The sequence below is a fragment of the Streptomyces tamarix genome (assembly GCF_032423885.1).
GTDB classification, from domain to species: Bacteria; Actinomycetota; Actinomycetes; order Streptomycetales; family Streptomycetaceae; genus Streptomyces; species Streptomyces tamarix.
In genome coordinates this window covers 1-57,671 of sequence record NZ_JAWCTQ010000017.1, presented here as the reverse complement: position 1 = coordinate 57,671, position 57,671 = coordinate 1, and the positions used below count along the sequence as shown (strand labels likewise).

At 73.9% G+C, this 57,671-nt stretch carries 40 protein-coding genes and 1 riboswitch (1 of these 41 running past the window's edge); of the genes, 27 read left to right on the top strand and 13 right to left on the bottom strand.

Going from position 1 to position 57,671, the window contains the following annotated elements; translation table 11 throughout:
• A protein-coding gene (locus RND61_RS15810) for a hypothetical protein (RefSeq protein ID WP_315878587.1) crosses the window boundary here: on the top strand, window positions 1-485 show its 3' portion. It extends 388 nt beyond the left edge of the window; only the last 485 of its 873 coding nucleotides appear in the window; the start codon falls outside the window, past its left edge; the stop codon is at window positions 483-485.
• The gene (locus tag RND61_RS15805) at window positions 482-1,492 is read left to right on the top strand and encodes a serine/threonine-protein kinase (RefSeq protein WP_315878586.1); all 1,011 of its coding nucleotides are present in this window, start codon (window positions 482-484) and stop codon (window positions 1,490-1,492) included. The genes RND61_RS15810 and RND61_RS15805 overlap by 4 nt, the downstream gene beginning before the upstream one ends.
• A gap of 115 nt (window positions 1,493-1,607) precedes the next feature.
• On the opposite strand, the gene nadE is transcribed toward RND61_RS15805, so the two are convergent.
• Window positions 1,608-2,438 carry an ammonia-dependent NAD(+) synthetase gene (gene nadE / locus RND61_RS15800; protein ID WP_315878585.1) on the bottom strand — a complete coding sequence of 277 codons (831 nt, stop codon included), beginning with the start codon at window positions 2,436-2,438 and terminating at the stop codon, window positions 1,608-1,610.
• A 95-nt stretch (window positions 2,439-2,533) separates the two neighbouring features.
• A complete protein-coding gene (locus RND61_RS15795) occupies window positions 2,534-3,844 on the bottom strand; it encodes a streptophobe family protein (protein ID WP_391653527.1) in 1,311 nt (436 codons plus the stop codon).
• Window positions 3,845-4,135: 291 nt separating this feature from the next.
• Here RND61_RS15795 and RND61_RS15790 point away from each other — a divergent pair, with 291 nt between their 5' ends.
• Entirely contained in the window at window positions 4,136-5,155 is a 1,020-nt protein-coding gene (locus tag RND61_RS15790) for a DUF6777 domain-containing protein (RefSeq protein ID WP_315878584.1), read from the top strand.
• 302 nt (window positions 5,156-5,457) lie between these two features.
• Entirely contained in the window at window positions 5,458-7,401 is a 1,944-nt protein-coding gene (locus RND61_RS15785; RefSeq protein ID WP_315878583.1) for a rhamnogalacturonan lyase, read from the top strand.
• Window positions 7,402-7,495: 94 nt separating this feature from the next.
• Here the strand turns inward: RND61_RS15785 and RND61_RS15780 are convergent, their stop codons facing one another.
• Genes RND61_RS15780 through RND61_RS15765 form a run of 4 tightly spaced genes read right to left on the bottom strand, consistent with a single transcriptional unit; the run spans window position 7,496 to window position 11,731 of the window.
• The gene (locus RND61_RS15780) at window positions 7,496-8,527 is read right to left on the bottom strand and encodes a LacI family DNA-binding transcriptional regulator (protein ID WP_315878582.1); all 1,032 of its coding nucleotides are present in this window, start codon (window positions 8,525-8,527) and stop codon (window positions 7,496-7,498) included.
• On the bottom strand, window positions 8,524-9,453 hold the full coding sequence (locus RND61_RS15775) for a carbohydrate ABC transporter permease (RefSeq protein ID WP_315878581.1): 930 nt from the start codon (window positions 9,451-9,453) through the stop codon (window positions 8,524-8,526). The genes RND61_RS15780 and RND61_RS15775 overlap by 4 nt, the downstream gene beginning before the upstream one ends.
• Window positions 9,450-10,409: a carbohydrate ABC transporter permease gene (locus tag RND61_RS15770; protein WP_315878580.1), complete on the bottom strand. Its 960-nt coding sequence runs from the start codon at window positions 10,407-10,409 to the stop codon at window positions 9,450-9,452. The genes RND61_RS15775 and RND61_RS15770 overlap by 4 nt, the downstream gene beginning before the upstream one ends.
• Complete coding sequence (locus RND61_RS15765) at window positions 10,406-11,731, bottom strand: ABC transporter substrate-binding protein (RefSeq protein WP_315878579.1); 1,326 nt, start codon at window positions 11,729-11,731, stop codon at window positions 10,406-10,408. The genes RND61_RS15770 and RND61_RS15765 overlap by 4 nt, the downstream gene beginning before the upstream one ends.
• 185 nt (window positions 11,732-11,916) lie before the next feature.
• Between RND61_RS15765 and RND61_RS15760 the strand changes: the two genes are divergently transcribed.
• The 3 genes from RND61_RS15760 to RND61_RS15750 all read left to right on the top strand — a co-directional run bounded on the left by RND61_RS15760 (window position 11,917) and on the right by RND61_RS15750 (window position 15,912).
• Window positions 11,917-13,953, top strand: a complete 2,037-nt coding sequence (locus RND61_RS15760; protein ID WP_315878578.1) for a beta-galactosidase — start codon at window positions 11,917-11,919, stop codon at window positions 13,951-13,953.
• Window positions 13,954-14,065: 112 nt separating this feature from the next.
• Window positions 14,066-15,628 (top strand): glycoside hydrolase family 53 protein, encoded by a 1,563-nt coding sequence (locus tag RND61_RS15755; RefSeq protein ID WP_315878577.1) that lies wholly within the window; start codon window positions 14,066-14,068, stop codon window positions 15,626-15,628.
• A gap of 68 nt (window positions 15,629-15,696) precedes the next feature.
• Window positions 15,697-15,912 (top strand): hypothetical protein, encoded by a 216-nt coding sequence (locus RND61_RS15750; protein ID WP_315878576.1) that lies wholly within the window; start codon window positions 15,697-15,699, stop codon window positions 15,910-15,912.
• A 117-nt stretch (window positions 15,913-16,029) separates the two neighbouring features.
• Here the strand turns inward: RND61_RS15750 and RND61_RS15745 are convergent, their stop codons facing one another.
• Window positions 16,030-18,915, bottom strand: coding sequence for a helix-turn-helix transcriptional regulator (locus RND61_RS15745; RefSeq protein ID WP_315878575.1), 2,886 nt, complete (start codon window positions 18,913-18,915; stop codon window positions 16,030-16,032).
• Between the two features lie 206 nt (window positions 18,916-19,121).
• The gene (locus RND61_RS15740) at window positions 19,122-20,936 is read right to left on the bottom strand and encodes a S8 family serine peptidase (RefSeq protein WP_315878574.1); all 1,815 of its coding nucleotides are present in this window, start codon (window positions 20,934-20,936) and stop codon (window positions 19,122-19,124) included.
• Window positions 20,937-21,676: 740 nt separating this feature from the next.
• Between RND61_RS15740 and RND61_RS15735 the strand changes: the two genes are divergently transcribed.
• From RND61_RS15735 to RND61_RS15720, 4 genes are all read left to right on the top strand, one after another.
• A complete protein-coding gene (locus tag RND61_RS15735) occupies window positions 21,677-22,171 on the top strand; it encodes a DUF2617 family protein (RefSeq protein ID WP_315878573.1) in 495 nt (164 codons plus the stop codon).
• Window positions 22,168-22,572 carry a DUF4247 domain-containing protein gene (locus RND61_RS15730; RefSeq protein ID WP_315878572.1) on the top strand — a complete coding sequence of 135 codons (405 nt, stop codon included), beginning with the start codon at window positions 22,168-22,170 and terminating at the stop codon, window positions 22,570-22,572. Before RND61_RS15735 ends, RND61_RS15730 begins: the two co-directional genes overlap by 4 nt.
• 61 nt (window positions 22,573-22,633) lie before the next feature.
• Window positions 22,634-23,071, top strand: coding sequence for a DUF350 domain-containing protein (locus tag RND61_RS15725; protein WP_315878571.1), 438 nt, complete (start codon window positions 22,634-22,636; stop codon window positions 23,069-23,071).
• A gap of 10 nt (window positions 23,072-23,081) precedes the next feature.
• Complete coding sequence (locus tag RND61_RS15720; RefSeq protein WP_315878570.1) at window positions 23,082-24,683, top strand: polyamine aminopropyltransferase; 1,602 nt, start codon at window positions 23,082-23,084, stop codon at window positions 24,681-24,683.
• Between the two features lie 123 nt (window positions 24,684-24,806).
• On the opposite strand, the gene RND61_RS15715 is transcribed toward RND61_RS15720, so the two are convergent.
• Together RND61_RS15715 and RND61_RS15710 are read right to left on the bottom strand one after the other, a co-directional pair.
• Window positions 24,807-25,256, bottom strand: a complete 450-nt coding sequence (locus RND61_RS15715) for a hypothetical protein (RefSeq protein ID WP_315878569.1) — start codon at window positions 25,254-25,256, stop codon at window positions 24,807-24,809.
• A gap of 16 nt (window positions 25,257-25,272) precedes the next feature.
• Window positions 25,273-32,031: an RHS repeat domain-containing protein gene (locus RND61_RS15710; protein ID WP_315878568.1), complete on the bottom strand. Its 6,759-nt coding sequence runs from the start codon at window positions 32,029-32,031 to the stop codon at window positions 25,273-25,275.
• A gap of 536 nt (window positions 32,032-32,567) precedes the next feature.
• Between RND61_RS15710 and RND61_RS15705 the strand changes: the two genes are divergently transcribed.
• The gene (locus tag RND61_RS15705; RefSeq protein ID WP_315878567.1) at window positions 32,568-36,080 is read left to right on the top strand and encodes a DNRLRE domain-containing protein; all 3,513 of its coding nucleotides are present in this window, start codon (window positions 32,568-32,570) and stop codon (window positions 36,078-36,080) included.
• A gap of 147 nt (window positions 36,081-36,227) precedes the next feature.
• Here the strand turns inward: RND61_RS15705 and RND61_RS15700 are convergent, their stop codons facing one another.
• Both RND61_RS15700 and RND61_RS15695 read right to left on the bottom strand, forming a co-directional pair.
• Complete coding sequence (locus tag RND61_RS15700; protein WP_315878566.1) at window positions 36,228-36,557, bottom strand: hypothetical protein; 330 nt, start codon at window positions 36,555-36,557, stop codon at window positions 36,228-36,230.
• 739 nt (window positions 36,558-37,296) lie between these two features.
• Window positions 37,297-37,956 carry an RNA polymerase sigma factor gene (locus RND61_RS15695; RefSeq protein ID WP_315878565.1) on the bottom strand — a complete coding sequence of 220 codons (660 nt, stop codon included), beginning with the start codon at window positions 37,954-37,956 and terminating at the stop codon, window positions 37,297-37,299.
• 302 nt (window positions 37,957-38,258) lie between these two features.
• Here RND61_RS15695 and RND61_RS15690 point away from each other — a divergent pair, with 302 nt between their 5' ends.
• The 6 genes from RND61_RS15690 (at window position 38,259) to RND61_RS15665 (ending at window position 46,411) form a co-directional block, all read left to right on the top strand.
• Complete coding sequence (locus tag RND61_RS15690) at window positions 38,259-38,795, top strand: SRPBCC family protein (protein WP_315878564.1); 537 nt, start codon at window positions 38,259-38,261, stop codon at window positions 38,793-38,795.
• A gap of 79 nt (window positions 38,796-38,874) precedes the next feature.
• Complete coding sequence (locus RND61_RS15685) at window positions 38,875-40,080, top strand: MFS transporter (protein WP_315878563.1); 1,206 nt, start codon at window positions 38,875-38,877, stop codon at window positions 40,078-40,080.
• A 466-nt stretch (window positions 40,081-40,546) separates the two neighbouring features.
• Window positions 40,547-42,397: a glycoside hydrolase family 15 protein gene (locus RND61_RS15680; RefSeq protein WP_315878562.1), complete on the top strand. Its 1,851-nt coding sequence runs from the start codon at window positions 40,547-40,549 to the stop codon at window positions 42,395-42,397.
• Window positions 42,398-42,421: 24 nt separating this feature from the next.
• Window positions 42,422-44,149: a GMC oxidoreductase gene (locus tag RND61_RS15675; RefSeq protein WP_315878561.1), complete on the top strand. Its 1,728-nt coding sequence runs from the start codon at window positions 42,422-42,424 to the stop codon at window positions 44,147-44,149.
• 22 nt (window positions 44,150-44,171) lie between these two features.
• A complete protein-coding gene (gene iolE / locus RND61_RS15670) occupies window positions 44,172-45,113 on the top strand; it encodes a myo-inosose-2 dehydratase (RefSeq protein WP_315878560.1) in 942 nt (313 codons plus the stop codon).
• A 38-nt stretch (window positions 45,114-45,151) separates the two neighbouring features.
• Window positions 45,152-46,411 carry an FG-GAP repeat domain-containing protein gene (locus RND61_RS15665; protein WP_315878559.1) on the top strand — a complete coding sequence of 420 codons (1,260 nt, stop codon included), beginning with the start codon at window positions 45,152-45,154 and terminating at the stop codon, window positions 46,409-46,411.
• A gap of 90 nt (window positions 46,412-46,501) precedes the next feature.
• Here RND61_RS15665 and RND61_RS15660 read toward each other — a convergent pair whose 3' ends face one another.
• Window positions 46,502-48,364, bottom strand: coding sequence for an SIR2 family protein (locus RND61_RS15660; RefSeq protein ID WP_315878558.1), 1,863 nt, complete (start codon window positions 48,362-48,364; stop codon window positions 46,502-46,504).
• Window positions 48,365-49,676: 1,312 nt separating this feature from the next.
• Here RND61_RS15660 and dhaK point away from each other — a divergent pair.
• The 9 genes from dhaK (at window position 49,677) to RND61_RS15615 (ending at window position 57,437) form a co-directional block, all read left to right on the top strand.
• Window positions 49,677-50,669 carry a dihydroxyacetone kinase subunit DhaK gene (dhaK, locus tag RND61_RS15655; RefSeq protein ID WP_315878557.1) on the top strand — a complete coding sequence of 331 codons (993 nt, stop codon included), beginning with the start codon at window positions 49,677-49,679 and terminating at the stop codon, window positions 50,667-50,669.
• Window positions 50,670-50,674: 5 nt separating this feature from the next.
• Entirely contained in the window at window positions 50,675-51,277 is a 603-nt protein-coding gene (gene dhaL, locus RND61_RS15650) for a dihydroxyacetone kinase subunit DhaL (RefSeq protein ID WP_315878640.1), read from the top strand.
• Complete coding sequence (locus tag RND61_RS15645; protein WP_315878556.1) at window positions 51,274-51,702, top strand: PTS sugar transporter subunit IIA domain-containing protein; 429 nt, start codon at window positions 51,274-51,276, stop codon at window positions 51,700-51,702. Before dhaL ends, RND61_RS15645 begins: the two co-directional genes overlap by 4 nt.
• 34 nt (window positions 51,703-51,736) lie before the next feature.
• A riboswitch (cobalamin riboswitch) is annotated at window positions 51,737-51,938 on the top strand.
• A 28-nt stretch (window positions 51,939-51,966) separates the two neighbouring features.
• Window positions 51,967-52,659: an energy-coupling factor ABC transporter permease gene (locus RND61_RS15640; RefSeq protein ID WP_315878555.1), complete on the top strand. Its 693-nt coding sequence runs from the start codon at window positions 51,967-51,969 to the stop codon at window positions 52,657-52,659.
• Window positions 52,656-53,045, top strand: coding sequence for an energy-coupling factor ABC transporter substrate-binding protein (locus RND61_RS15635; RefSeq protein ID WP_315878554.1), 390 nt, complete (start codon window positions 52,656-52,658; stop codon window positions 53,043-53,045). Before RND61_RS15640 ends, RND61_RS15635 begins: the two co-directional genes overlap by 4 nt.
• 5 nt (window positions 53,046-53,050) lie before the next feature.
• Complete coding sequence (gene cbiQ / locus RND61_RS15630) at window positions 53,051-53,797, top strand: cobalt ECF transporter T component CbiQ (RefSeq protein WP_315878553.1); 747 nt, start codon at window positions 53,051-53,053, stop codon at window positions 53,795-53,797.
• A complete protein-coding gene (locus tag RND61_RS15625; protein ID WP_315878552.1) occupies window positions 53,797-54,645 on the top strand; it encodes an energy-coupling factor ABC transporter ATP-binding protein in 849 nt (282 codons plus the stop codon). The genes cbiQ and RND61_RS15625 overlap by 1 nt, the downstream gene beginning before the upstream one ends.
• Window positions 54,646-54,764: 119 nt before the next feature.
• The gene (locus RND61_RS15620; RefSeq protein ID WP_315878551.1) at window positions 54,765-56,804 is read left to right on the top strand and encodes an NADPH-dependent 2,4-dienoyl-CoA reductase; all 2,040 of its coding nucleotides are present in this window, start codon (window positions 54,765-54,767) and stop codon (window positions 56,802-56,804) included.
• Window positions 56,805-56,891: 87 nt separating this feature from the next.
• A complete protein-coding gene (locus RND61_RS15615) occupies window positions 56,892-57,437 on the top strand; it encodes a PadR family transcriptional regulator (protein WP_315878550.1) in 546 nt (181 codons plus the stop codon).
• The last annotated feature ends 234 nt before the right edge of the window (window positions 57,438-57,671 follow it).

The following is a 57,671-nucleotide window of genomic DNA, read 5'->3' as shown; positions in this document are numbered from 1 at the left end:
GCGGACTGCGGCTGGGCGTCGTCGTCGAGGGCGAGGCGATGTGGCTGTACGACGCCGAGCACGAGCGCTGGCTGTACTGCGACGGCACCCGCCTGGCCGCGTACGCCTCGACGTCGGCGCCGTCGGCGGGGGCGCCGCCCCGCGGGGCCGGCGGCCGGGAGCCGTCCGGCCCGGCGGACGCCGTACCGCCGCCGGACGCCTCCGGCGGGGAGCACGTACCCGGCGCCGGCGCGCCGCCGCCCGCCCCCGGGCACGAGCCCACCCGCGTCGTCACCACCGGCGGCCCCGGACCGGCGCGGGCCGCACCGGCGGCGGAGGACGGGGGCGGGGACGGGGACGGGGACGGTACCGACGGCGGAGCCGGGACCGGTGCGCGTCCGCCCGGCACCCCGGAGCGGCCCGCCGCCGCGGAGCCCACGCGGGTGGCCGACGTTCCCGGGGCCGGCCGGGGCGGCCCGGCGGACGACCGGGCGGGTGGCGGATGACCGGGCCGGCTGCCGACCTGCCCGCCGGACGGCCGTCGGGCCTGGTGGGGCGGGACGTCGCGCACTACCGGATCGACGCCGAGATCGGCCGCGGCGGCATGGCGGTCGTGTACCGGGCGACGGACCTGCGGCTCGGCCGCACCGTGGCGCTGAAGCTCCTGGCGCCGGAGCTGGCCCGCAACGACACGTTCCGGAAGCGGTTCGCGCACGAGTCGCGGGTCGCCGCCGCGATCGACCACCCGAACATCGTGCCGGTCTTCGAGGCGGGGGAGACCGAGGGGCTCCTGTACATCGCCATGCGGTACGTGCCCGGGCAGGACCTGCGGGCGCTGCTGGACCGCACCGGTCCGCTGCCCCCCGCCACGGCGGTGCGGATCGCCGTGCAGGTCGCGTCGGCGCTGGACGCGGCGCACGCCCACGACCTGGTGCACCGGGACGTGAAGCCGGGCAACGTCCTCGTCGCCGAGGGCACGGACAGCGACCGGCCCGAGCACGTCTACCTGACGGACTTCGGGCTGACGAAGAAGTCCCTGTCCCTGACCGGCTTCACGAGCGTCGGCCAGTTCGTGGGGACCCTCGACTACGTGGCGCCGGAGCAGATCTCGGGACGGCCCGTGGACGGCCGGTGCGACGTGTACAGCCTGGGGTGCGTCGTGTACGAGACGCTGGCCGGCGCGCCGCCGTTCCGCCGGGACGACGACATGGCCCTGCTGTGGGCGCACCAGTACGATCCCCCGCCCCCGCTGAGCGACGTGCGGCCGGAGCTGCCGCCGGGGATGGACGGGGTGCTGGCGAAGGCGCTGGCGAAGGCTCCGGAGCACCGGTTCGACTCGTGCATGGCGTTCGTGACCGAGCTGCGGCGGGCGGCGACGGCGCGGGCGGAGGACGGCGGGCGCGGCGGCGCCCGGGTGGACGGGCCTCCCCCGCCCGCCGGGCCTCCGCCCCCGCCGCCCGCTCCCCCGCCGTGGGCGCTGCCCGTCTTCCGGGGCGGCCGGCCCCCGCCGTGACGCGCCGCGACCGGGCGCGGGCGGGTGCGCCGCGTCCCGACACGGCCGTGCCGGGACGGTGGTCCTCCGCCGCGGCCCTCCCCTCCCGGGGGCGACGGGCGCGCGGCGCCCCCTCTCAGGGGGCGATGGGCAGTCGGCGCTTGTGGTCGGTGCGGCGGTAGCGGTCGACGATCGTTCCGAAGGCCCGCTCGTCCACCGGCTTGCCCTCCAGGAAGTCGTCGATGTCGTCGTAGGTGACTCCGAGCGCGTCCTCGTCGGCCTTGCCCGGGTCGAGGGTCTCCAGGTCGGCCGTCGGGGTCTTCCACACGAGCTCGGTGGGCGCGCCCAGCGCGGCCGCGACGGCCCGCACCCGGCGCTTGGTCAGGCCGGTCAGCGGGACCAGGTCGGCGGCGCCGTCGCCGAACTTGGTGAAGAAGCCCGAGACCGCCTCGGCGGCGTGGTCCGTGCCGACGACCAGGCCGTCGTGCGCGCCGGCCACCGCGTACTGGGCGATCATGCGCTGCCGGGCCTTGATGTTGCCGTGCACGAAGTCCTGGTGGTGGGCGTCGCGGAAGCTCACGCCGGCGGCCAGTACGGCCGCGAGCGCGGCGTCGCTCGCGGGCTTGATGTCCACGGTCAGCACGTGGTCGGCCCGGATGAAGGAGAGCGCGAGCTGGGCGTCGTGCTCGTCGGCCTGGACCCCGTAGGGCAGCCGCATCGCGTGGAACCGCGCCTCGTGCCCGGCGGCCCGGGCCCGCTCGACGGCGAGCTGGCACAGCCGGCCCGCGGTGGTGGAGTCGACGCCGCCGCTGATGCCGAGCACGAGCGAGCGCAGACCGGTGGAGGTCAGCCGCTCGGCGAGGAAGGCCACCCGGCGTTCGATCTCCCGCTCCGCGTCGAAGGTCTCGGCGACCTGGAGTTCCCGGGCTATCTCCTGCTGCAGGGCGGTGGACGCCGACTCGCTCACGACTGCTCCTCGTTCCGGTTCGCGGTGTGGTGTCGCGCCCACCCTACCCAGTGGGTCTCCGCCGGATCGGGGCGGCGGTCGCCCGGGAAAGCCCCTCAGCCGGTGGGCCGCTCGGCGTCGGCGCCGTCGTCGGCCTCGCCGCGGTGGCGGACCCGGCGGGCGAGGAGGCCGCCGAGGAGCCCGGCGGCGGCGCCCCACAGGAGGGCGAGGCCGGCGGCCGTCCACGGGTGGGGGCGGAGGCCGACCCGCCCGCCGAGGGCGTCGACCTCGAAGATGCCGAGCAGCGACAGACCGAGGCGCGCGTCGAGGCGGGTCAGCGGCGCCACGACGAGCAGGGTGAGGGCGAACGCCACGCCCAGGTGGAGGGCCTGCCGCCACGGGCGGGTGCGGGCCGGCGAACGGACCGCCGCCACGAACGCGGCGGCCAGCAGCAGCACCGCCGCGACGGGGACCAGCCACCAGGCGCGGTCGTCGTGGGCCGCGAGGGCCCGCACGTCGAGGGTCGTGTCGTCGGGCCCACGCAGGACCTGGTCGAGGACGCGCGGCACGGGCAGCCCGAACGGGCCGTCGACCCGCCCCTCCCAGGAGGCGCCGATACCGAGCCCCAGGGCGAGCCACACCAGGTTGGGAAGGCCCAGCAGCAGCACGGCGAACGTGTCCGCCGGGCGGCCGCGCGTGGCGGCCACGACGAGGCCGGCGGCCAGGCCGAGGACGACGTACGCGAGGAGCAGGAACAGCATGGCGGACGCGGCCGGCCGTACGGGCTCCTGGTAGCGCACGAACCGGACCGGGAGCGGGGCGCCGCGGGAGACCAGCAGGGTCAGGGCGAGGACGCCGAGGACCCACAGCAGGCCGTACAGGAGCGTGCCCCCGGTGTCCGCGCGGAAGCCGAGGCTGGGCGAGGCATCCAGGAGGTCCCCGAGCAGGTCGGCGGGCGAGTCGGCGGGCAGCAGGTCGGTGAAGGTGTGGCGGGCCAGGGCCGCGAGGACGGCGAGGGCGGCGAGCCAGAGGGCGGCCGTGCGGGCGACGCGGGCGAGGAGTTCGTGCGTCGAGGCGACGGCGCGGTGGCGCAGGGGCCTCAGGAAGCCGGCGGCGAGGACGAGGGCTCCGGCGAGGGACACGGACAGCGGCGTGGCGGTCAGTTCGGCGTCCGTCCGGGCGAGGTCGCCCGCGCCGCCCGCCAGCTCGACGTCGCCGCCCGCCGCCATGACGACGACGGCGGCGACGACGCGGGGGAACGCCCCGCCGGGCAGGTCCGCCGCGCCCGCCGCCCACAGTCCGAGGGCGGCGGTCGCCGCCATCGCGGCGAGCGCGGCGAGCACCGCGGCGAGAGCGTCGAGCCAGGCCCGCACGGCGTGGCGGAGGCCGTGCGCGGTGCCGCGCTGCGCGGCGCTGTGACTGCTCACGGTGCCACGCTAGGCGCGGACCCGGTCTCCCGGCTTGCGGGCGACGCCCGGACGGAGCACACAATAGGCACGGAACGGAAGAAAGGTACGCATGTGACTTCCGACCCCGCGTCCGGCCGCCCCACGGGCCCCCCGTCGGGCCCGCTCTCGCACCCCGCGCCGGACCGCACCGGCCCCGGGCAGCCCCCCGCCGCTCCCCCGCCGCCCCCGGGCGGAGGCGGCGGGGGCGGAGGCGCGGGCGGCGGTTCGCACCGCGCGGGCGGCGGGCGCCCCTGGTGGCGGTCCGTTCCGGTGATCGCCTCCCTCGTCGGCGTCCTCGTCGCGGCGGTGGCTCTGGCCGTGGTGCTGTCGCGCCCCGGCGAGGCGGAGGCGGTGCGCGCGGAGAGCGTCTCGTACCGCCCCCCGAACAGCTTCACGCCCAGCACGGCCACGCCGGAGGACCAGGCCGTGAAGCGGCTGCCCGCGCAGGAGCGCCACCGGTACGCCGGGTCGGTGCCCGAGCTGTACGGGGGCAGCGGCGACCGCGCCGTGTGCGACGTCGAGAAGCAGATCGCGTACCTGAACGGGGACCGGTCCAAGGCGAGGGCCTTCGCGTCGGTGCTGCGCACCTCCCCGGAGGGCCTGCCCGCGTACCTGCGCGGCCTGACGTCGGTGCAGCTGCGCCTCGACACGCTGGTGACGAACCACGGCTACGAGGACGGCAGGGCGGTCCCGTACCAGGCGGTACTCCAGGCCGGTACGGCCGTGCTCATCGACGAGTACGGCGTGCCCCGGGTGCGCTGCGCCTGCGGCAATCCGCTGGACCGGCCCCAGGTGGAGCGGCCGGAGAAGGTGGTCGGGCGGACCTGGCCGGGCTTCCAGGCGGAGGAGGTCGTGGTCGTGGTGCCCGCGCCGACGCCCGTGCCGACGTTCACCGTCGTCGACGTGGAGACCGGCAAGCGCGTCGAACGCCCGCACCCCGGACGGACCTCTCCTGCGGCGACGCCGACGGACGGCACGTCGCCGGCCACCACGAAACCGCCCGTGTCGCCGGACACGTCCACGACCGCACCGCCGGGCACCCCCACCGACACCCCGACCGACACGCCGACCGACCGGGGCACGGACGGTACGACGGACGGCGGGACGACCCCGGAGGAGTCCCCCGGGCAGACGTCCCCGGACACGCCGCCGCAGTACGGCTCCCCCACGGGCACGGACCCGGACACCCCGCCCGGCGGCACGGCCCCGGACACGGACACGGAACCGAACACGGTCACGGAACCGGACACGAGCCAGGGTTCCGGGAACCCCTCCTCCGTCGCCCCCTAGGAACGGGGACCCCAGGAGCGGGGCCCCGGGAGCGGGGGCCCGCCTCCGCCAGGGTGCGGCGGCCCGTACGGCCTTCAGGAGGTCGCCGATCCGCTCGTGCAGGCCGGCCGGCAGGCGGACGGCCCAGCGCTCGACGGCTTCGGCGCCGAGTTCCCTGCTCCGGCGCCGGCTCTGGCGCGCCGCCGCCGCGCGGGCCTCCGGTTCGCGGGCGGCGGGTGGGAGCGGACCGTTCACCGGGCAACCTTCCGGGGGCGGGTGGCGACCACCGGGTACTCCCCCGTCCCCGACAACGAGGTCGCGTGATGTCCCCCTCCCCCCGCTCCCCGCACCGCCCGTTCCGCCACCGTCCCCGCCGCCCGCACCGCCGTGCCGGCCGGGTCGCGGGGGCGCTGCTCGCCGCCCTCGCGGCCGGGACCGGCGGCGTCCTCGCCCCCCAGTCGGCCGCGGGCGCCGCCCCGCCGGACGCGGCCGTCCGGGCGACCGCCGTCGTGCGCGTCGCGGAGCGGCTCGACCGGGGCCTCGTCGCCGTCCCGGCGGCCGGCGGCACCCTCGTCACCTGGCGCATGTTCGGCGACGACCCGTCCGGCGTGTCGTTCCGGCTGTACCGCGGCGGTGCGCTCATCGCCACCACGGGGAAGACCAACCACCTGGACACCGGGGGCTCGGCCTCCTCCAGGTACGAGCTCCGGGCCGTCGTCGGCGGGGTGGAGCAGCCCGCCGCCCGCGCGGCGGTCTGGGGCTCCGGCCGGCTCGACATCCCGCTGCGGAAGCCGCCGGGCGGCACGACCCGCGACGGCGTCGCCTACACGTACTCCGCGAACGACGCGAGCGTCGGCGACCTCGACGGCGACGGCGCGTACGAACTCGTCCTCAAGTGGGTGCCGTCGAACGCCACGGACGTGGCCAACTCCGGCACGTGCACCGGGCCGACCCTGTTCGACGCCTACGAGCTCGACGGCACCCACCTGTGGCGGGTGGACCTCGGCACGAACGTGCGCAGCGGCTCGCACTACGACTCGTTCCAGGTGTACGACTACGACCGCGACGGCCGGGCCGAGATGGCCGTGCGCACCTCGGACGGCACCCGCGACGCGGCCGGGACGGTCGTCGGGGACCCGGGCGCCTCGCACCTCGCGGCGAACTGCGCGGTGCTCGGCGGTCCCGAGTACCTGTCGGTCTTCGACGGGCGGACCGGCCGCGTCATGGCGTCCGCCCCGTTCGAACCGGCCCGCGGGTCCGTCGCGGACTGGGGCGACACGTGGGGCAACCGGGAGGGGCGGCTGCTCTCGGCGACCGCGTACCTGGACGGCGCACGGCCGAGCATGGTGTTCAGCCGGGGCGTGTACGAGCGGATCGCCCTCGCCGCGTACGACTGGGACGGCACGTCCCTGACCCGCCGCTGGAAGTTCGACACGAACGCCTCCACCAACCACGGCAAGGGCTACGACCGGCAGGGCAACCACAACCTGGCGGTCGCGGACGTCGACGCCGACGGGCGGGACGAGATCCTGTACGGGGCGATGGCCGTCGACGACGACGGGACCGGCCTGTGGACGACGGGGCTCGGCCACGGCGACGCCCTGCACGTGGGCGACCTCCTGCCGTCGCGGCCGGGCCTGGAGTCGTTCAACGTGCACGAGCACGCCGACGCCGCCTACGGCTACGAGATGCACGACGCCCGCACCGGCCAGGTCCTGTGGGGGCGGCGCACCGGCACGGACGTGGGCCGCGGCCTCTGCGCCGACCTGACCCGCGACCACGCGGGCGCCGAGTGCTGGTCCAGCGGCGGCGGCCTCCACGCGGCGGACGGCACGCCGATCAGCGACGCCGTGCCCTCGTTCGGCGGCGCCGCCTCGTACAACTCCGCGATCTGGTGGGACGGCGACGCGCACCGCGAACTGCTCGACCACCGCTGGTCCGGGACGGCCGGCAGCGGCTACGGGCAGGTGCTCAAGTACACCGGCTCCACCGAGCTGACCCGCGTCTGGTACGACACGGCCGCGCGGTCCAACAACTGGACCAAGGGCAACCCGGCGCTGTCCGCCGACATCCTCGGGGACTGGCGGGAGGAGATGATCTGGCGCGACGCCGACTCGACGGCGCTGCGCCTGTACACCACCCCGCACCCCACGGACTTCCGCCTGCCGACGCTGATGCACGACCCGGTGTACCGGCTGGGCGTCGCCTGGCAGAACACCGGCTACAACCAGCCGCCGCAGGTCGGGTACTACCTGGGCACCAGCTAGTACCCGACCCGCCCCGGCGGGGGCAGCGGCGGCCCGGGGCGGCCGGGATCCGGCCCGCTGCCCCGGCGGCGCGGCCGGAGCAGCGGGGCGGGGATCAGGTGGACGCGCGGCGGATCAGCTCGGTCGGGAGTATCACCGCCGCCGGGTCCTCCCCGCCGATCTGGGCGAGGAGGACGCGGACCATCTCGGTGCTGATGCGGTCCCACGGCTGGCGGATCGTGGTGAGCGCCGGGTCGGTGGACGTCGCGGCGGGCGAGTCGTCGAAGCCGCCGACCGCGATGTCCTCCGGAACGCGCCGCCCGGCCCGGTGGAGGGCGGACAGCGCGCCCTGGGCCATCAGGTCCGACGCGACGAACAGGGCGTCCAGGCCGGGGTCGCGGCGGAGGAGCTCGGCCGCGCCGGCCTCGCCGCCGGCGTGGCTGTAGTCGCCGGTGACGACGAGCCGTTCGTCGTACGGGACGCCCGCCTCGGCGAGGACCTCCCGGTAACCGGCGAGCCGCTCGACGCCGCCCGGTGTGTCGAGCGGGCCGGTGATCGTGCCGATGCGGCGGCGGCCCAGCGCCAGCAGGTGGCGGACCATGTCACGGGCGCCGTCGCGGTCGTCGGCGGCGACGTAACTGACCTTGGAGGTGTGGCCGATGGGCTTGCCGCACGCCACCAGCGGCACCCCGGCGTCGCGCAGCCGCTCGGCGAGGGGGTCGCCGGAGTGGCTGGAGACCAGCAGCACCCCGTCGACGTGGCCGGCGGTGATGTACCGGGTGATGCGCCGGCGTTCGGCCTCCGTCCCGGCGATCATCAGCAGGAGGGGGATGTCGTGCGCGGCGAGCGCCTGGGTGCAGCCGCGCAGGAGGACGTTGAAGTTGGGGTCCTCGAAGAACCTCTCCTGCGGCTCGGTGAGGAGGAAGCCCACCGAGTCGGAGCGGCCGGTGATCAGGGAGCGGGCGTGCCGGTTGACGACGTACCCGGTCTTGCGAATGGCCGCGTTGACGGCCTCCTGCGCGGCGGGACTGACGTAGTGTCCGCCGTTGAGGACCCGCGAGACGGTGCCGCGTGACACTCCGGCCTCGCGGGCCACGTCGTGGATCGTCGGCGGCTTGCGCCGCCCCCCCGTGTGCTTCATGGTCACGACTTTACGGCTCCCGACAGCAGGTCCAGGCTCCAGAACCGCTGGATGAACAGGAAGAGCGCGATCAGGGGGAGCAGTGCCAGCAGGGCGCCCGTGATGACCAGCGTGTACAGGGCGGGGGTGTTGGAGCCCTGGGCGAGGAGCGTGTACAGGCCGAGCGTCATCGGGAACTTCTCGTCGTCGCCGAGCATGATGTACGGCAGGAGGAAGTTGTTCCAGATGGCGACGAACTGGAAGAGGAAGATCGTCACCAGTCCGGGGACCATCATCGGCAGTCCGATGCGGGTGAAGATCCTCCACTCCCCCGCGCCGTCCATGCGGGCCGCCTCGACGACGTCGGCGGGGACGGCCGCGGAGGCGTAGATCCGGGCGAGGTACACGCCGTACGGGGAGAGCAACAGCGGCAGCAGGACCGACAGGTAGCTGTCGGTGAGGTCGACCTTCGCGAGGAGCAGGTACTGCGGGACGGCGAGGATCACCGGCGGCATGAGGACACCGGCGAGGAGGACCTTGAAGACGGCTTCGCGGCCGGGGAAGCGGTACAGGGCGAGCGCGTAGCCGGAGACGGCGGACACGGCCGTCGACAGGAGGGCGCCGAAGCCGGCGTAGAAGGCGGAGTTGCCCATCCAGCGCCAGTAGATGCCGTCGCGGTACGCGTGGAGGTCGGCGATGTTCTCGGTGAACCCGGTGCCGGGCAGGAAGGTGAACGTGGAGAACAGCTCCCGGCCCGACTTGGTGGCGGCGACCAGGACCCAGGCGACCGGCAGGAGGCAGTAGACGGCGCCCAGCACCAGGGCGGCGGTGGGCAGCAGTGCGATCCGGTGGCGCAGCGGCGGGCGCCCGGCGGCGGGCCGCGGCGGGGCCTGGGCGGCTCCGGGGGTGGTGCCCGCGGCGGGCGCGGACTTGCGTGCGGTGATGCTGGTCATCGGGGTTCCCCCTGCTGGGTGCGGGAGTTGGCGGCGCGGAGGAAGCCGAAGGACAGGGCGAGCGTGACCACGGCGATGATCACGGCGGTGGCGGCGGCGGCGTGGAGGTCGCCGTTGCCGAAGGCGTCCTGGTAGACCTTCATCAGCGGGCTCCAGGTGGTGGAGACGGAGTTGGTGAGCGGCTTGAGGGTGGTGGGCTCGGCGAAGACCTGGAGCGTCGCGATGATCGAGAAGAAGAAGGTCAGGACCAGCGACGGCGCCACCATCGGGATCTTGATGCGGAGCGCGATCTGGAACTGCGAGCAGCCGTCGAGCCGGGCCGCCTCGTACACCTCGGCGGGGATGGACCGCAGGGAGGTGTAGATGACGATCATGTTGAAGCCGGTGCCGCCCCAGACGGCGATGTTCGACAGCGAGAAGAACAGCGGTCCGCCGTCGAGCAGGTCGGGCTGCGGCAGGCCGAGCGCGTCGAGGACGTAGTAGAACGGGCTGACGTCGGGCAGGTAGAGGAATCCCCACAGCAGGGCGGCGATGACGCCGGGCACCGCGTACGGGAGGAAGATCGCCAGTCGGGTGACGGACGTGAGCCGGACCCGGTCGGCGTCGAGCATCAGCGCGAACAGCAGGGCGAGGCCGAGCATGGTGGGCACGACGATGGCGCCGTACCCGAGGACGCGCAGGGCGCCGTCGAGGAGCTCGGAGTCGGTGAGCGCGTCGGTGTAGTTGGTGAGGCCGGCCCACACTTCGCTGCGGGCACCCTTGCCGAGGCCGAGGCCCTTGACCTCGACCTTGTGGAGGCTGAGCCAGATCGCGTAGCCGATGGGCAGGGCGAAGAAGAGCGCGAAGAGGACGGCGGCGGGGGCGAGGAAGGCGAACGGCGCGCTACGGCCGCGCCGTGCGCCGGAGCGGCGGACGGCGGCGGCCGTGGCGTTCGCCCGGGGGGCGGTGGTGGTCACTCGGCGACTCCGAAACCCTGCTTCTTCAGGTCGGCGACGGTGGTGTCGTGCATGGTGCGCAGCGCGGCACCGAAGTCCGTCTTGTCCTTGGCGGCGCGGGCGAAGGCGTCGCGGAAGGTCGTGTAGGCGACGTTGACGTTGGGGCCCCAGGCGGAGGGGGCCGTCGTCTTGGCGATCGCGGCGGCCTCCGCGTAGAACGTCGGCTGGTTGGAGAAGAAGTCGGGCGCCTTGGAGAGGGCGCCGCCGGTCTGCGCGGCCGTGGCGGCCGGGTAGATCCCGCTCTCCTTCACCAGGGCGGCGAGGGCGGTGGGGTCGGTGTTGAGCCAGGTGACGAACTTGGCGGCGGCAGCCTTGTGCTTGCTGTCGTTGGTGACGGCGGTGGAGGAGCCGCCCCAGCTACCGGTGGCCTGGGCGCCGCCGGACCACTGCGGGAGCGGGGCCATGGCCCACTTGCCCTTCGTGTCGGGGGCGGCCGTGGTCAAGGTGCCGGGGGCCCAGACGGCGCTGACCCAGGCGATCTGCTCGCCGGTGTTGAGGGCCTTGTTCCAGGCGGGGGTGTACATCGGCTGGTTGTCGATGACGCCCTCCTTGACGAGGCCGCCCCAGAAGGTGGCGACCTTGCGGGTGGCGGCGTCGTCGATGCCGACCTTCCACTTCTCGCCCTCGGTGCTCCACCAGCGGGCGCCGGCCTGCTGGGCGAGGCCGGCGAAGAGGCCGGCGTCGTTGGCGGAGAAGGTGGTGAGGGCCTTGTCGGGGGCCTTCTCCTTCAGGGTGCGGGCGGTCTCGGCGAACTCGTCCCAGGTGGTGGGGACGGTCAGGCCGTACTGCTTGAAGAGGTCCTGCCGGTAGTAGAACATCATCGGCCCGGAGTCCTGCGGGATCGCGTAGACGGCGTCCGTGCCGAGGGTCGCCTGCTGCCAGACGCCGGGGGCGAACTTCTCCTCGACGCCCTCGACCTCCTTGGATATGTCGGCCAGGACGTCGTTGCTGACCAGGGTGGGCAGCGCCTGGTACTCGGCCTGGACCAGGTCGGGGGCCTGGTGCGCCTTGGCCGCGGTGAGGATCTTGGTGACGAGGTCGTCGCCGGACGCCTGCTTCTTCACCGTGACGGTGATCCCGGACTCCTTGCCGGGGCCCTTGTTCCAGAGGTCCGCGACCTTGTCCATACCGGGGGCCCAGGCCCAGTAGGTGAGGGCGGCGGGGCCCGCCTCCGCCGGGGCGGCGGACTCGTCGCCGGACGAGTCGCAGGCGGTGAGGGCGGTCGCGCCGAGGAGACCGGCGACGGTTGTGGCCACGAGGCGGCGGCGCAGCGTGAACGGCATGGATGTTTCTCCCTGACCTGGGGCCTCCGACAGTCGCGGGGGCCTGCCATGCTTCTGTGAGCGTTCACAGTAGAGAAACATTCAGGACACTTGTCAATGGTTGTTGCTGTGCGGTTATGTTGGCTCCACCCTCGAAGGAGGGCCTGTGAACGTTCCCAGCCAAACAACTTCCAGGAGAGAAGCCCATGCCGGACACACCCCGGGGCCTGACACGACTCGCCTTCGGCGCGGATTACAACCCCGAGCAGTGGCCGGAAAGCGTCTGGCACGAGGACATCGCACTGATGCGGGAGGCCGGCGTGACGATGGTCAGCGTTGGGATCTTCTCCTGGGCGCTGCTGGAGCCCGAGCCGGGGGTCCACGACTTCGGCTGGCTGGACCGGGTCCTCGACCTGCTCCACGAGAACGGCATCCGCGCCGACCTGGGCACGCCCACCGTCTGCCCGCCCGCCTGGTTCTACCGCGAGCACCCGGAGGCGCTGCCGGTCACCCGCGAGGGCGTCCGCCTCGCCTTCGGATCGCGCGGCGCGATCTGCCACAACTCCCCGGCGTACCGGGCGGCCGCCGCCGACATCACCGAGCGGCTGGCCCGCCGCTACGCCGACCACCCGGCGCTCGCCCTGTGGCACGTCCACAACGAGTACGGCGTGCCCGTCTCGGCCTGCTACTGCGACACCTGCGCCGCCGCGTTCCGCGTCTGGCTGGGCGAGCGGTACGGCTCCGTCGACGCCGTCAACGAGGCGTGGGGCACCGCCTTCTGGGGCCAGAGCTACGGCGACCTCGACCAGATCGACCCGCCGCGCCTCACCCCCACCGCGTGCAACCCGACCCAGCAGTTGGACTACCAGCGGTTCGCCGACGCCGCGATGCGGGAGAACTTCGTGCGCGAGCGCGACATCCTGCACCGCCTCGCCCCCGGCGTCCCGGTGACCACCAACTTCATGACCGCCCTCAGCCAGTGCGACTCCGTCGACTACTGGGCCTGGGGCCGCGAGGTCGACCTGGTCACCAACGACCACTACCTGATCACCGACGGCCGCCGCACCCACGTGAACCTCGCCATGGCCGCCGACCTGACCCGCTCGGTGGCGGGCGGCGAGCCCTGGCTGCTGCTGGAGCACTCCACCAGCGGGGTGAACTGGCAGCCGCACAACCCGGCCAAGGCCCCCGGCCAGATGGCCCGCAACTCCCTCGCCCACGTCGCCCGCGGCTCCGAGGGCGCCATGTTCTTCCAGTGGCGCCAGTCCCGGCGCGGCGCCGAGAAGTTCCACTCCGCGATGGTCCCGCACGCCGGCACCGACTCGCGGGTGTGGCGGGAGGTCGTCGGGCTCGGCGCGGACGTCGCCGCGCTGGCCGGCGTCCGGGGGACGCGCACCGAGGCGGACGTCGCCGTCGTGTGGGACTGGCAGTCCTGGTGGGCGCAGAAGCTGGAGTGGCGGCCCAGCGAGGACCACGACGCGCGCGAGCGCGCCGACACCGCGTACGAGGCGCTGTACGACCGGCACCTGACCGTGGACTTCGCCGAGCCGGAGGCCGACCTGTCGGCGTACCCGCTGGTCGTCGTGCCCGCGCTGTACCTGACCACCCGGAAGGCGGGCGACAACCTGCGCGCGTACGTGGAGAACGGCGGCACGCTCGTCGTGTCGTACTTCTCCGGGGTCGTCGACGAGCACGACGCCGTCCACGAGGGCCCCCATCCGGGCGCGCTGCGCGACGTGCTGGGGCTGACGGTCGAGGAGTTCTCGCCGCTGCTGCCCGGCCAGGCCGTCCGGCTCTCCCCGGTGCCCGGGGCGGCGGTCGCGGCCCCGGCGGAGCTCGGCGGGGACGTGTGGACCGAGTTCGTCGTGCCGCGCGGCGCCGAGGCGGTGTGGGAGTACGCCGACGGGCTCGCCGCCGGCCGGCCCGCCGTGACCCGCCACCGGCTGGGCCGGGGCACCGCCTGGTACGTGTCGACCCGCCTCGACGCGGCCGGCCTCGGCGCGGTCCTGGACCTGGCGTGCGCGGACGCCGGGGTGGCCGGGCGCACCGGCCTCCCGCGCGACGTCGAGGTCGTCCGCCGCACCGGCGAGTCCGGCCGCTACGTCTTCGCCATCAACCACACGGCGGCGGACGCCGAGGTCCCCCTGGAGGGGCCCGGGACCGAGCTGCTCGACGGCGGCCGGGTCGACGGCCCGCTGACCGTGCCCGCCGGGGCCGTCCGGGTCGTACGGCTCGACGGCTGACGCGCAGGGCGGGCCCGCTCCCCGGCGGCGCCCGCCCCCCTTGATCCCGGCCGGATGTGTTGAGGGGCGTCCGGCCGGTCCTCACCCCCACCCCTCCGTCGAAGGGACGACGATGTTCCAAGCGAGCCGCCTGACCCGCCACGTGCGGGCCCTGTTCCTCCCGCTGGCCGCGGGCCTGGCCCTGACGGCCCTGCCCGCCCCGGCGGCGCACGCCGCCTCCACGCTCACCAACACCGGCTTCGAGTCCGGTACGACCGGCTGGTCGACCTACTCGTCGACCGGCCAGAGCTCCGCCTCCTTCGTCGAGGCCGGAGGGCGCAGCGGCGCCTCCCGGCTGTCGCACTGGGCGTCGTCCGCCTACAAGGTGGAGACGTACCAGTACCTGTCCGGACTGGCGAACGGTTCGTACACGCTGACCGCCTGGGTGCGGTCCAGCGGCGGGCAGAACGCCGCGTACATCGCCCTGCGCAACTGCGGCTCCGCCGAACAGCGCACGGACCTGCCGCCCACCCCGGACGGCAAGTGGATACGGCTCGTCACCTCCGTGAAGGTGACGAGCGGCCAGTGCACCGTCAGCATCAACTCCGACGCCAAGGCCGGCAACTGGCTCAACGTCGACGACGTGTCCTTCACCCCGGGCTCCACGGGCCTGTCCGTGCGGGGCGTCGACGTGTCGTCCCTGAAGAAGAGCGAGGACCTCGGCGCCGTCTACCGCAACAGCTCCGGCGCCGCCGCCGACGCGCTGGGCGTGCTGCGCTCGGCGGGCGCCGACTACGGGCGGCTCAAGGTGTGGGTGAACCCGGCGGACGGCTACAACAACAAGACCCGCATCCTGGAGACGGCCCGCCGGATCAAGGCGCAGGGCATGCGGCTCCTGGTCGACTTCCACTACTCGGACACCTGGGCCGACCCGGGCGCCCAGGCGAAGCCCGCCGCCTGGTCCTCCCACTCGTACGAGCAGTTGCGCTCCGACGTGTACAACCACACGTACGACGTGCTGAACGCGCTCAAGGCGCAGGGCACCACGGCCGACATGGTGCAGATCGGCAACGAGATCAACACCGGCATGCTCTGGCCCGACGGGTCCACCGCCGACTGGTCGCGGCTGGCCGGGCTGCTGAACTCGGGCGCCTCGGCCGCGAAGGCGGTGTCCTCCTCGACGCGGGTCGCGCTGCACCTGGCGCACGGCGGTGACAACGCCCTGTACCGGCAGTGGTTCGACAACGCCACCGCGCGCGGGGTGACGTTCGACGTCATCGCCCTGTCGTTCTACGGCTACTGGCACGGCCCGCTCTCCTCGCTGCAGGCCAACCTCGACGACATCTCGGCCCGCTACGGCAAGCCGGTGCTCGTGGTCGAGACCGCGTACGCCTTCCGCCTGGACAGCGAGGACGCCCACGAGAACATCATCGACACGACCGGTGAGCTGGTCGCCGGCTACCCGGCGAGCCCGGCCGGCCAGGCGGCCTGGCTGCGCGACGTGATGAACGTCGTGGAGGCCGTCCCGAACGGGCGCGGCCTGGGCGTCGTCTACTGGGAGCCGACGTGGACGGCCGTCCAGGGCAACGGCTGGGACCCGGCCGACCCGTCGTCCGGCAACGGCTGGGAGAACCAGGCGCTCTTCGGCTACGACGACCGGCCGCTGCCCGCGATGGCCTGGCTCGGCCACCGCTGATCGGGGTCCGGCGGAAATTCGTCACGGCCGGGCCGTGACCCCGGGGCGCCTCGGCAGTTGGACCGGGCATGAAGAAGCGCAGCATGCTCGCCGTGGCGTCCCTCGCCGCCGGAGTCGTCACCTCCCTGCTCACCCCGTCCTCGCACGCCGCCGTCAGCGACAACCTGCCCCAACCGAGCTCCATGCTCGGCGCGGACGACGTCGCGACGCTGATGGACGACGTCGCCGGGGGCGCCGCGCAGGACGCCGTTTCCCACGTGGGCGGCAAGACCGCACAGCACTGACCGCCGCACACGACGACACCGCCGCGTGGCGCCCCCGCCGCGCGGCGGTGTCGTGCGCACCCCGTGCCGCGCGGCGGTGCCCGCGCGGGCCGTCACCCGACCGGCGGACGCCCCCGGTCAGCCGTGGTCGTCGCCCGCCGCCGGACCGGGCCGGACCACCGGCCCCGTGGTGATGACCGCGGCCAGTTGGGCGCGGGACCGCACGTCGAGCTTCTGGTAGATGCGCGTCAGCCGCGCCTCGACGGTCTTGACGCTCAGGTAGAGCCGGGCCGCCGCCTCCTGGTTGCTCGCCCCCTGCCCCACCATCCGGGCGAGGCGCGCCTCCGCCTCGGTGAGCCGCGCCAGCGCCCCGGCCCCCGACGGGGCCGCCTCGGCGCGGGCCGGCCCCTCGGCCACCAGGTCCAGCCAGGGCACGGCCCCGGCCCGTTCGAAGACGGCAGCCGCCGCGTTCAGCGCCTGCTGGGCCGCCGAGCGCCTGCGCCGCCGCCGCTCCACCCGCGCCAGGGCGATCAGGCACCGCCCCTGCTCCAGTACGAGGCCGTGCCCGGCGAACCGCTCGGCCGTCCCCGCCAGCAGCGCGGCCGCCTCCTCCTGCTTGCCGCCCGCCGCCAGGCACTGCGCGTAGGCGCGGTCGCAGCCGAGCAGCACCGTCGTACGGCCCAGGCGCTCGGCGACCGGGCCGACGTCGGCGAGCAGGGTCTCGGCCTCCTCCCGCGCGTCGTGGGCGAGGAGGGCCTCCGCCAGCTCCTCGTGCCAGCGCAGCATCGACGGGTCGACGGTCCGCAGGGCGCGCTCGCCCTCCTGGACCCGGCGCAGCGTGTCCAGCGCGGCGGCCACGTCCCCGGTGACGAGCTGGACCCTGCCCAGGGCGTACAGGGCGCGGGAGAGGAAGACCTGGTCGCCCTCCTCCTCCGACGCCTGGGCGCTGCGCCGGGCGTAGCTCATGGCGCGGGCGAAGGAGCCGCCCGCCGTCTCGGCGAGGGCCAGCGTGTACCAGGCCGGGCCGGGCGACAGGCCGGCCTCCAGGGTGAGGGCGAGGGAGCGGTGGGCGTGCTGGAGGGCGGCGGCGCACTGGCCGCGGCGGGCCTCGACGGCGGCGAGCGTGTGGAGGAGTTCGATGGTGTCCTCGACGGGACCGCGCCGCTCGACCAGCGGGAGCAGGGCGTTGATCTCGTCGCGGGCCTCGGCGAGCCGGTCGTCGAAGAGGGCGTGGCGGATCGTCAGGATCTGCGCGGCGTTGCGGACGCCGAGCGGCCGGTCGGCCCGCTCCAGGGCGCGGGCCTCGGCGAGGGTCTCCTCCGCGTCGGGCGAGCCGAGGACGCGGTCCATGCGGGCCTGCTGGGTGAGCGCCTGCGCGGCGGTGTGCCGGTCCCCGACCGAGGCGGCGAGGGCGGCGGACTCGACCGCGGCGGCGCGTGAGCGGACCGGGTCGCCGTCGGCGAGGACGTGCTTGACGGCGAGGCGCAGTTGGACGGCGGCCCGCAGTGCGGGTTTCCCCTCGGAGTCCTCCAGGGCGTGGACGTACAGCTCGTCGAAGTCGGTGAGGCCCTGGCCCGCGGTGTCGAGGACGGCGAGCCGGGCCCGCACCCGGTCCTCGGGGCCGGCGTCGCGGGCGAGGAGGTCGGCGGCGGCGCGCAGGGCGAGGTCGGCGCGGGCGGCGCGGGCGGCCTCCTCGGCGGCGTCGGCGAGCCGGGCGATGCGGCGGCGGCCGAGGTGGACGGGGGTCGACTCGGCGGCGAGCAGGGCCAGCTCGGCGGCGAGCGCGCTGTTGCCCCGGCGGCGTACGGTCTCCACGGCCGCGGCGACCTCGGCGGCGAGGCGCTCGTCGGGGACGTCGGTGGCGAGCGCCCGGTGCCGTACGGCCTCGACGGGGTCGTCGACGACGCGGGCGAGCGCGGTGTGGGCCTCGCTCCGCTCGGTCCAGGAGGTGTCGTGGACGAGGGTCGTGGGGAGCAGCCCGGCGGTGAAGGCGACGGCGCCGTCCTCGGTGAGCGAGACGAGTCCGGCCCGTTCGGCGGCGGCGAGTTCGGCCTCGGCGGTGGGCCGGCCCGCGCGGCGGACCAGGGCGGCCGTGGGGCGCAGGGCGAGCGCGGCGAGGAGGAGCGCGGCGCGCACGGGCGGCGGCGCGGGGGCGAGCATCCGGCGGGCGAGGTCGCGGGCGCGGCCGGAGAGGGGCAGCGCCTCGGCGTGGTGCACGGGGGTGCGGGAGTCGGCCAGGGAGCGGCCGACGGCCAGGGCGAGGCGGGGGTTGCCGCCGCTCGCCTGGTGGATGCGGCCGGCCATGCGGGAGGCGAGCCGGTGGTGGACGAGGAGTTCGGCGATCTCGTCGGCCTGGAGCGGGGGGACGAGGAGCACGTCGGCCTCGGAGGGCACCCAGAGGGCGGCGGGCGCGCCGCCGGTGGCCGCGTCGGGGTCGGGGACGGCGCCGGACGGCTCCTTCCACGGGCCGGTGCCGGCGTCCCCGTACGGGGCGTCGGGGCCGCAGGGGGCGGGGGTCTCGACGGCGAGGACGCGCAGCTCGGGCGGGGCGAGGTGCAGGGCGAAGCGGAGGAGGTCCGCGCTGTCGGGGTCGACGTGGCGGGTGTCGTCGACGACGAGGAGGACGGGGCCCTTCTCGGCGAGGGCGCGCAGCATCCGGGCCAGGGCGAGGCGCAGGGCGATGGGGTCCCGGCCGGTGTCGGGCGCGGTGGCCTCGCGGCACAGGACGGCGACGGCGGCGCGCTGCGGTCCGGGGAGGCCGTCGAGGGCGGAAGGGGGTACGGAGGCGACGAGGGCGGCCGCGGCGGCGCCGGGCATGTCGCGGTCGGCGGGCTGCGGGGCGAGCCACAGAACCGTTTCCCCGCGGGCGGCGGCCTCGGCGGCGGCGGCCTGGGCGACCTCGGTCTTGCCGACCCCGGCCGGCCCGGTGAGCACGGCGCGGCCCCGGGCGCGCAGGGTGCGGTCGAGGCGGTCGACGAGGTGGGCCCGGCCGACCGGCGCGGAGGGGTACGGCGTCGTCCTCATGTGCCACCACCCTCCGGCGCGTGGGCCCCGCCCGCACGCGGCGGGCCCCCTGCCCGCGCCCTGTGAGGATACGAATCAGGGGCGGGTAGTCCAGGTCTTCTGTCCGGCATGTGGACGGCGCTCCCGGGCCGCGCGACGGGGCGCGCCCCCGGCGGAAAGCCGGGAACACGCCCCTGACCTGCGAATTTGTTACCCCTACTGGCGTCTCAGAAGGTGAGACCCCAGGAGTCGATGTAGCCGGTGTCACCCGAGGCGACGTCGCGGACCTGGAGCTTCCACGTGCCGTTCGCGACCTCGGAGGAGGCGTCGACGGTGTAGGTGGCGAGGACGTTGTCCGCCGAGTCGTTGCCGCTGGAGTTCTTCAGCCGGTAGGCGGTGCCGTCCGGGGCGACCAGGTCGACGACCAGGTCGCCGCGCCAGGTGTGCTTGATGTCCACGTCCACCTTGAGGGCGGCGGGGGCGTTGCCGGTGACGCCGGTGACGGCGATGGCGGAGGTGACGGTGGCGTTGTCCGCGATCGTCACGTTCGCGGTGTTGCCGAAGGCGGTGCCGCCGGGGGTGGTGCCGCCGCCGGTGACGGCGTTGACCGTCTTGGCGGCGTCGGCGATGCCGGTGCCGCAGCCGCCGGAGCAGGTGCCGGGCAGCGGGCGGGCGTTGGTCTTGATCGCGGACTCGATGTCGGCGGGGGTCAGCGTGGACCTGGCCGACTTGAGGAGCGCGGCGAGACCGGCGATGTGCGGGGCGGCCATGGAGGTGCCCTGGTACGGCTTGTACGTCTCGGTGGACTGGACCGTGCCGCCGGAGTTCAGCGTGGAGTGGATGCCGTTCTCGGGCGTGGTGATGGTGCCCGGGGTGTCCGTGGCGCGGCGGGTCTCGCCACCGGGGGCGGCGACGTCGACGATGGTGCCGAAGTTCGAGTAGTACGAGCGGTTGCCCTCGCGGCTGGTGGACGCGACGGTGATGACGTTGTCGCAGTTGGCCGGGGTGAAGCCGGAGGCGTTGGCGTTGCTGTTGCCGGCCGCGACGACGACGGTGGTGCCGCGGGAGACGGCGCCGTTGATGGCGTTGCGGTAGACGGTCGGGCAGGTGCTGCTGGCGCCGCCGAGGCTCATGTTGATGATCTTGGCGGGGTTGGGGTTGGCCGGCACGCCGGGGACGCTGCCGCCGGACGCCCAGGTGATGGCGTCGGCGATGTCCGAGGAGGAGCCGCCGCACTTGCCGAGGACGCGGACGTGCTGGACCTTGGCGCCGTAGGCGATGCCGGCGATGCCCTTGGCGTTGTGGGTCACGGCGCCGATGGTGCCGGCGACGTGGGTGCCGTGCCAGGAGGAGCTGCTCGCGCGGGAGCCGGTGCCGCACTCGCCGTCGGTGGCGTTCCAGTCGCCCTCGTCCTTCGGGTCGCCGTCGCGGCCGTTGCCGTCGCGGGCGTCGGAGGAGGTCGAGATGAAGTCGTAGCCGGTGACGGTGTTGGCGGCGAGGTCCGAGTGGGCCGCGTAACCGGTGTCGATGACGGCGACGGTGACGCCGCTGCCGGTCGTCTTGTCCCAGGCGCCGGGCACGTTCATGCCGCCGGTGGGCTCGAAGAGGTCCCACTGCTTGGCGTAGTCCGTGTCGTTGGGGGTCACGGCCATCGGGTAGGCGCGGATGTCGGCCTCGACGGAGGCGACGGCCGGGTCGGCGCGGAAGGCGTCCATGACCTCCGCGAGGTCCTGCCGGGTGGTGGCGGTGCCGAGGTCGACGAGTGCGGAGCCGCCGGCGAGGCGGCGCTCGAAGGAGAGCTCCTCGCCGGTCTCGGCGGCCTTCTCGGCGGTGTCGCTCTTGGCGGCGGTGTTCGAGGTGGCCTCCGCCGTGCGCGCCTTGTAGGTCACGATGACCTTCTCGACGGGCGCGGACGGGATGGTGGCGGCCGGGTTCATGGCCTGCGAGGCCGGCGCGGTCGGCTTCGGGGAGGGGGTGGCCTGCGCGGCGAGCGCCACCGACGAGGTGGACGCGACACCGAGGAGCGTGGCGCTCGCCGCCACGACGGATATCAGTCTCCGCCTGGAACCGTTCAAGTTGTTCCCTTTCAGGGGCGGCTCCGGCGACTCCCGGAGCTGCTGACGGTGCGGTGCGCGGGCGGCGGCGCGGGACTGTGGCTGTTTGTGGGGTACCTCCACAGCCCCTCGAGGCCGGGTGTGCCCCCGCGCCGCCGCCGGCGCGACGGCCCCGACGTCGGGGCCGTCCCCGGGGATCCCCCTGGGGTCGCATGCATGGGGTTACATGCACCTGACAGTTACGGGTCAGAAAGGGGGAACCGCCGGTGCGGGAGACAGTAGGGAAACGCGCCGTGAAGCCGATACGGGGAAAACCCTTGTCACCCCCGGCGGGGGCGGGGGGTTCCCTCGCGGGAGCGCCGCGGCGCCGCCGGCCCGGCGTCCGGGCCGCGGGCCCCGGCCCGGCGCGTACGGGCGGACACCGCCGGACCTACCTTAAGGTCCAGACCAGACCCGTGGTCCCGGGGGTCGGCGAAGCGGCCGGGTCGACGGCCACGGCGGCGGCGGTGACCGCTCGCAAAGGACGACCGGCGACCGGAACCGGCCGGTCCCGGTGGAACGCATGCGGCGGGGGCGGAGGGGCGGAGCGGGACGGTGCCGGGGCGCCGGGGGAGCCGGGCGCGCCGCGACCTCCGGGGGCGCCGCGCCCCGTTCCCCGCTGCGGCGCGGGTCGCGTCCTGTGCCATACTCGGCGGCGCTCACACGCAGGTACGGCCCCCGGGGGATCAGTGAACGGCATAACCCTGGAGGCACCGTATCTGGACACCGATGCCGACCAGTTGTCCTTCGCCCTGGGCCACCCCGTCCGCGACGCCCTGGCCGTGCGCGACCTGACGGTCGGTGGACTCGCCGTGCAGCTCCGGCTGCTCGGCGCCTCCCACCAGGTGTGCGCGGGACCGGTCCGCGAGACCGTCGCCTGCCTGCCCGGCGCCCGGGACGGCCTGCCGGACACCGCGGCGCACGACTTCGACGGCTGGCGCTACTCCTTCGGCGCCCGCGTGGACGAACACCCCGCCTCCGGGTTCGGCGCCGAGGTGGCGCGGATACGCGACCTGGCGGACGCCCACCCGAGGTCCCTCTACGGCATCTTCCCCGGCTCCGTCGACGCCGTCACCGCGCTGACCGTCGAGCGGGACGGCACGGGGCTGACCTGGCGCACCTGGCACACGTACCCGAGAAGCCGCCGGATCGTGGCGACCCACACCCGGCTGGAGGCCCGATGAAGACCGCCCGACGCACCACCGCGCTGCTGCTCGCCGCGGTCGTCCTCGCCGGCTGCGCCGACGAACCGGACGACGACGGCAACCCCGTGCCGTCCGCCTGGATCAGCAGGCAGTACACGACCGGCGCCGGCGGCCACGTCGACGACCGGGACGCGCCGTCGAAGGTCGCCGACGAGATCCACGGCCACTCCACGGCCACGGACCGGCTCGACTCCGACGGCAGGGTCTTCCTGCGCTACCGCGACGACATCGTCGCCATCAGCCCGCACCGGACGGGCAGCCGCATCGAGATCGCGGACTACCGTACGGGGTACCGTCGATGGAAGCCGCACCTCCGGACGAAGTGGCCGGACCCGGACAGCGCGGGCTTCCGCGGCGGCGGCCCCGGCTCCGGCAAGTGACCGGGCGCCCCGCGCCCACCGCACCCGCGATTCCCCGACGACGTCCCCGAAAGGCATCCCCGTGGCAGAGATCTTCGAGTCGGCCGGCACCGCCGTCCTCTACGGCCTGGTCGGTTTCGTCGTGATGGTGGTCGGCTTCGTCGCGCTCGACCTGGTGACCCCCGGAAAGCTGTTCCACGTCGTGTGGACCGAGCGCAACCGGGGCGCCGCGGTGCTCCTCGCCGGCCAGACGGTCGCCGTCGGGCTGGTCATCGAGGCGTCCATCCGCGCCAGCGAGTCGGAGCTCGGCCTCGGCTACGGACTGTTCAGCACCCTGCTGTACGGGCTCGCCGGCGTCGTCGTGATGACGCTGATCTCGCTCGTCGTCGGACTGCTCACGCCCGGCAGGCTCGGCGCCGCGGTACTCGACGACAACGGCACCCAGGCCCATCCCGCCGCCTGGGTCCAGGCGGCCATGTACGTCGGCACGGCCTTCATGGTCGGCGCCGCGGTCTCCTGAGCTCCCCGCCATGAGCACCACCACCGCCCCGGACACCGCCCCGCCCGCCACCGCTCCGGCACGCCCGCGCCACCCGCGGGGGACCCGGGTGCTGCTCCTCCTCGCGGTGTTCGTCTGTGCCGCCTGTGGCCTGGTCTACGAACTGGCGCTGACCGCGCTGGGCAGCTACCTCATCGGCAACTCCGTGATGCAGACCTCCGTGGTCATCTCCGTCATGGTCTTCGCGATGGGCGTCGGCTCCCTCGCCGCCAAACCGCTCCAGCGGCGGGCGGTCGGCGCGTTCGCCCTGGTGGAGCTGGTGCTGGGGCTCGTCGGCGGGTTGTCGGTGCTCCTGCTGTACGTGGCGTTCTCCTGGCTGCGGATCTACACGCCCGCCATGGTGGTCGCCTCGTTCGTCGTGGGGCTGCTGATCGGCGCCGAGATCCCCCTGCTGATGACGATGCTCCAGCGGATCAGGCGGCAGGAGGCGGGCAGCGCCGTCGCGGACATGTTCGCCGCGGACTACGTCGGCGCGCTCATCGGCGGCCTGTGCTTCCCGCTGCTGCTCCTGCCCGCCTTCGGGCAGTTGAAGGGCGCGCTGGTGGTGGGTGCGGTCAACGCCGTCGCCGGGGGCGGCGTCGTCCTGTGGATCTTCCGCCGCGAGACCCGGAGGGTCGTCCGCACGTGCCTGCTGGGGGGCGTGGCCGCCGTCCTGGCGGTGCTGGGCACGGTCTACGTCCTGGCCGACGAGATCGAGGTGACGGCGCGGCAGCAGCTGTACCGGGACCCGATCGTCCACGCCGAGACCACCCCGTACCAGGACATCGTCGTCACCCGTTCCACCGCGTTCACCGGGGCGCCCGACACCCGGCTGTTCCTCAACGGGGACCTGCAGTTCTCCTCGGTCGACGAGTACCGGTACCACGAGTCGCTGGTCCACCCCGCCCTGGCGGGGAAGCGGGCGTCGGTGCTGGTCCTGGGCGGCGGTGACGCGCTGGCGCTGCGGGAGGCGCTGCGCTACGACGACGTCGAGGAGGTCACGCTCGTCGACCTGGACCCGGCGATGACCCGGCTGGCCCGGACGTTCGGCCCGCTCGTCGACCTCAACGGGGGCGCCCTGGCCGACCCGCGCGTGACGGTCGTCCACGCGGACGCGTTCACCTGGCTGCGGGACGCGCGGCACCGCTACGACGCGGTAGTCGTCGACTTCCCCGACCCGGACACGGCCGCGCTGGCCAAGCTGTACAGCGTCGAGTTCTACCACCTCCTCGCCCACGTCCTGAAGCCCGACAGCCGGGTCGTGGTGCAGGCCGGGTCCCCGTTCTTCGCGCCCAAGTCGTACTGGTCGATCGCCGAGACGGTGCGGGAGGCCGGGTACGCGACGACGGCCTACCAGGTGGACGTCCCGAGCTTCGGCAACTGGGGCTTCGTCCTCGCCTCCCCCGGCTCCGGCGGCCCGCCCCCGGTCCCGCGCCTCGCCGCCGACGCGCCGCGCCTCCGCTTCCTCGACGACGCGGTCCTGAAGGCCGCCACGGTCTTCCCCGTGGACCGCCGCCCCCAGGACGTCCGCGCCAGCACCCTCATGGACCCGGCCGTCCTGGAGTACACCCGCCACGAGTGGCGGAACTACTAGCCCCGGCCCCCGGGGGATCCGACCCCGCCACGTGCCGCCCCCGGCCTGCCGCGGGGGGGCGCCGCCCGGAGACGCGGAGGAGCCCGGGCCGACGCCTCGGCCCGGGCTCCTCCGTCGTGCCGCTCACCGTACCGGTGGCGCGTCCGTCCACTCGGTGGGAACCGGCATGCCCCAGTCGCCGCAGGCGCGCACCATCGCGGCACGCACCCGCGGACCGGCGTGCGCGTAGGACGCCGGTCCCTCCGCGCCGATCAGGTACTCCCCGATCAGGCCCTCCAGGAAGTCCGGGTGGACCGGCTCCGGGGAGGCGGCGACCCGCTCCAGGAAGGCGAAGCAGCGCCGCAGCTCCTCCGTCCTCCCCGGGCCGGGCTCCGCCCGCAGCGCCGGCAGCAGCACCTCGTCGAAGAGGTCCCGCAGCAGGGCGTAGACGTCCGTGCGGACGGTGGTCACGTCCGCCGGGTCCAGCTCCAGCGCGATCGCCGACCGGACCTTCCTCTCGACGGTGCCGCGCATCTCGGGCAGGGCGTCCAGCATCTCGCCCAGGAAGGTGTGCGTCGTGACGGGGTCCTTCACCACTGGCTCGTTTCCACTAGGCGACACAGGCGGCCGGATTGTCGGCACAGGGATCGGAGAACGCCGAGTCCTCCACCCCCAACGGGTCCACCATGCCTTCGAACACTTCCCACAGGCCGTCCTTGACCCCGTGTTCCTCGATCAGTTCCGGGGCCTCGACGATACCCAACGCGCCGCCCGCGATGCCGAACGACTTGTAGAAGCCGCCCAGCTTGGTCGGTGAGCCCTGGGGCCTCGGCTTCGGGTTGGGCGATTTGTCCTTGGGGTGGACCTGGAAGTCCTGGCCGGTGAGGTCGGACACCGCCTCGCGGGCCACGACGTTCTTCCGCGTGCCGACGAGGTTCTTCTCGATCTGCGGGTTCTTCTTCGCGTAGGCCGTCATCCCGCCGTCGATGTCCTTGAGGTTGAGGGCGTGCCACAGCTCCTTGGCCTCGGCCCTGGCGAGCTTGATCTCGGCGTCCGTGAGGATGCCCTGGCCGCCCTTCAGGCGGGCCTTCCGATCGTCCTCCAGGAGTTCGGACACGCGGTTCATCAGGTCGGGGACCTTCGGGACGTGCCACTTCCCGTTGACGGGCTTGCCGTAGTTCAGCTCGTGGATGAACGCCGTGGTCGCCTTGCCGTCGCCCAGGACCTTCGCGCCGGGCCTGACCTCGCGGAGGTAGATGGCGTCCAGGATCTTCTGGAAGCCCCCGTGCTTGACCACGGGCGGCTTCGCGACCGGCTTCTTCAGGCCCGGGTTGGCGTGCAGGCCGATCCCGGTGATCTGCATGATCATCTTGCGGATGTTCGCGAAGCTGAACCACAGCAGGCCGGTCGGGTCGCTCTTGGTGATCGGGCTGTTGTTGCTGTAGGCGTACCCGTTCATCTGGAGCGGGTCGGACAGGTCCACCACCGGGTCCGCGGAGATGAACCGGCCGGTGGCCGCGTCGTACTCGCGTGCTCCGATGTGGATCAGGCCACTCGGGTCGGCGATGCCGACGCCCAGGTAGGAGCGCCTGTCGACCCAGGCCGGTTGGGGGCCGCGCACCTCGCCGAAGGGCTTGAACGCCCTGCGGGTGACCGGCTGGTTCGCCGCCTGCTCGACCGCCGTCGTGGCCGTGCCCAGGTGGTCGGAGAGCAGCACGGTCAGCTTGTGGCCGGTGGCGGCGCCGTTCACCGTGGAGCGGACCACGGTGGGCGCTCCCTGCTGCGCGTAGCCGCGGGTCGCCCGGGTGACCGCCCCGGCGGCGGTGGTGAGTTCGGCGCCGTCCAGGTAGAGGACGCTGCCGGACGGGCTGTTCTCCAGGATCCGGTTGCCGTCGGCGTCGTAGACGTACTTCGTGGTGACGCCGTCGTCGGTGATCGTCGCGAGCTTGTTCTCACGCGTCCAGGTGAGGTCCTGCGTCGTGTGGGGCAGGTCCCGCTTGGTGGTGTTGCCGCCGGCGTCGTGGGTGTACGCGCTGCCTCCGCCGGACGGCGTCGACGACACCCAGGACAGGGTGTGCGGCTGGGTCGTGTACGACGGGGCGGTTCCGTTGCCGGTGACCGTCTTGCCGTAGCCGTAGGTGAAGGTGACGTCCTTGGTCGCGTCGGCGGTGTTGTGCTCCACCAGCGAGGCGCGGTTCGCGATCAGGTCGTACCGGAAGGACTGCCAGTAGGAGGTGGCGCCCGTGTCCACGGTGCCGGCGGCCGGGGCTCCGGCGGTCAGCGAGGCCGTCAGCTCCGTGTCCGGGGCGGTGGCGTCGCTCTCCTCGTTCGGGGCCTCGGCCACGGGGCCGGTGGAGGGCCAGCCGTCCTTGCGCGGTCCCCACACCGAACCGTCGACGGCCTTGCAGCCCGTGCCGTCGCCCTGCGGGGCCAGCTTGGAGGTCCAGGCCTGGGTGAGTTCCCCCATCGCGTCATAGGTGAAGCACTGGGTGTCCCTCGTCTTGGTCGTGCCGTCGGTCAGCTCGCGGGCGAAGCTGGTGATGTTGCCCGCGAGGTCGTACGCGTAGCTGCTGTCGCTGACCCGGTGCGCGTTGGCGGTCTCCCGGTCGACGACCGTGCGCTGCAGGCGTCCCGTGTGCTCGTCGACGAAGTTGGTCGTCCACACGCGGTACGGCTGCGGTCCGGTGACGGTGCGCAGCGGCTCCCCGTACGGCGAGTACGTGACGTCGGCGGTGTACCAGGTGTGCCCGGAGAGGGATTCGGCCAGTCCGTCGCTGTTGTAGCGGGTGATGACCTTCTCCTGGGCGAGGCCGCCCGCCGCCGGCAGGGTCACCGACAGCGGCTTGCCCGTCGGGGTGTAGGCGTACGCGTACTTGTACGTGCCGGACACGCCCGCGGTCATGGCGTTGGCCGGGACCACCACTTCCCGCGCGGTGGGCCGGTACTGGTCGTCGTAGGCGGTGACGCGACTGACGTAGTCGCCGCTCGCGTCGTGGCGGACCGCGGAGGACCGCTGGCCGACGGCTCCGGGGACCTGGTCGTAGGTGAACTCCTTGACGGGCGCGGCGGTGGCGGAACCCTCGCGGACGGCCAGCACGCGGCCGAGCTGGTCGTAGGCCGTGTGGACCGAACCGCGGACGTCGGTGGCGCTGGTCTGCCGGTCCGCGTCGTCGTAGCCGTACGTGACGCTCCCCGTGTCGGGGTCGGTGGCGGAGACGATCCGGCCGCGGGCGTCGTGGGTGTAGGTCCACACGTTGCCCGCCGGGTCCGTGACCTTGTTGCGGTTGCCCCGGGCGTCGTATCCGTAGTGGGTGTTCCGCCAGCGGCTGCTGGAGCGGTTCGTGTAGTGCTGGATCAGCGTGGTGCGGCCGCGGGCGTCGGTCCAGGTGTTGGTGGCCGCGGCGGCGCCGCCGGAGGGGTGGGTGTAGGTGTTGGTGTCGCCGTAGGTGGTCGTCGACCAGGAGGCGGTGGAGCCGCCGTGGTACGTGGTCGTCCTGACCGGCCGCTCCAGCCCGTCGTAGCGGGTCCGGACCAGGCTGGGGACGAGGGAGTCGGACACCCGCTTGAACTGGGCGGCCTCGGGCTCGCCCTTCGCGAGGTACGAACCGGTCTGCTCGCCGACCAGGCCGTGGTCGTTGTAGCGGGTGTCGGTGATGATGCGGCCGGGCCCGTGGGCCTCCTTCTGCGTCTGGACCGCGCGCATCAGGCCGTCGTAGATGGTGATCTGCTTGGCGTAGCCGCCGTCGTCCTTGAGGCTCTGCGCGACGACCGCGGTCGGCCGGGTCACCGTCGGCGTGGACTGCGCCAGTTGGTAGGAGATGACGACGTCGGGGCTCTGGGTGCCCGAGGACCGCTTGGTGGACCAGCCCTTGACCAGTCGGCCGAACGCGTCGTACTCGGACCGCACGACCTTCTGGTTGGGGTCGGTGACGGTCAGTTCCGCTCCGCGGCCCGGGTCGAAGGTGCGAACGGTGGTGTGCCCCTTCGGGTTGATCACCTTGACGCTGGTGACGGCCCCGCCCTCGTCGCCCGGGACGTACTGCGTCTCGGTCGTGCCGACCTGCGGCTCGGTCACCTTGCGGGTGCGGCCGAGCGGGTCGTACGTCTTCGTCGTGACGACCGAGTGCGAGGTGCCCGCGCCGTCGGTCTCGGCGACCGAGGTGGCCAGACCCTTGACGGGGACCGCGCCCCAGGCCAGCCCGTCGTAGGACATCCGGGTCGACGTGACGAGCTGGGTGGCGGGGTCGGCCGAGGCGTGGGCCGCGCACGAGGTCGCCGTCTTGCGGGTCGACGAGGGGACGCCGATGAGGTGCGCCGTCGTGTTGTGGACGAACGTCGTCTTGACGCAGTCGTAGTCGCTGAGCGTCTCGCCGGTGCCGTTCGGCTTGACGACGGCCGTCTGCACCTGCACGGGCAGGCCCCAGTCCGGGTCCACCTCGGTCTCCGTGCGGACCGCCTGCCAGCCGGTGCCGACCGTCTGGATGGCGTCGGCGCGCCTCACGCCGCTGCGGTACGCCTTGAGCGGCGGCAGCCCTCCGTCACGGGTCCTCGAAGCGGTCTCCTTCAACCAGGGGAACGTCAGATTCCGCTTGACGATCCGGCCGCCGGTGCCGTCGTACACGATCGACTCCGCGGGCAGGCCGGCGTACGGAGCGGCGTCGTCCGGGGCCAGCGTGACGGCACCGGTCGAGTCCTTGACCTCTCCGCCCGTGCCGCGGAAGTACCGGACGACGGAGCGCGACTGGGTCTGGGGGCTGCCGGTGGAGGGCACGCTCTTGCTGCCCTTCACCGTGGTGACCTTCTGGTAGCCCCGCCACTCGCTGTGGGTGCGCAGCTCCGGCCTGACGAACTCGTCGTCGCTCTTGCCCCAGGCCGCGTTCTCGTAGTCGTACCGGTGCGTGATCCGGTCCGAGACGCCCGTGATCCTGTCCGTCTCGGTCACGGTGTGCACGACGTACTTGTTGAACCAGGCCAGGGCCGGCTTCTCCAGCTCGCCATCGGGCGACCAGCGGATCGGGAAGCAGGTCCCGCGGTTGTCCTCGGGCGCGACGGCGGGCTGGACCCGGCAGCCGCCCTTGTAGGTGACCTCGATGTCGCCGCCGTGCTCGGTGGAGACCGTGCCGATGCGGGGGCGGGTGAAGCCGGGGCGCGGGTCGTTCTTGCTCCGCGGGACGAGGTTGGGCAGCTGCTGGTCCTTGAGGTGGCCGCTGAGCGGATGCCCCGCGCCGACGCCGACGACGTACGGCTTGAAGCTGATCCCCGCCTTGGACATCAGCGTGCCGGTCGTGTCACCGGGGCGGAAGCCGTAGTGGGTGATGGAGTTCAGCCACAGGCCGGGCGCCGTGTCGTACCAGTCGCGCGGGAAGGAGTGGTTGAGCAGGTAGGTGTCGACCTTGGCCAGACCGGTCGTACCGGGCCGGTGGGCGTAGGTGGTGACCCCGCCCAGCCGCAGCCGGTTCCAGAAGGACGGGAAGGCGGGGCAGAGCTTGGAGTCGGACTTGCAGTTGAGGTTGCCGGGGCTGTCCCACCACGGGCGGTAGGAGGCGGGGTTCTTGGTGTCGTCGAACTTCTCGGACGCGCACGCCGTGTCGTCCTGCACGCAGCGCTGCCAGAGCAGGAAGTCGACCTTGGCCGCCGGCTCGGCGCCCAGCGCGCCCTCGCGCAGCCCGTACTCGATGGAGTCGGGGAGGCCGCCGCGGTAGTACTTCTCCGGCGTCTTGAACTTCTTGTTGACGGCGTAGTAATTCGCCGACCGGTGCCAGTTGACGATCATCACGTTGCCGTGGACGTCGACGACCTTGTCCAGGCCCCAGTGCCAGGCCTGCTGCTTGTCGGTGTCGTTGTTGCACCGGGAGGCGGCGAAGGTGTCGGCGTGGCAGGGCTCGCCGGGGTGGTTGCCGAAGACGGGCACGGTGAGGACGGACTGGGTGTCGGCGTGGCCGTCACCGATCTTGTTCAGTCCGTAGAAGTACTTGGTGCCGTCGGTCGTGGTGACCACCCAGTACTCGCCGTCGTTGTCGCCGTTGCTGCCGCCGGTCTTCAGCTCGACGCGGGTGCCGTCGTCCTGCTGGGGGCGGTAGGTGGTGCCGGAGCCCACGCGGACCAGTTCCACGGTCCGGCCGGCGTGGGACATGACGGCGTTGTGGGAGACCCAGCACAGGTCGGACGTCTTGTCCTTCTTGGCCGTGTTGTTCGGCGTCCCGGCGGCGGTCTTCTCCCGGTCGTCCTTGCAGGTGCGGTACCGGCGCTCGATGTGGCCGGGATCGTAGTCCCAGCCCTCGCCGACCCAGGACGCCTGCGGCGAGGACGTGGCGGTCCTGCCGTCCACGGCCTGTGAGTTGTAGTCGAAGGAGATCTCCGGGGCGGGGCCCGCCGGCGCGGGCGGCACCGCCAGGGGGTAGGACCAGGTGAACGCCCCGGAGGACGTTCCGGCCTCCCACTTGCCGTTGGAGATCAGCGGGGTCGCCTTGAAGGAACCGCCTTCACCCGCGCCGGAGTCGACGGCGCCGATGACGGCCCGGTCGCCCGCCGCCGCCACCTGCCGGGCGCCCGACGGGCGGTACGCGGCCTGGAAGACGCCGGAGCCCGGAGCGGTGACGCGCGGCGCCGAGACCGGGGTGACGGTGCCGTCGGCGGCGGTGTCGACCGTCGCCGTGAGGGTCCTGGTGGTGGTGTCGTTGGCGGTTTCCAGCTCGGTGTAGGTGCGGCACTCCTCCAGGTCCGGCGTGGTGAGGTAGCACTCGGGGAACTGGACGAAGCTGAGCCGGGAGGCCCAGTCGGCGCCGTACAGGTTCTGGTACTTGGCGTAGTCGAGCTGGACGGAGACGGGCACGGAGCCGGTCGAGGGGGCCGTCACGGTGACCACCGCGCCGTCGACCCCGTCGGACTCGGGGGCGGTCCGGGCCGAGACGCCGACCTGCCACGTGCCGGTGGGCACCGGGGCGCCGGGCGCCGGGCCCAGCTTCACCGGGAGGTCCTCGACGGGTTCGAGGGCGACGGGTGCGGCGGTGGACGCGGCCGCGGACGCCGTGGCGGTGAACGCGGCCGGCTGCGCGGTGGGCGCGCCGAAGGTGACGAAGCCGGTGTCCGCGGGCGGCGGCGTGGCGGTCCCGGCCGGCGCCTCGGTCTGGTTCTCGGGGGCTTCCGCCTCGATGCTGTCCAGGCCGGCGTTGCGTGTGGCCCCGTCCACCGGCTTCTCGTCGGGGAGCTGCTCCAGGACGAGCTCCTCGCGGGGCAGTTCGTCCCGGGCGGGGTCCGGCGGCAGGGCCGCGGCCTGCGTCGGGAGGAGCGTGACGAGCAGCGCGGCCCCGAGGGCCGGGATCGCTGTGGTGCGCAGGCGCTTTCGCCGCGCGGACAAGAAGGCAGGCACGGGTGGAGTCCCCCCGGACGACAAGAGGCGGCGCCTGGGCGGACCGCAAGTGAGGCCAATAACGGGGCGATTCTGTGGTCGGGTCGCGGGTAAAGGCCAGGCAGGATGTGATCATGTGGTGATGATCACATCCACACTTCCTCCCAATCACCCGCGCGCTCGGACCGTTTCCTGCAATACCCGTTATTCCTGCACGGTCGGTTCGAACGGCACTTCGGGGCACACTCGCTGACGTAGTGACACGTACCGGGTGAAGACGACGCGGATTATGTCGGGGTACGGGAGGAGACACCCGGTTCGTTCGCCGTTCGCTCCCGGCCGTCTCCGGCGGTGCCACCGGCCCGGCCCGACACGGAAACGCTCCACGCCCGGCCGTGGTTCCCCGTCCGCCGCGTGACGCCCCACCCGCCGTGAGTCATGATCTGCTCGCATCCGTCACGTCCGGCGCGCCTCGCCGTGCCCGCGTGACCAGCGATCAGGAGCCCGGTCGGCGGTCTGCCGCATGCCGGTTTCGAGGGGGGAAGGGAACCTCGCTCATGACGAGCAGATGGCGCCGCGTGCCCGGGCGCCGGCCACTCGCGGCCATCGCCGCCGCCGTCGTCGTGGCCTCCGGCCTGACGTACGCCGGGCTGGACGGCGACACCGACGAACGCCCGGACACAGCCAGGCCCGGCACCCGGCACAGCACTCCGCTGAGCGAGGCCGAGGCCGGCGCGCAGGCCCGCGAGACGGGCAAGGCCGTCGAGGCGACCGCGATGCGGACCGCGTACTCGACGACGTGGGCCCGTCCGGACGGGCTGATGCAGCGGCGCATCCACGCCAGCCCGATCCGCGCCAAGGTCGACGGGGGCTGGAAGGCCATCGACACCGACCTGCGCCGCGTGGACGCGGGCTGGTCGCCCAGGGCCACCAACGTCCGCATGGTCTTCTCCCCCGGCTCGAAGGCCGGGGGCGGCGACCGGGCCTCACGCGCCGTCGCGCGGCGCGTCCCGCTGCTGCCGACCGCGACGACCGCCACCACGGCGGGCAACGTCCTGGCCACGCTGACGGTCGGCGGCCACGACATCGTCCTGACCTGGCCGGGCACCGTTCCGACGCCGATCATCGACGGGCCGCGCGCGCTCTACCCGGAGATCCTGCCGGGCGCGGACCTCGTGATCACGGCCGACGACGGCGGCTTCGCCCAGCTGCTCGTGGTGAAGACCCGCCAGGCCGCCGCCGACCCGCGGGTGGCGCGGCTCGCGTACGGCCTGTCCTCCCCCGACCTCACCTTCCGGCTGGACCCGGTCACGGGTGTCGTCTCCGCCTCCGACGCCGGCGGCCAGGACGTCGCCGAGTCGCCCACCCCGCTGATGTGGGACAGTTCCGGCACGCCCGCCCTGACCGACGGACAGGCCGGCACCAGCGCCTCCCCCACCGCGCCCGAGGTCATCCCCTCCGACTCCCCGGCCCCCGCGCCGACCTCCGAGGAGTCGCCCGCCCCGTCCGCCGAGCCGACGGACTCGCTGAACGACAGCGACCAGGGCGACGTCTACAACGAGGTGCTGCCGGAGGCGACCGACGAGGCCGCCGACCCGTCCGTCGCGGACGAGATCGACCCCACCGCACCGCCCGTACCGGCCGAGCCCAGCCCCGAGCCCTCGCAGTCCGGTTCCGCCGCCACGCTCTCCCTGGCCGGGGTCAACGGCCCGCAGCCCGACTCCAGGGGCACGCTCGTCGGGACGGACCTCGACGGCGCGGACTGGGTGATGACCCCCGACCAGGAGTTCCTGAACGACCCCCAGACGGTCTACCCCGTCTTCATCGACCCGTCCGTCAAGAAGCACACCAACGACTGGACGACCGCCTACAGCCGCCACCCCAACGCGACGTTCTACAACGGCAAGAACTTCAACAAGGGCGGCACCCACGAGGCCCGCGTCGGCTACGAGTCCGACACGTGGGGCACCTCCCGGTCGTACTTCACCATCGACTGGGACCCCGACCTCAAGGGCTCCACCGTGCACAGCGCCAAGCTGCGCGCCCTGGAGACCTACTCCTGGTCCTGCAGCAAGCGCAGCATGACCGTTCACCTCACCGGCCCGATCACTTCCAAGACGAACTGGAAGAACGCGCCGAAGATGACCAGCGCCAACAAGATCGGCGGCGCCAGCTTCGCCCACGGCTGGAAGTCCTCCTCCTGCCCCGACGAATGGGTCGCGTTCGACGTCAAGCCCACGGCGAAGAAGGCCGTCGACGGCGGTTGGAAGAACATGACGATCGGCTTCAAGGCCGCGGACGAGGGCTCGCAGTACTCCTGGAAGAAGTTCCAGGCGAACGGCGGCCACGACCCGTACGTCGACCTGTCCTACAACCGGCCGCCGGCCGCGCCGTCCAGCCTCCTCCTCGACCCGAACGGGACGCGCTGCGACACGACGTCCCCGTACCTCAACGTGGGCGCCTCGTCGATCACCCTCTGGGCGAACAGCAGCGACAAGGACGGCAACCTCCAGTCGATCCACTTCGAGCTGTGGCCCACCGGCGGCAGCACCACCAACCTGCTCGGCGGCAGGGGCAAGGTGTCGGTCGGCAGCCAGACCGGCTCGGCGAAGGCGCACACCGACCCCATCCCCACGGGCAACGTCACCGGCGGCCTCAAGCTGGTGAACGGCACCACCTACTCGTGGCGCGCCAAGGCCGTCGACAAGTTCGGCGCGACCTCCTCGTACTCCCCCGCGAAGACCCCGTGCCGGTTCGTCTTCGACAGCTCCAAGCCGTCGCCGCCGACCGCGACCTCGACGCAGTTCCCCGACGCCGACGCCAAGGACAACGGCTTCGAGAACGACACCGAGGACTCCAAGTGGAGCTCCGTGAAGTTCGGCACCCCCGGGTCGTTCGCCTTCAAGGCGGCCCAGACCGACGTGGTGAGGTTCGAGTACGGCTTCAACCAGGCGTCGTACCCCTTCTCGGTGGCGCGGACCAACGGGGCGCCGGTCACCACGGTGACCACCGTGACGAACGTCAAGCCGCCACTGGCCGGGCCGAACGTCCTGTACGTGCGGACGGTCGACGACGCGGGCCACGTCTCCTCCCCGCTGAAGTACTTCTTCTACGTGACCCCGCGGGACCAGGCGGACACCCCCGGGGACTTCACGGGTGACAAGCTCCCCGACCTGATGGTCGTGGACGGCAACGGCAACCTGCGGCTCTACCCCTCCGAGGCCACCACGGACCTGGTGAAGGGCACCGGCGACCTCGACTACTCCATGTCGGGCGCCTACCGCGCCAACCCAGCGAAGGACCCGAACGGGGACGACGGACTGCCGCCGTACGTCGCGGCGCCCTCCGGGTACTGGAAGAACACGCTCATCACCCACCTCGGCGACATCTACGGCGGCGACGGGCTCCAGGATCTCGTGGCACGTCGTGAGGGCAGGCTGTGGGTCTACCCGGGTGACGGCTACGGCGGCGTCAACATCGACAGGCGCCAGCAGATCCTGCTCCCGTCGAACGCGCCGGCGCCGGACACGATCACCCAGATCGTCTCCGCGGGCGACGCCACGGGCGACGGCAAGACCGACTTCTTCCTGAAGGTCGGCGACGCGCTCTGGGCCCTGGTCGGCTACAACGGCGCCAGCGTCGAGCAGGCGGTGCTGCTGTCCGCCTCGGCCTGGTTGGAACGCGACATCGTCACCGTCCAGGACGTCACCGGTGACCGCGTGAGCGACCTCATCTACCGGACGGACGTGTCGGGCCGGCTGCTGCTGCGGACCGGCAAGAAGGACGCCGACGGCAGCGGCGTGAGCCTCAGCTCGCTGTCCTCCGCCGCCAACTCCGCCACGGGCCTGGACGACCAGTACGGCGCCTCGGGCTGGGGCCGCAGCAGCATCCGGCTGCTGCACGGCAGCCCGGACGCCAACGGCGACGGCATCCCGGACATCTGGACGCTGCGGGTCGACGGATCGGTGCGCTTCTACGCGGGCACCCGCGGCGAGATGCAGCACAGCGGCATCGAGATCATCGGCAACAGCGACGGGGTGGGCTGGAAGAACAAGCTCGCCATCGGATGACGCGCACCGCCTGCCGAGGGGGCCCGGCCGGTCGGCCGGGCCCCCTCGGCGTGCCGCCGGCGGGGCGGGTCCGGCACGGAGGGGGGCGGTGGCACCGGAGCCCTTCCCGCCGCCACGGCACCGGCCGCCGGGGAGGGGCCGGGGCGCCTACCGGCCGGTGCGGCGGAGCATCACCGCCAGCGCCCAGAACGCGGCGGCGGCGCTCAGCATGTCGGCGGCCTGCGAGTCGCCCCGGACGAGCATCACGAGGCCGGCGACGAACGCGGCCGTGCCGAGCACGGCCAGGCCGGCGCGGCCGACGGCGACCGCCAGGGCGGCGGGCCGGCGCCGCAGCCGGGCGCGGCGCAGACGGCGAACGCGGCGCCGGGCCGCGCGGACTTCCGCCTTGCGGCGGCCCAGTTCCCTCCGGGCGGCGGCGAGACGGGCGTCGGGCCCCTTGCTCCGGTCGTCTCCGGTCGGTTGCGGCAAGCTGGTCATGGAACGATCCCTCTCTCGTCGGCGCCGCCCCTCCTTCCCGCTCGCCTTTTCCCTTCCGAGCGGTACGGAGGAGCCCGTGGTGAGGCCTCACGGGATATGACTGAGCCGGGCCCCGAAATGTCGGGACCCGGCTCGGTGACCTACGTCACGCAGCCTCAGCTGCGGAACGCCCCTAACGAGCGCGCCGCGTTACGACGCGCCACTAGCCCGCGGACCCTGTGTCCGCCTGCGACGCGGCGGAGTCGAGCAGTTCCCGGGCGGGCCACCGCCTTTCGCGCGCCAGGCGCGTCGACACCGCGAATGGGAATGGCTTCGACGCGCCGCACACCCGTCTCACGGTCCTTCCGCCCGCTGTTCCCGTAAAAGGGCAGCAAAGGCAGGATCCTGGTCAGTAACTGGTCGCACGCCCGGTAGGTGACGCCCCTCCACGCGTGGATGAGGGCTACGAAAGCCCGGATCTTGTCGTTGGTGTCGAACAACGGATTCCCTCTCTCCTTGTCCGCTACAGCTCCCCGCGCTCCGTCCGAGGCTGCGGGGAACCACCGAAAGATTCCTCTTCCAGGGTTCTTCATTGAGTTTTTCGCGATGAACGGCGGACTTTTCTCGGTGTTTTCTTCTCTGGTTCGGCGTTTTCTTCTCTGGTTTTGCACTGGGCGCCCGATCGGCTTCCCACTCGGACCCGTGAACCGTGCGGACGGTGCGCACGGCCCACGGGCCCGCGAAGCAGGCCGACCGGGCGTCAGTCGGTCAGTCCGAACCGGTAGAGCACCTGACGGCGCTTGTCCGGTGCGCGGAGCTTCCGCAGCGCCGCGTGGGTCGCCGTTCGGACCGATGCCGTGGTCGTGCCCAGCAGCTCCGCCACGTCCTTGGCCGGCAGGGCGTACGCCTTGTGCAGGATGACGACCCGGGCTTCCCAGGGCGTCACCAGGCCGTGTAGGTCCCGCGCCATCTCCGCCGCCCTCCGGTGCAGTTCCCGCATGCCGTCGGGCGCTTCGGCCCCGTCCTCGTACGCGGTCGACTCGTGGTCCTCGACCAGCACCTCGGTCAGTCGCGCCAGCCTGCGCCGGTGGTCCCGGCGGAGGTTCAGCGCGACCGTGGTCATCCAGGCGCGCACGGAGGCGAGGGGCCGCGCGTTCCCGTCGGTGAGGTGCAACCACACCTTGATCATGGTCTGTTGGGCGATGTCCTCGGCGTGGGGGCGCGCCTCCCACGCGGTGAGGCGGTTGACCAGGAGCGGGTGGTACTCCAGCGCCTCCTCCCATGCGGCGGCGGCTTCTAACCCCAGCGCCTCCCCGTGGCCGCACGCGGGGGGCTCCGTCGTTCGGTGCCGCTCCCGCTCGTTGTCCTGCCCCCGGCTGTCGCCCTCGTCGTCGAGGGGCCGTTCAGCCCTGATGGCCATCCGTACTCCTTCGATCCCTGTGCACCCCGCGCCGCTCGTACGCGGGGCCGTACACCCCTCATGACGCGCCGGACGAACCACTCTGAAGATCGTTTCAGAAGAAATTCCGAAATCCTCCCGGCGCGGGTGACCGTGCCGGGGAGGGGCGGCCGGCGGCAGCGGGGAGCCCCGAAGGACGGCCTTCGGAGGGAAACGCCCGATACGACCCTCCCGGTACGGGTACGGATGTTCCGATGGCAACCGCGCCTGCCGTCGAGACACCGCCCCGCCCGGGGCAGCTCACGGAAGGACACCCCACCCCCATGACCACGCAGAACGCGATCAACTGGCCCGAGGACCGCCTGCCCGGCACCGGTGACCACTTCGTCTCCAACGAAGTGATCGTCCGGGGCGTCAGCGCCGCCCGGGTCTGGCACTACCTGACCGACACCTCCACCTGGGAGTCGTACTACGGCAACATCGCCGGCATCGCCTTCCCGGAGGGCGGCGGCCCCGTGCTGGAGGACGGCGTCGCCTTCACCTTCGAGCCCGTCGGCTTCCCGTCCGTGCGCACCCAGCACGCCCGCGTCGTCGAGTTCCAGGCCCCGGCCGAGGGGGTCCCGGGCCGCCTGTCCTGGACGGCCCACCAGGAGGGCACGCCCGAGGAGCGGCTCGACGTGCTGCACGCCTGGCTGGTCGAGGACCTGCCCGGCGGCCGGGTCCGCGTCCTCACCCAGGAGACGCAGAGCGGCCGGCCCGCCGCCGAACTGGCCCGGCAGGTCCCCGACCCCATGCTCAACGGCCACCAGGCCTGGCTGAACGGTCTGATCAAGGCCGCCTCCGGCGGGCTCGCCGCCTGACGCGCCGCCCCGGGCCCGGGCCCGGATGCGGCCGCGCGCCGGGCTGCGGGGGGCGCGGGGCGCGATTACCGTCGGCGGTATGGACGGTGGTCTTCGGGGCTGGCGGCGGTGCCTGCTCAGCGGGGCGGTGTTCGCCGTCTGCATGGCCGGTACGACGCTGCCGACCCCTCTCTACGGCCTCTACCAGCAGAAGTTCGACTTCTCCGACCTCACGATCACCGTCGTGTACGCCGTCTACGCCGTCGGAGTCATCGGAGTGCTGCTGCTGGCGGGCAACGCCTCGGACGCCGTGGGCAGGCGTCCGGTGCTCGCGTGGGGCCTGGGGTTCGCGACCGCGAGCGCCCTCTGCTTCCTCTTCGCCACCGCGCTGGGCTGGCTGTACGCGGGGCGGCTGCTGTCGGGGCTGTCCGCCGGCCTGTTCACCGGGGCCGCCACGGCGTACGTGATGGAGACGGCGCCGCGCGGCGGCGCCGCGCGGGCCACGTTCGTGGCGACCGCCGCGAACATGGGCGGGCTGGGCTGCGGTCCGCTGCTCGCCGGGGTGCTCGCGCAGTACGCCGACTGGCCGCTGTACCTGCCGTTCGCCGTTCACCTCGCCCTGGTGGCCTGCTCGGCCGCCGTCCTGCTGTGGCTCCCGGAGACCGTGCGGGAGCGGCGGCCGCTGAGCACCGTACGGCCGCAGCGGCCCGGCCTGCCCCCGCGGGTGCGGGCGGTCTTCGGGCCCGCGGCGGCCGCCTCCTTCGTGGGGTTCGCCCTGTTCGGGGTGTTCACGTCGGTCAGCCCGTCCTTCCTCGCCCAGTCCCTGGGCGTGCACAACCGCGCGGTGAGCGGACTGGTCGTCGCGCTGGCCTTCTTCGCCTCGACCGCCGGGCAACTGGCCGTCGGCCGGGTCGGCGTGGGCCGGTCGCTGCCCCTGGGCTGCGCCGCGCTCCTCGCCGGGCTGGTGCTGCTGGCGGGCGCGTTGTGGTGGGATCTGTTGCCGCTGGTGGTGCTGAGCGCGGTCGTCGGCGGGGGCGGGCAGGGGCTGGCGTTCCGCGGGGCGGTGTCCGCGATCGTCGAGGTGACCGGGGCGGACCGGCGGGCGGCCGTGATCTCGGCGCTGTTCGTGGTGGCCTACGTGGGCATCTCGGTGCCGGTCATCGGTGTGGGGCTGTTGGCCGGGCCGATCGGCCTGGAGGGCGCCGGGCTGGTGTTCATCGCGTGCATGGCCCTCCTGGTGTCGACCGCGGGCGTCTACCTGCTCCGGCGGCCGGTACCGGCGGCGGGGACCGGCGGGGTCCGCTAGGCGTGCCGCCCGGGGAGCCGTGCGCACGGCCGCCCGGCGAGGGACGCGGCTGGCACGGCGACGTGGTGGCCGGGGCCGTCCCCCGGCGTCGGCGAGACCCCACGCGGGCCCCGGCCGGAGAACCGGCGGGCCCACCGGCGGCGGAGGCCGGCCGGCCGCGACGGTGACGAATCGCGCCCGCGCCCGCTCTGTGCCACGCTGGACGAGGTGCCCACGCACGCGCCCGGGCCGTCACCCGTCCGCGAGTACGCGGCGTACGCCCGGCACGCGTCCCCGGGCGATACATCCATCAACCATCCGCTCACGTGCCGTTCCGCCCGCCGTGCGCCCGTTCCGGCCCCGGGCCGGGACGCGTCGGGAACCGGCAGCGCGTGGGCCCCGGTGGTGACCCGCCGCGCCGACGCCGTGCGCAGCGCGCACGGTGGTCGAAGGCGCGGGCCGCCGGCCGGTGCGAGGGAGCGTCGGAATGGTCAGTGCCATCGAGGACTACGCCTTCGTCGGCGACCTGCACTCGGGTGCGCTGGTGGGACGCGACGGGTCGATCGACTGGTTGTGCCTGCCCAGGTTCGACTCCCCGGCGTGTTTCGCCGCGCTGCTGCACGACGACAGCGCCGGCCGGTGGCTGCTGGCCCCGGCGGGGGGCGGCCCCGCGACACGGCGCCGGTACCGGGACGACACCCTGGTCCTGGAGACCGAGTGGCACACCGCCGACGGCGGCGTGCGCGTCGTGGACTGCATGCCGCTGCGGGGCGAAGCCGCCGACGTGGTGCGCCTGGTCGAGGGCCTCAGCGGGCGTGTGGCCATGCGGATGGACCTGCGGCTGCGTCCCGACTACGGCCGGATCGTCCCGTGGGTGTACCGCGCGGGCAACGGACTGCGGGCCGTGGCCGGGCCGGACGCGTTCTGGCTGCACACCCCGGTGGAGGTGTACGGCGAGAACATGACCACCCGGGCGGAGTTCACCGTCGAGGCCGGCCAGCAGGTGCCCTTCGTCCTGACCTACAAGCCGTCCCACCTCGTCAGCCCCCTCACGCCGGTCGAGGCGCTGCCGGCCATCGAGGCCACCGAGCGGTTCTGGCGGGGCTGGACGAGCCGGTGCGGCTACCGCGGCCGGTGGGACGACGCGGTGCGGCGCTCCCTGATCACCCTCAAAGCGCTGACGTACCAGCCCACCGGGGGCATCCTCGCCGCGGCCACCACCTCGCTGCCCGAGCAGCTCGGCGGCTCGCGGAACTGGGACTACCGCTACTGCTGGCTGCGCGACGCCACGTTCACGCTCCAGGCGCTCATCGCCACCGGTTACCTGGAGGAGGCGACCCGGTGGCGGGACTGGCTGCTGCGCGCGGTCGCCGGCAACCCCGCCGACCTGCAGATCATGTACGGCCTCGACGGTACCTGGCGACTGCCCGAGTACGAGCTGGACTGGCTCTCCGGGTACGAGGGCTCGCTCCCCGTCCGGGTCGGCAACGCCGCCACCCGCCAGTTCCAACTGGACGTGTGGGGAGAGGTCCTCGAATCCCTCTACGTCGGTCGTGAGGCCGGAATGGCCGCCAGCGACACGGCCTGGAACATGCAGCGGGCCCTGCTGGACTTCCTGGAGGGCAACTGGCGGGAGCCCGACCTCAGCCTGTGGGAGGTCCGCGGCGAACCGCGCCACTTCGTGCACTCGAAGGTGATGGCGTGGGCCGGCCTGGACCGGGCGGTGCGCTCGGTGCTGCACCACGGGTGCCGGGGCTCGGCGGACCGCTGGGCGGCGCTGCGCGACCGCGTCCACGAGGAGGTCTGCGAGCGGGGCTTCGACGCCGAGCGGAACACCTTCACCCAGTTCTACGGGTCGAAGGGGGTGGACGCCGCCCTCCTGCTCCTGCCGCGCGTCGGCTTCCTGCCCTGGGGGGACCCGCGGATCCGCGGCACCGTCGACACGGTGTGCCGGGAGCTGAGCGAGAACGGTTTCCTGCGGCGCTACCGGCCGGAGGCGGACGGCGGCGTGGACGGCCTGCCGGGTTCCGAGGCCACCTTCCTGGTCTGCACGTTCTGGCTCGTCGACGCGCTGCACGGCACCGGCCGCCGGCAGGAGGCCCTGGAGCTGTTCGACCGGCTCCTCGGCCTGCGCAACGACGTGGGGCTCCTCGCGGAGGAGTACGACCCGGCCACCGGCCGGCACCTCGGCAACACGCCGCAGGCGTTCAGCATGGTCGGCCTCGTCAACAGCGCCCTGTGGCTCAGCGGCACGACGGACATCACCGCCGTCGACAGCCCGCACGCCGGGTCCGGGGCCGCCGCACCGGCCGCACACGGCAGCCGCCCGCGCCGCTGACGCGGCCAGGCCGAAAGGACGTCCATGAACGACATCGACGCGCCCGTCTCCCGCGAGGCCGACGTGCTGGTCATCGGCAGCGGCCCCGTCGGATGCGCCTTCGCCCGCAGGCTGGTGGACGCGGGCGGGAGCGTCCTGATGATCGACGCCGGGGCCCAGCTGTCCCGCCGCTACGGCGAGCACCTCAAGAACAGCTACTTGTTCCAGAAGAACATCGACCTGTTCGTCTCCGTCATCAGGGGCAACCTGCTCCCCCTGTCGACCGCCACCAACAGGGAACCGGTGCTCACGCTCGACCCGTCGGCGTTCTCCTACGACCCGGAGAAGTACGCCGGTTTCTCGATGCGCAACCAGAACCCGGAGCAGCGCAAGCACCTCAACCTGCCCGCGGCGGCGGCCACGTACGCGGTGGGCGGCATGGCCACCCACTGGACCTGCGCGGTGCCCCGCTTCCACCCCGAGGTGGAACGGCGGTACGGCGGCCAGGACTACCCCATCGACGAGAAGCAGATGGACCGGCTCTACGACGCGGCGGAGTCCCTGCTCGCCCGGAGCACCTCCGTCTTCGCCTCCTCCGCCCGGCACCTGCTGGTCAAGCAGGTGCTGCAGCGGGCCGGGGAGGAGTTCGCCGACATCACCGAACTGCCCCTCGCGGTCAGCGACCGCGCCGACTCCGCCCGGACCTCGGCGGTGACGTGGTCGGCCGCCGACACCGTCCTCGGCGACCTGGCCGACCCCGCCCACACACCGCCGCGGGGCTCGTTCACGCTGCTGCCCGAGCACCAGTGCGTCCGGCTGGAGATCACCGGTTCGGGCAAGGAGCAGCAGGTCCGGTACGCCGTGGTGCGCAACCTGCGCGACGTGCGCGAGGAGGTGCGGCTGCGGGCCGACACCTACGTGGTGGCCTGCGGCGCCGTCCCGACGCCGCAACTGCTGTTCAACTCGGGCGTCACCCTGCCCGCGCTCGGCCGCTACCTGACCGAACAGCCCATGTCGTTCTGCCAGGTGGTGCTGCAGCAGGCGCACATGGACCACGTCGAGGAGATCCTGCGCTCCGCCTCCGGCGACGGCGACGGCAACAGCGGTGGCGGTCCGGCCGGGGCCGCCGCCGACCGGGTCGCCCAGTACCGCGCCGCCCAGTTGAAGCGGCTGCGCTCCGGCGACAAGACCGCCGACCCGGTGCCCTTCCCCCCCACGGAACGGGACCCGAACCTGGCCCTGCTGGTGACCGACGGGCGCCCCTGGCACTGCCAGATCCACCGGGACGCCTTCACCTACGGCGCCGTACCGCCCAACGTCGACCCCCGGCTCATCGTCGACCTGCGCTGGTTCGGCATCTCCCGGCCCCACCCGGAGAACAGGGTCACCTTCTCGCGCCGGCTCCGCGACACCTTCGACATGCCGCAGCCCACCTTCCGCTTCTGCCTCGACGAGGCCGAACGGAAGGAGACGGACCGCATGAACGAGCACATGCTGCGCACCGCCGCCGTGCTGGGCGGCTTCATGCCCGGCTCGGAGCCCGTCTTCCTCACCCCGGGCCTGCCCCTGCACATCGCGGGCACCACCCGCATGGGCAGGAGCCCGCTGGACAGCGTCGTCGACGAGTACTCCAAGGTGTGGCACGTCGACAACCTCTACCTCGGCGGCAACGGCCTGCACCCCTTCGGCAACGCGTCCAACCCCACCCTCACCAGCGTCGCCATGGCGCTGCACGCGGTCGACGCCATCGTCAAGGGCCACCCCGGACACTGACCCCCGACCCCTGGACCCCACCATGCCGGTACAGACCACTGCGCGCCCGGAGGGCATCCACCTGGGCATCACCCCCACCTGCTGGACCAACGACGACTTCCCGCTCATCGGCAACGACATCCCCATGGAGCAGTGCCTCAGCGAGATCGCGCTCGCCGGCTTCGAGGGGTGCAGCATCGGCCACACCTTCACCACCGACGTCGACGCGCTGATCGCCGCGATGCACCTGCGCGGCCTCAGCGTGAGCGAACCGTGGGTGAGCACGTACTTCACCGTGCCCGACGGCTCCGGGCGCACCGCCCGCGAGCTGCTGAAGGTGCTGGAGTTCCTGAAGCGGTTCAACGAGGGCGACCCCCCGGTGCGGACCAGCGTCATCGGCGTCGCCGAGTTCGGCGGGTCCGCCCACCTCCAGGCGCTCAGCCTGCGCTGCAACAAACCGGAGTTCACCGACGAGCAGTGGGCCGACCTGTGCGAAGGGCTGGACAAGCTCGGCGAGATCACCGCGAGCCAGGGCTTCACCCTGGCCTACCACCCCCACATGGGCACCGGCGTCCAGACCGAGCAGGACGTCGACCGGCTCATGCGGCACACCGACCCGCGCCACGTCGGCCTCCTGCTGGACACCGGCCACCTCACCTGGGCGGGGGCCGACCTGACGGGAGTCATCGAACGCCACCGCGACCGCATCGCGCACGTCCACCTGAAGAACGTCCGCAGCGACGTCCACGCGGACCGCACCCTGGCCGACGGCAGCTTCCGCGAGTACATCGAGGCGGGCATCTTCACCGTGCCCGGCGACAGCGACGGCGGCGTCGACTTCGACGCCGTCCTCAAGGCCCTCCGCCCGGGCGAGTCCTACCGGGGCTGGCTGGTGGTGGAGGCCGAACAGGACCCGCACGCCGGGCACCCGCCGCTGCACCACGCCCAGACCGCCCGCGCCTACCTGGCCCGGGCCCTCGGCTGACCCGATCCGACCGCACCCCTCACCGGAAGGCACCTCCCATGGGCGCGAGCACCCCCCTGAACATCCGCCTCCCCCGGTTCACCCGCGAGGTCCTGGAGGACAACCTCAACGAGGGCTACTGGCTGGAGGCCCCCGACATCGACGGCGACGGCCGGCCCGACCTGGTCGGGCACGGGCTGTACCTCGGCGAGCTCTACTGGTACCGGAATCCCGACTGGCAGCGGCGGCTGGTCGCCGACGGCTTCCACATGCCGATCGGCGCCCACTGGGGGGACATCTCCGGCAACGGCCACCCCGACGTCGTGGTCTGCTACGAGCTGTACGGCCCGGGCGGCCGCATCGACGACCCCGACCCCCGGGGCGGGAAGATCGACTGGATCGAGAACACCGGCGGACCCGACTACGAAGCGCGCTGGAAGCGCCACTACATCGGCCGTGAGACCGCCATGCACCGGCTGCGCCTCGGCCACTTCACCCAGACCCGCAAGCTCGAACTGATGGCCCTGCCGACCGTGGGGGCCCGGCACGTCCACGCCCTCGTCCCCGTCGTGCTGTTCAGCCCCGGCGGCGACGTCCGCCAGCCCTGGGACAAGCGCGTCATCGACGGCACCCACTTCCGCATGATCCACGGGGTGGAGATCCAGAAGAACCCGCTGCCCGGCCACGGACACCTCGACTCGATCCTGCTCGCCACCGAGGAGGGCGTGACCTGGCTCCACTACGACGAGCGCGAGCACCGGTTCACCACCACGCGCGTCGGCTCCGGCGAACAGGAGCGGTTCGACCAGACCGGATTCAAGGGCAGCGGCGACGTCGGCGCCGGACGGATCGGGAACGACCCGCACGCGTACGTCGTGGCCACCGAGCCCTTCCACGGCAACACCGTGGCGGCGTACGTCAAGGAACGGCCCGGCACCCCGGTGGCCGAGGCGACCTGGCGCCGGATCGTCCTGGACGTCTTCGGCGACCCCAACGAACTCGGCGAGGGCCCGAGCCACCAGATCGTCTGCGCGGACTTCGACAACGACGGCGACGACGAGTTCCTGGTCGCGCTGCGCGGGCCGTACCCCTGGCAGGGCGTCTTCTACTACAAGGTGCTGGACATCGCCGCCGGTGTGTTCACCAAGTGGCGGGTGTCCTCGGACAGCGCCGCGAGGATCGCCATCGCCGACTTCGACGGCGACGGCCGGCTCGACTTCGCCACCATCGCCTACAAGGTCGACAAGTACTTCCTCGCCGAGGACGCCAAGCTCTGCCTGTTCCACAACGCCATCGAGGAGGCCGCCGGCCGGTCGTAGCCGCCCGACACCACCCCGCCTCGGCGGGTGCCTTCGCGGTCGGCTCCCGCGCCCCCGCCGCCGGAGCCGGCCGCGGGGGCGCCCGCCGTGTCAGCGGAACGGCTCCCGTCCCACCACCTCCATGTAGCTCTGGACGCACAGGACGTCCACGACGGCCGCGGCCGTGTGGGCCCGTTGGATCTCGCCGTCGAACGCGCCGCTGCGGAGCATGGGCCAGGACTCGGAGAAACGGGCCTGCACGCGCGCGGCGACACGGAGCCGCCCTTCGCCGTCCCAGCGGTCCGGAAGGGTGAACTCGCCCAGCGTCATCGGGGGTTCCGAGAGGTCCACCTGGAGGAGCACGGTGAGGTACTCGTAGTGGTCGAACGCGTCGGAGATCGCGCGGTCGCTGCCGGCGGCCGGTTCGGCGAGCGCCTCCCGCAGCCGTTCGCGCAGCCACGTGCTGTGTGACGTCTGGGCGAGCGGCGGCGGGTACGGCTCGTCCAGGAGGGCGTTGAGGAGTTCGCCGGCGCCGAGGACTTCCCCCGTGCGCAGGGCCAGCACGGCGGGCTTGGGGTCGGTGGAGGTCCGGCGGGAACCGGGGTGGGTCGCGGAGGGGTGGGCGAGGACCGGTTCGAGCAGCAACCGGCCCAGCAGGTCGTCGCGGCCGGCCAGGACGGCGGCGCTGCCGGCGGCGGACAGGGCGAGCAGGGCCGGGTACAGGTGCAGTGCGGCGCCCGGCTCGCCACCGCCGTCCCCGCGCACGTTCAGCAGTCGCTGGAGCGCGCGCACCCACACCCGCGCGTGCGTCCCGGCCTCGTCGTGGAACGCGCCGACGGCCATCAGGTGCAGCAGCGTGTCGCAGTCGCTCTGGTACCGCTCCAGCCTCTCCCGGTACGCCTCCGGGCCCGCGGCCCGCTCGACGGGCGGGTAGCGGCGGCCGTCCGCGAGGCGTTCCACGACGCGCATCGCCTCGGCGTCCACCAGCTCGTGCAGCTCGATGCGGCGGACCGGGTCGGGCAGGGCGCGTTTGAGGCGCGCCACGGACAGTTCCCGGGTCGGCGCGGGCGCCGCCAGGTGTTCCAGGGCCTCGACCCGGGTCAGGAGGCCGGGGAAGAACTCCCTGGCCGTCAGGCCCTGGATCACCACGGCCTCGTTGCGGGCGACGAGCTCCGCGGCCTTGCCCCGGGGGCCGTGCGGGACGGCCCAGAACACGGGATAGCGGCGCGTGGCGCGACGTTCGAGGCAGGCGACCAGCGCGCGGTCCCACTGGGCCGACCAGCCGCAGACGATCAGTCCGTACTCGTCGAGCACCTGGTCCACCAGGCCGGCCCAGGCGGCCGGGTACTCCTCCAGCTCGCGCTCGGTGTTGCGGGCCTCCAGGTCGGTCAGGTCGCCGTGCAGTTTGACGACCGTGGCCCGGGCGTGCGCCAGCGGTGTCATCCCGGGGAGGCTGTTGGGGCTGTGGATGACCTGCGGCTGCACCCCCGCGGCTTCCAGCGCCTGCTCGGTGAGCCGGTCGAAGTTGGTGGTCAGCACCACGCGCACCCAGCCCCGCGCCACCAGTTGGGCCACCGCGTGGTGCGCCACCCCGGGCCGTTTGAGCCCCTCCTGCCGGTCCTCGTCGTCCGGCTCGAAGTAGCCGCGCAGCAGTTTGTGCCGGGCGGCCGGGGTGCCGCCGAGCGCCTCCAGCAGGGCGGAGTAGCCGAGCGGTCCTCCGTCCCCGTGGCGGGCCCACCAGGCTTCGGGGTCGGTGACGGCGAGCCGCACGTCCGCGCCCCGGGCGATGGCGGCCCGGCGCACCAGGTCCGTGACGATCTCCCATCCCGTGGGCACGCCGGCGTCCCGCGACATGCCCGCGCCCAGCAGCAGGGCGTACACGCCGGGCCCCGCCTGCACGCACATGGCGAGTGAGATCACGGGATCGAGACCCCGCACCGCCGCCGCCGCTGCCGGCTTGTCGTGGTCCGTCATACCCTCACTGTGCGTCGGCGGCCCCCGGCCCGCCTCCCGGGCGCGCCCCCTGCGCCACCACCCGGCCGGCGTACGGCTCCCGGGCCCGCGGGCCCGGCGGGGGCGCGGTCCGTGCCCGGCGCGGGGAGGCCCGGCCCCGGCTCTCCCCGCCGTCCGCCCCCGGTCCCGCCGGGCACCGCCGCCGTGGTGGCGGGCGCGCCGGGACGCCGGAGGCGGGGCGCCGGACGTGGCGGGACACCGGGGGCGGGGCGCCGTGTCGCCACCGCGACCTCACCGGAAGGCCGCGCGGGGCGAGGACGCGGCGCGGGCGCCGGGAACCCTGGAGGGCGGGCACGGCCGGTCCGGAGGAGGGGAGGGCGCGCGGGGCGGCCGGGTCGCCGGTCGCAGCGGGGAGGGCGGGGCGGGAGGCGTACGACCGGCGTCGAGGGCGCGGTCCGCCCGGCCGGAGCCGGCGGCCGGGGTCCTGGCTCCCCCTGCCGACGGCGTGGGCCTCCGCTCCCGCGCCGGAACCGACCGCGACCGGTCGCGCGGGGCCCGGGACCGGCCGCACGGGGCGGTGCGCGCGGCGCTCTGCGTCCTCACCCCGGCGCGGCGGTGTCCCCGCGGCGCGCGACGCGCTCCGGGGGCACCGCGTGCGCGCTCTGAAGTCCCGCGTGCGCGCTCCGGGGCGCCGGTTGTCCGGCCCGGCCGGTGGCGGGTGACCGTGAGAGCACACCGGGCCGTCCACACGGAGGCCGTGCCGCCGTCCTTCACGCGGACGCGCCCGCGGGGGAACCGTCGGCCGGGGCGCCCGGCGCCCCTCCGGAACCCCCGGGGCCCGCCGCGCCCCGGTCCTCTCGGAACCGCGGCCCTTCGCGCGGGTCGTCCCCGAGCGGCGGTCCTCCGGTGCCACCGCGTCCGTCCCGCCGCGCCCGAACCGCCCGGCCGCCCCCGGCCGTTGCCGGGCCTCCCCGCGTCCGGCGGCCGGCCCGTCGCGCCACCGGGGGCTCACCTCCCGTGGGCGTGCCCGCCTCCACGCGCCCCGAGGAGGGCGTGCGGGACGGACGGCCGCCTTGCGGCCGCCCGGCGGGTCCGTGACCGGAAGGACCCTTCGTACGGTGCGCCCCCGCTCGACGCGGTGCTTCGAACGGACCGGCGCTCCCGCCCCTTTACTTGATGCCATGTCAGGCGACTCGGCATAGAGTCGGACCAGCCCCGCCGGGGACCCGCCCCCGAGGGCCGTGGACCGCCAGGACCCGCCTCTCGCGGAGCAGCCCCCGGGCTGTGAGGACACGCCCGCTCCCCTACGAGACAACCTTGCCGGGAGGCACCGTTGAAAATGCTGATCAATGTGCCCGAGACCGTGGTCGCCGACGCCCTGCGGGGGTTCGCGGCCGCGCATCCGGAGCTCACCGTGGACGTCGAGAACCGGATCGTGGTGCGGCGGGACGCGCCCGTGGCCGGGAAGGTGGCGCTCGTCTCGGGGGGCGGGTCGGGGCACGAGCCGTTGCACGCCGGGTTCGTGGGGCCCGGGATGCTCTCCGCGGCCTGTCCGGGAGAGGTCTTCACCTCGCCCGTCCCGGACCAGATGGTGCGGGCCGCGGCCGCGGTGGACAGCGGCGCGGGGGTGCTGTTCGTCGTGAAGAACTACACCGGTGACGTACTGAACTTCGACATGGCGGCGGAACTCGCCGAGGACGAGGGCGTCCAGGTCGCCAAGGTCCTCGTCGACGACGACGTGGCCGTGCCGGACGGCCTGCACACGGCCGGGCGGCGCGGGACCGGGGCGACGCTGTTCGTGGAGAAGATCGCGGGGGCGGCGGCCGACGAGGGCGCGCCGCTGGAGCGGGTCGAGGCGGTCGCCCGGCGGGTGAACGCCGCGTCGCGGAGCTTCGCGGTGGCGCTGAGCGCGTGCAGTACGCCCGCGAAGGGCGGCCCCACGTTCGACCTGCCGCCCGGCGAACTGGAGTGGGGCGTCGGCATCCACGGCGAGCCGGGGCGGGAGCGGCGGCCGATGATGACGGCGCGGGAGATCGCCGACGCCGCCGTGGACGCCGTACTCGACGACCTGGACCCGTCCGGGCCGGTGATACTGCTGGTCAACGGGATGGGCGGGACTCCGCTGCTGGAGCTGTACGGCTTCGGGGCCGAGGTGCACCGGGTCCTCGGGGAGCGCGGGGTGCCCGTGGCGCGGACGCTCATCGGGAACTACGTGACGTCGTTGGACATGGCGGGCGCATCGGTGACGGTGTGTCAGGCCGACGAGGAGCTGCTGCGGCTGTGGGACGCGCCCGTGCAGACTCCGGCGCTGCGGTGGGGGCGGTGAGCGCCGTGTTGGACGCCGGGTTCTTCCAGCGGTGGATGGCCGCCGCCGCGGCGGCCGTGGACCGGGAGGCCGACCGCCTCACCGACCTGGACTCCACGATCGGCGACGCCGATCACGGGGCGAACATGCGGCGCGGCTTCGCGGCGGTGACGGCGGCGCTGGAGGCGGAGCCGCAGCCCACGCCGGGCGCGGTGCTGCTGGTCGCGGGGCGGCGGCTGGTCTCGACGGTCGGCGGGGCGTCCGGCCCGCTGTACGGGACGCTGCTGCGCCGCGCGGGCAAGGCGCTGGGCGACGCCGCCGAGGTGACGCCGCAGGCCCTCGCCGAGGCGCTCGGCGCGGGCGTCGCGGCGGTGGCTCAGCTCGGCGGGGCGGCGGCCGGGGACAAGACGATGCTGGACGCGCTGGAGCCCGGTGTCGACGCGCTCGGGCGGGGCGGCGACTTCGCGGTGGCCGCGCGGGCCGCCGCCGAGGGCGCGGCGGCGACCGTGCCGATGCTCGCCCGCAAGGGGCGGGCCAGCTACCTCGGGGAGCGGTCGGTCGGTCACCAGGACCCGGGTGCCACCTCGTCGGCACTGCTGTTCGCGGCGCTCGAGGAGGTGGCCGCGTGACCGGGGCGGGCACGGCGAAAGCGGGCGGGCCGGTCGGGATCGTCCTCGTCTCGCACAGCGCCCAGGTCGCCGCGGCCGTCGTGGAGTTGGCGCGCGGCCTGGCCGGTGGGGCGGCCGGGGTGCCGGTGGCGGCGGCGGGCGGCGGTCCGGACGGCGGGCTCGGCACCGACGCGGAGCTGATCGCCCGGGCGGCGCACGAGGTGGACCGGGGCGCCGGCGTGGCGGTGCTCGTGGACCTGGGCAGCGCCGTCCTGACGGTGAAGGCGCTGCTCGCCGAGGGCGACGAGCTGCCGGAGGGGACGCGACTGGTGGACGCGCCGCTCGTGGAGGGCGCGGTCGCGGCCGTGGTCACCGCGGCGGCGGGCGGCGGACTCGAAGCGGTGGAGGCCGCGGCCTCAGAGGCGTACCAGTACCGCAAGGCGTGACCGGGACGCGGTTGTGAGGGGGCAGGACAACGCACTACTGTCGCAGGGCCTTGGTGTACGGGAAACCGGTGTGAAACCGGTGCGGCCCTCGCCACTGTGATCGGGAAGTCCGGCTCCACCCCCCGCGAAGGCGGGGAAGCCACTGGACCGCCGCGGGAGACCGCGGCGTCCGGGAAGGCGGAGCCGAGGCGGTACGACCCGTCAGCCAGGAGACCGGCCAAGGCGCGTTGTCCATCCACGAGGTGCTGGAGAGGGTCTTCCCACATGCACATAGCCGAGGGGTTCCTGCCCCGGGAGCACGCGGTCGCCTGGACGGTGGCGGCCGCCCCGTTCGTCGTCCACGGTGTCCGGGCCCTGACCCGGGAGGTCAGGGCCAACCCCGATTCGACGCTGCTGCTCGGCGCGGCGGGGGCGTTCACGTTCGTCCTGTCCGCGTTGAAGATCCCGTCCGTGACGGGCAGCTGCTCCCACCCCACCGGTACGGGGCTGGGCGCCATCCTGTTCCGGCCGCCGGTCATGGCGGTGCTCGGCACGATCACCCTGCTGTTCCAGGCGCTGCTGCTGGCGCACGGCGGGCTCACGACGCTCGGCGCGAACGCCTTCTCCATGGCGGTCGTCGGCCCGTGGGCCGGGTACGGGACGTACCGGCTGCTGCGCCGGTCCGGTGTGCCGCTGATGGGAGCCGTGTTCTCCGGCGCGTTCGTCGCGGACCTGTCCACGTACTGCGTGACGAGCGTGCAGCTGGCGCTGGCGTTCCCCGACCCGGGCAGCGGCTTCGCGGGGGCGCTCGCGAAGTTCGGGGGGATCTTCGCGGTGACGCAGGTGCCGCTCGCGGTCAGCGAGGGCCTGTTGACGGTCCTGGTGATGCGGCTGCTGCGGCAGTCCAGCAAGGGCGAGTTGGCGCGGCTCGGGGTGCTCCCGGCGGCGGGCGCGACGAAGGGGACGACGGTCCGATGAGCCGTGACGCGAGGATCAACGCCCTGATCCTGCTGGTGGTCGCGGCGCTGGCGGTGCTGCCGCTGGCGCTGGGTCTCGGCGAGGGCGAGGAGGAGCCGTTCGCGGGCGCCGACGCGCAGGCGGAGACGGCGATCACGGAGAACGCCCCGGACTACGAGCCGTGGTTCACCCCGCTGTACGAACCGCCGTCCGGGGAGGTCGAGTCGGCGCTGTTCTCCCTGCAGGCGGCGCTCGGTGCGGGGGTGCTGGCGTACTACTTCGGGCTGCGGCGCGGCCGGCGGCAGGGCGCGGAGCGGGCCCGGGCCGGTGCCTCCGCCGGTGCCGGGGGCGGGGGCGGTGCCGCGGCCGGCGCCCGGGCCGACGGGCCCGCGGCGTCCGGGGAGTAGCGCGGGTGCTGCCCATCGACGTGGTGGCGCACGGCAGTCGCTGGCGCCGCCGCCATCCGGCCGAGAAGGCCGTGCTGGGCTTCGGGTTGACGGGGTGCGCGGTGTCCCTGCCGCCGTGGCCGGGCGCGGCCTTGGTCATGGCGGTGGCGGTGGCGGTGCTGCTGGGCCCGGCCGGGGTGGCGCCGCGCCGGCTGTGGCGGGCGTGGCGGCTGCCGCTCGGGTTCTGCGTGACGGGCGCCGTGCCGCTGCTGTTCCAGGTCGGCGGTCCGGCCGGGTTCGTGGCGCTGGCGCCGGGAGGCCCGGTGCACGCCGGCCAGGTGTTGCTGCGCACGTCGGCGGCGTCGCTGGGGCTGCTGCTGTTCGCGTTCACCACGCCCGTGTCGGACGTGCTGCCCCGGCTCGTGCGGGCCGGGGTGCCGGCGCCGGTGGTGGACGTCGCGCTGGTGATGTACCGGATCGGCTTCCTGCTGCTGGACGCGGTGGCGCGGATCCGGCAGGCGCAGGCGGCGCGGCTCGGGCTGGCGGGCCGCGCGGCGGCGTGGCGGTCGGTGGCGGGGCTGGCCGCGACGGCGTTCGTGCGGGCCTTCGACCGGGCGGCGCGGTTGCAGACGGGGCTCGCGGGGCGCGGTTACGACGGCACGCTGCGGGTGCTGGTGCCCGACGCGCGGGTGGACCGGCGTTTCCTCGCCGCGACGGCGGCGCTGCTGGCGGCGGTGGTCGCCCTCACCCTGGTACTGGAGAGGTGGCTGTGATGCCGGGACCCGCCGTGGTCGAGCTGGTCGGGGCGGGGTTCGCCTACGAGGACGGTCCCGCCGTGCTGTCCGGGATCGACTTCGCCGTGCCGGAGGGGCGGTCGCTGGCCGTGCTGGGCCGCAACGGAAGCGGCAAGACGACGCTGCTGCGGCTGCTCAGCGGCGGGCTGCGGTGCCGAAGCGGACGCCTGCGGGTCGCCGGTGAGGACGTGGCGTACGACCGGAAGGGCCTCACCAGGCTGCGCACGACGGTGCAACTGGTGGTGCAGGACCCGGACGACCAGTTGTTCGCGGCGTCGGTGGGGCAGGACGTGTCGTTCGGGCCGATGAACCTGGGGCTGCCGGAGGGCGAGGTGCGGGCCCGGGTGCGGGCGGCGCTGGAGGCGCTGGACATCACGGCCCTGGAGGACCGGCCGACGCACCTGCTGTCGTACGGGCAGCGGAAGCGGGCGGCCATCGCGGGCGCCGTGGCGATGCGGCCCCGGGTGCTGATCCTGGACGAGCCGACGGCGGGGCTCGACCCGCACGGGCAGGAGCGGCTGCTGGCGGCGCTGGACGGGTTGCGGGGGTCGGGGACGACGGTGGTGATGGCCACGCACGACGTGGACCTGGCGCTGCGGTGGGCGGACGACGCGGCGGTGCTCACGCCGGGCGGGCTGCGCGCGGGGCCGGTGGAGGAGCTGCTGGGGGACGCGGAGCTGCTGGACGCGGCGCGGCTGCGGCGGCCGTGGGCGATGGCGGTGGCGCGGCTGCTGCGGGCGCGGGGGCTGATGGGCGCCGACGAGCCGGTGCCGGGCACGCCGGAGGAGCTGGACGCGTGGGGGGCGCGGTCCGCCCGGCGGGGGTGACCGGCCGCGGGGCGGGGGTGCCGCAGCTCACGCCCTCCTGATTATGCAACTTGTTGCACAACGGGGGCGCGGTCGTCTACAACAGGGGCGATGACACCGCGCGCGAGGAGGCGCCCCGCATGACCCCGACCCCGAGCCCGAGCCCGTCCCCGTACCCGCACCTGCTGAGCCCGCTCGACCTGGGCTTCACCACCCTGCCCAACCGGGTGCTGATGGGCTCCATGCACGTCGGCCTGGAGGAGGCGGAGAACGGCTTCGAGCGGATGGCCGCCTTCTACGCGGCCCGCGCCCGGGGCGGGGCGGCCCTCATCGTGACGGGCGGCATCGCCCCGAACGAGGCGGGGCGGCCGTACGACGGCGGCGCCAAGCTCACCACCGCGCAGGAGGCGGGGCAGCACCGCGTCGTGACGGACGCGGTGCACGCGGCGGGCGGGCGGATCGCCCTGCAGATCCTCCACTTCGGCCGCTACGCGTACCACCCCCGGCTGGTCGCGCCGAGCGCCCTCCAGGCGCCGATCAGCCCGTTCGTCCCGCACGCCCTGACGGACGCCGAGGTCGAGCAGACGGTCGAGGACTACGTGCGGACGGCGGAGCTGGCGAAGTCCGCCGGGTACGACGGCGTCGAGATCATGGGCTCCGAGGGCTACCTGATCAACGAGTTCATCGCCGCCGCGACCAACCACCGCGACGACCGGTGGGGCGGCTCGTACGAGAACCGGACGCGCTTCCCGCTGGAGATCGTCCGCCGCACCCGCGAGCGGGTCGGGGAGGACTTCATCCTGATCTATCGGCTCTCCATGCTGGACCTGGTGCCCGGCGGCTCGTCGCTGGAGGAGGTGGTCGCGCTGGCGAAGGAGATCGAGGCGGCCGGCGCGACGATCATCAACACCGGCATCGGCTGGCACGAGGCCCGGATCCCGACCATCGCCACCTCCGTGCCCCGCGCCGCGTACACCTGGGTCACGAAGCGGCTGATGGGCGCCGTGTCGGTGCCGCTGGTCACCGGCAACCGCGTCAACACCCCCGAGGTCGCCGAGGAGGTCCTGGCGGACGGACGCGCCGACATGGTGTCGCTGGCCCGGCCGTTCCTCGCCGACCCGGACTTCGTGGCGAAGGCGCGCGGGGGCCGTCCGGAGACCATCAACACCTGCATCGGCTGCAACCAGGCGTGCCTGGACCACACCTTCAGCGGCAGGATCACGTCCTGCCTGGTCAACCCGCGGGCCTGCCACGAGACGGAGCTGGTCCTCTCCCCCACGCGGCTGCGCAAGCGGATCGCCGTGGTCGGCGCCGGGCCGGCCGGCCTCGCCTGCGCGGTGACGGCGGCCGAGCGGGGCCACGAGGTCACGCTCTACGACGCCGCCGAGGAGGTCGGCGGCCAGCTGAACGTGGCGAAGCGGGTGCCGGGCAAGGAGGAGTTCGGCGAGACGCTCCGCTACTTCCGCACGCAACTGGAGCTGCGCGGCGTGGACGTGCGGCTCGGCACGCGCGTCTCGGCCGGCATGCTGGACGGCTACGACGAGGTGGTCGTCGCCACCGGTGTCACCCCGCGCACCCCGGCCGTCGACGGCGTCGACCACCCGAGCGTCGTCGGGTACCTGGACGTGCTGCGCGGCGGCGCGCCGGTCGGTGAGCGGGTGGCGATCCTGGGCGCGGGCGGCATCGGCTTCGACGTCGCCGCGTACCTCACGGACGGCGGCGAGGGCGCGAGCCTCGACCCGGAGACGTACTTCCGCCAGTGGGGCGTCGACACGTCGTACGGCGAGCGGGGCGGGCTGCGCGCCCCACAGCGGCCGAGGCCGCCGCGCCGGGTGACGCTGCTCCAGCGCAAGACGACCAAGGTGGGCGCCGGCCTGGGCAAGACGACCGGGTGGATCCACCGGACGGAGCTGAAACACCGCGGCGTGGCGATGGTCGCCGGGGCGGCGTACGAACGCATCGACGACGAGGGCCTGCACATCACGGTCGACGGCGAGGCCCGTACGCTGCCGGTCGACACGGTGGTCCTGTGCACCGGCCAGGAGCCGTGCCGCGACCTGTACGACGAGCTGGCGGCGGCCGGCGTCCGGGCCCATCTGATCGGCGGCGCGGACGTGGCGGCGGAGCTGGACGCGAAGCGGGCGATCGACCAGGGCACGCGCCTGGCGGCGACGCTGTAGGCGCGGGTCGCCCCACCCCGCCCGGGGCCGCCCGGGCCGGGGCCGCCCGCCGGGGTGACGCGGTCCGCCGGTCCCTAGGATGCGGGCATGTCACTCCCGCACGCGATCCTCACCGCTCTGCTCGAGAAGCCGTCCTCGGGTCTCGAACTGACCCGGCGCTTCGACCGGTCGATCGGCTACTTCTGGTCGGCGACCCACCAGCAGATCTACCGGGAGTTGGGGAAGCTGGAGCAGGCGGGGCTGATCCGCGCCCTGCCCGCCCCGGCGACGCCCGTCCGCGGGCAGAAGAAGGAGTACGAGGTGCTGCCCGCCGGCCGGGCGGAACTGGCCGACTGGACGCGACGGACCGAGGACCCGAAGCCGATCCGCAGCGCGCTGCTGCTGCGCCTGCGCGCCGCGGCCGTGGTGGGCACGGAGGGCATGGCGGACGAGCTGCGCCGCCATCGGGACCTCCACCAGGCGCAGTTGGACGAGTACCTGGAGATGGAGCGGCGGCAGTTCCCGCCGGAGCGGGACACGGAGGCGGACCGGCTGCGGCACCTGGTGCTGCGGGGCGGGGTCGAGCTGGAGCGGTTCTGGGTGGCGTGGCTGACGGAGGCGCTGGAGGGCCTGGACGCCCTCGACCGCCGGTGAGCACCGCTCTCCCGCGGCGCGACCACCGCGGGCGGTCCACCGGGACCTGCGGTGCCCGGCCGGGGCGTACGGGCCCGGCCTGACCCGCCCGGAGGGGCCGGCCCGTGCGGGCCGGGCGCCGCGGCCCCCGCGGGGCGGACCCGCGCGGCGGGCGCGGCCCGTGGGGGCGGCCAGGTCCGTGGAGCCCCCGTGCCGGCCGCGCCCGGGGGCGCGGGGGGGGGGGCCCCACCGTGG

Bases quoted from the DNA above. Each gene is read 5' to 3' on its own strand.
- RND61_RS15805 (WP_315878586.1), top strand. From the start codon at position 482: ATGACCGGGCCGGCTGCCGACCTGCCCGCCGGACGGCCGTCGGGCCTG.
- RND61_RS15785 (WP_315878583.1), top strand. From the start codon at position 5,458: ATGTCCCCCTCCCCCCGCTCCCCGCACCGCCCGTTCCGCCACCGTCCC.
- RND61_RS15775 (WP_315878581.1), bottom strand. From the start codon at position 9,453: ATGACCAGCATCACCGCACGCAAGTCCGCGCCCGCCGCGGGCACCACC.
- RND61_RS15765 (WP_315878579.1), bottom strand. From the start codon at position 11,731: ATGCCGTTCACGCTGCGCCGCCGCCTCGTGGCCACAACCGTCGCCGGT.
- RND61_RS15760 (WP_315878578.1), top strand. From the start codon at position 11,917: ATGCCGGACACACCCCGGGGCCTGACACGACTCGCCTTCGGCGCGGAT.
- RND61_RS15755 (WP_315878577.1), top strand. From the start codon at position 14,066: ATGTTCCAAGCGAGCCGCCTGACCCGCCACGTGCGGGCCCTGTTCCTC.
- RND61_RS15750 (WP_315878576.1), top strand. From the start codon at position 15,697: ATGAAGAAGCGCAGCATGCTCGCCGTGGCGTCCCTCGCCGCCGGAGTC.
- RND61_RS15745 (WP_315878575.1), bottom strand. From the start codon at position 18,915: ATGAGGACGACGCCGTACCCCTCCGCGCCGGTCGGCCGGGCCCACCTC.
- RND61_RS15730 (WP_315878572.1), top strand. From the start codon at position 22,168: ATGAAGACCGCCCGACGCACCACCGCGCTGCTGCTCGCCGCGGTCGTC.
- RND61_RS15720 (WP_315878570.1), top strand. From the start codon at position 23,082: ATGAGCACCACCACCGCCCCGGACACCGCCCCGCCCGCCACCGCTCCG.
- RND61_RS15705 (WP_315878567.1), top strand. From the start codon at position 32,568: ATGACGAGCAGATGGCGCCGCGTGCCCGGGCGCCGGCCACTCGCGGCC.
- RND61_RS15700 (WP_315878566.1), bottom strand. From the start codon at position 36,557: ATGACCAGCTTGCCGCAACCGACCGGAGACGACCGGAGCAAGGGGCCC.
- RND61_RS15695 (WP_315878565.1), bottom strand. From the start codon at position 37,956: ATGGCCATCAGGGCTGAACGGCCCCTCGACGACGAGGGCGACAGCCGG.
- RND61_RS15690 (WP_315878564.1), top strand. From the start codon at position 38,259: ATGACCACGCAGAACGCGATCAACTGGCCCGAGGACCGCCTGCCCGGC.
- RND61_RS15685 (WP_315878563.1), top strand. From the start codon at position 38,875: ATGGACGGTGGTCTTCGGGGCTGGCGGCGGTGCCTGCTCAGCGGGGCG.
- RND61_RS15680 (WP_315878562.1), top strand. From the start codon at position 40,547: ATGGTCAGTGCCATCGAGGACTACGCCTTCGTCGGCGACCTGCACTCG.
- RND61_RS15675 (WP_315878561.1), top strand. From the start codon at position 42,422: ATGAACGACATCGACGCGCCCGTCTCCCGCGAGGCCGACGTGCTGGTC.
- iolE (WP_315878560.1), top strand. From the start codon at position 44,172: ATGCCGGTACAGACCACTGCGCGCCCGGAGGGCATCCACCTGGGCATC.
- RND61_RS15665 (WP_315878559.1), top strand. From the start codon at position 45,152: ATGGGCGCGAGCACCCCCCTGAACATCCGCCTCCCCCGGTTCACCCGC.
- RND61_RS15660 (WP_315878558.1), bottom strand. From the start codon at position 48,364: ATGACGGACCACGACAAGCCGGCAGCGGCGGCGGCGGTGCGGGGTCTC.
- RND61_RS15640 (WP_315878555.1), top strand. From the start codon at position 51,967: ATGCACATAGCCGAGGGGTTCCTGCCCCGGGAGCACGCGGTCGCCTGG.
- RND61_RS15635 (WP_315878554.1), top strand. From the start codon at position 52,656: ATGAGCCGTGACGCGAGGATCAACGCCCTGATCCTGCTGGTGGTCGCG.
- RND61_RS15625 (WP_315878552.1), top strand. From the start codon at position 53,797: ATGCCGGGACCCGCCGTGGTCGAGCTGGTCGGGGCGGGGTTCGCCTAC.
- RND61_RS15620 (WP_315878551.1), top strand. From the start codon at position 54,765: ATGACCCCGACCCCGAGCCCGAGCCCGTCCCCGTACCCGCACCTGCTG.
- RND61_RS15615 (WP_315878550.1), top strand. From the start codon at position 56,892: ATGTCACTCCCGCACGCGATCCTCACCGCTCTGCTCGAGAAGCCGTCC.